The 47,998-nt window shown below is 72.2% G+C and carries 39 protein-coding genes, 2 pseudogenes and 1 riboswitch; of the genes and pseudogenes, 26 read left to right on the forward strand and 15 right to left on the reverse strand.

Going from position 1 to position 47,998, the window contains the following annotated elements; translation table 11 throughout:
- Nucleotides 1-63: 63 nt before the first annotated feature.
- Nucleotides 64-423, reverse strand: a complete 360-nt coding sequence (locus AB0K36_RS28000) for a hypothetical protein (RefSeq protein ID WP_307708747.1) — start codon at nucleotides 421-423, stop codon at nucleotides 64-66.
- Between the two features lie 707 nt (nucleotides 424-1,130).
- On the opposite strand from AB0K36_RS28000, the gene AB0K36_RS28005 reads away from it, so the two are divergent.
- The gene (locus tag AB0K36_RS28005; RefSeq protein WP_364599657.1) at nucleotides 1,131-1,481 is read left to right on the forward strand and encodes a helix-turn-helix domain-containing protein; all 351 of its coding nucleotides are present in this window, start codon (nucleotides 1,131-1,133) and stop codon (nucleotides 1,479-1,481) included.
- A gap of 15 nt (nucleotides 1,482-1,496) precedes the next feature.
- Here AB0K36_RS28005 and AB0K36_RS28010 read toward each other — a convergent pair whose 3' ends face one another.
- Nucleotides 1,497-2,009: a hypothetical protein gene (locus tag AB0K36_RS28010; RefSeq protein WP_364599659.1), complete on the reverse strand. Its 513-nt coding sequence runs from the start codon at nucleotides 2,007-2,009 to the stop codon at nucleotides 1,497-1,499.
- Nucleotides 2,010-2,082: 73 nt separating this feature from the next.
- Entirely contained in the window at nucleotides 2,083-2,856 is a 774-nt protein-coding gene (locus AB0K36_RS28015; protein ID WP_364599723.1) for an ArsR/SmtB family transcription factor, read from the reverse strand.
- Between the two features lie 116 nt (nucleotides 2,857-2,972).
- On the opposite strand from AB0K36_RS28015, the gene AB0K36_RS28020 reads away from it, so the two are divergent.
- Nucleotides 2,973-3,506 (forward strand): GNAT family N-acetyltransferase, encoded by a 534-nt coding sequence (locus AB0K36_RS28020; protein ID WP_364599660.1) that lies wholly within the window; start codon nucleotides 2,973-2,975, stop codon nucleotides 3,504-3,506.
- A 43-nt stretch (nucleotides 3,507-3,549) separates the two neighbouring features.
- Here AB0K36_RS28020 and AB0K36_RS28025 read toward each other — a convergent pair whose 3' ends face one another.
- Nucleotides 3,550-4,245: a GntR family transcriptional regulator gene (locus AB0K36_RS28025; protein ID WP_364599662.1), complete on the reverse strand. Its 696-nt coding sequence runs from the start codon at nucleotides 4,243-4,245 to the stop codon at nucleotides 3,550-3,552.
- A gap of 235 nt (nucleotides 4,246-4,480) precedes the next feature.
- On the opposite strand from AB0K36_RS28025, the gene AB0K36_RS28030 reads away from it, so the two are divergent.
- From AB0K36_RS28030 to AB0K36_RS28040, 3 genes are read left to right on the forward strand one after another with little or no spacing between them, the layout of a single operon-like run.
- Entirely contained in the window at nucleotides 4,481-5,245 is a 765-nt protein-coding gene (locus AB0K36_RS28030) for a LamB/YcsF family protein (RefSeq protein WP_364599664.1), read from the forward strand.
- Nucleotides 5,242-5,898 carry a 5-oxoprolinase subunit B family protein gene (locus tag AB0K36_RS28035; protein ID WP_364599666.1) on the forward strand — a complete coding sequence of 219 codons (657 nt, stop codon included), beginning with the start codon at nucleotides 5,242-5,244 and terminating at the stop codon, nucleotides 5,896-5,898. The genes AB0K36_RS28030 and AB0K36_RS28035 overlap by 4 nt, the downstream gene beginning before the upstream one ends.
- Nucleotides 5,895-6,764, forward strand: a complete 870-nt coding sequence (locus AB0K36_RS28040) for a 5-oxoprolinase subunit C family protein (protein WP_364599668.1) — start codon at nucleotides 5,895-5,897, stop codon at nucleotides 6,762-6,764. The genes AB0K36_RS28035 and AB0K36_RS28040 overlap by 4 nt, the downstream gene beginning before the upstream one ends.
- 61 nt (nucleotides 6,765-6,825) lie before the next feature.
- On the opposite strand, the gene AB0K36_RS28045 is transcribed toward AB0K36_RS28040, so the two are convergent.
- Nucleotides 6,826-7,011 carry a DUF397 domain-containing protein gene (locus AB0K36_RS28045; RefSeq protein ID WP_364599670.1) on the reverse strand — a complete coding sequence of 62 codons (186 nt, stop codon included), beginning with the start codon at nucleotides 7,009-7,011 and terminating at the stop codon, nucleotides 6,826-6,828.
- Nucleotides 7,008-7,912: pseudogene (locus AB0K36_RS28050) on the reverse strand (helix-turn-helix domain-containing protein). Before AB0K36_RS28050 ends, AB0K36_RS28045 begins: the two are co-directional and overlap by 4 nt.
- Before the next feature lie 203 nt (nucleotides 7,913-8,115).
- Here AB0K36_RS28050 and AB0K36_RS28055 point away from each other — a divergent pair.
- On the forward strand, nucleotides 8,116-8,751 hold the full coding sequence (locus tag AB0K36_RS28055) for a GNAT family N-acetyltransferase (protein WP_364599672.1): 636 nt from the start codon (nucleotides 8,116-8,118) through the stop codon (nucleotides 8,749-8,751).
- Between the two features lie 637 nt (nucleotides 8,752-9,388).
- Nucleotides 9,389-11,479, forward strand: a complete 2,091-nt coding sequence (fusA, locus tag AB0K36_RS28060; RefSeq protein WP_364599674.1) for an elongation factor G — start codon at nucleotides 9,389-9,391, stop codon at nucleotides 11,477-11,479.
- 100 nt (nucleotides 11,480-11,579) lie between these two features.
- On the opposite strand, the gene AB0K36_RS28065 is transcribed toward fusA, so the two are convergent.
- The gene (locus tag AB0K36_RS28065; protein ID WP_364599676.1) at nucleotides 11,580-12,548 is read right to left on the reverse strand and encodes an AraC-like ligand-binding domain-containing protein; all 969 of its coding nucleotides are present in this window, start codon (nucleotides 12,546-12,548) and stop codon (nucleotides 11,580-11,582) included.
- 295 nt (nucleotides 12,549-12,843) lie between these two features.
- Here AB0K36_RS28065 and AB0K36_RS28070 point away from each other — a divergent pair, with 295 nt between their 5' ends.
- Nucleotides 12,844-13,359, forward strand: a complete 516-nt coding sequence (locus AB0K36_RS28070; RefSeq protein WP_364599678.1) for a peptidoglycan-binding domain-containing protein — start codon at nucleotides 12,844-12,846, stop codon at nucleotides 13,357-13,359.
- A 160-nt stretch (nucleotides 13,360-13,519) separates the two neighbouring features.
- On the forward strand, nucleotides 13,520-14,053 hold the full coding sequence (locus tag AB0K36_RS28075; protein ID WP_364599680.1) for an SMI1/KNR4 family protein: 534 nt from the start codon (nucleotides 13,520-13,522) through the stop codon (nucleotides 14,051-14,053).
- 202 nt (nucleotides 14,054-14,255) lie between these two features.
- On the opposite strand, the gene AB0K36_RS28080 is transcribed toward AB0K36_RS28075, so the two are convergent.
- A complete protein-coding gene (locus AB0K36_RS28080) occupies nucleotides 14,256-15,626 on the reverse strand; it encodes a DUF8814 domain-containing protein (protein WP_435877948.1) in 1,371 nt (456 codons plus the stop codon).
- Nucleotides 15,627-15,931: 305 nt separating this feature from the next.
- Here AB0K36_RS28080 and AB0K36_RS28085 point away from each other — a divergent pair, with 305 nt between their 5' ends.
- Entirely contained in the window at nucleotides 15,932-16,735 is an 804-nt protein-coding gene (locus tag AB0K36_RS28085) for a peptidoglycan DD-metalloendopeptidase family protein (protein WP_364599682.1), read from the forward strand.
- A gap of 135 nt (nucleotides 16,736-16,870) precedes the next feature.
- Here AB0K36_RS28085 and AB0K36_RS28090 read toward each other — a convergent pair whose 3' ends face one another.
- The gene (locus AB0K36_RS28090; RefSeq protein WP_364599684.1) at nucleotides 16,871-17,668 is read right to left on the reverse strand and encodes an alpha/beta fold hydrolase; all 798 of its coding nucleotides are present in this window, start codon (nucleotides 17,666-17,668) and stop codon (nucleotides 16,871-16,873) included.
- Between the two features lie 343 nt (nucleotides 17,669-18,011).
- Between AB0K36_RS28090 and AB0K36_RS28095 the strand changes: the two genes are divergently transcribed.
- The 5 genes and pseudogenes from AB0K36_RS28095 to AB0K36_RS28115 all read left to right on the forward strand — a co-directional run bounded on the left by AB0K36_RS28095 (nucleotide 18,012) and on the right by AB0K36_RS28115 (nucleotide 26,375).
- Nucleotides 18,012-19,013, forward strand: a complete 1,002-nt coding sequence (locus AB0K36_RS28095) for a helix-turn-helix domain-containing protein (RefSeq protein WP_364599686.1) — start codon at nucleotides 18,012-18,014, stop codon at nucleotides 19,011-19,013.
- Between the two features lie 151 nt (nucleotides 19,014-19,164).
- A complete protein-coding gene (locus AB0K36_RS28100; protein ID WP_364599688.1) occupies nucleotides 19,165-20,643 on the forward strand; it encodes a glutamate-cysteine ligase family protein in 1,479 nt (492 codons plus the stop codon).
- Between the two features lie 205 nt (nucleotides 20,644-20,848).
- Nucleotides 20,849-23,549 (forward strand): annotated as a pseudogene (locus AB0K36_RS28105) (cellulose binding domain-containing protein).
- Between the two features lie 431 nt (nucleotides 23,550-23,980).
- Nucleotides 23,981-24,141, forward strand: a riboswitch (cyclic di-AMP (ydaO/yuaA leader).
- A gap of 2 nt (nucleotides 24,142-24,143) precedes the next feature.
- Nucleotides 24,144-25,025, forward strand: a complete 882-nt coding sequence (locus AB0K36_RS28110) for a LysM peptidoglycan-binding domain-containing protein (RefSeq protein ID WP_364599690.1) — start codon at nucleotides 24,144-24,146, stop codon at nucleotides 25,023-25,025.
- 1,107 nt (nucleotides 25,026-26,132) lie between these two features.
- Nucleotides 26,133-26,375, forward strand: a complete 243-nt coding sequence (locus AB0K36_RS28115) for a hypothetical protein (protein WP_364599692.1) — start codon at nucleotides 26,133-26,135, stop codon at nucleotides 26,373-26,375.
- A 103-nt stretch (nucleotides 26,376-26,478) separates the two neighbouring features.
- On the opposite strand, the gene AB0K36_RS28120 is transcribed toward AB0K36_RS28115, so the two are convergent.
- The gene (locus AB0K36_RS28120; protein ID WP_364599694.1) at nucleotides 26,479-27,441 is read right to left on the reverse strand and encodes a helix-turn-helix transcriptional regulator; all 963 of its coding nucleotides are present in this window, start codon (nucleotides 27,439-27,441) and stop codon (nucleotides 26,479-26,481) included.
- A 235-nt stretch (nucleotides 27,442-27,676) separates the two neighbouring features.
- Here AB0K36_RS28120 and AB0K36_RS28125 point away from each other — a divergent pair, with 235 nt between their 5' ends.
- Nucleotides 27,677-28,216, forward strand: a complete 540-nt coding sequence (locus AB0K36_RS28125; protein WP_364599696.1) for an SDR family NAD(P)-dependent oxidoreductase — start codon at nucleotides 27,677-27,679, stop codon at nucleotides 28,214-28,216.
- A 30-nt stretch (nucleotides 28,217-28,246) separates the two neighbouring features.
- Entirely contained in the window at nucleotides 28,247-28,852 is a 606-nt protein-coding gene (locus tag AB0K36_RS28130; protein WP_364599697.1) for a response regulator transcription factor, read from the forward strand.
- Nucleotides 28,853-28,980: 128 nt separating this feature from the next.
- On the opposite strand, the gene AB0K36_RS28135 is transcribed toward AB0K36_RS28130, so the two are convergent.
- From AB0K36_RS28135 to AB0K36_RS28150, 4 genes are all read right to left on the reverse strand, one after another.
- Nucleotides 28,981-30,090, reverse strand: a complete 1,110-nt coding sequence (locus AB0K36_RS28135) for a 3-dehydroquinate synthase II family protein (RefSeq protein WP_364599699.1) — start codon at nucleotides 30,088-30,090, stop codon at nucleotides 28,981-28,983.
- Nucleotides 30,062-31,045: a 2-amino-3,7-dideoxy-D-threo-hept-6-ulosonate synthase gene (locus AB0K36_RS28140; RefSeq protein WP_364599701.1), complete on the reverse strand. Its 984-nt coding sequence runs from the start codon at nucleotides 31,043-31,045 to the stop codon at nucleotides 30,062-30,064. Before AB0K36_RS28140 ends, AB0K36_RS28135 begins: the two co-directional genes overlap by 29 nt.
- Nucleotides 31,042-32,778, reverse strand: coding sequence for a class I adenylate-forming enzyme family protein (locus tag AB0K36_RS28145; protein WP_364599703.1), 1,737 nt, complete (start codon nucleotides 32,776-32,778; stop codon nucleotides 31,042-31,044). The genes AB0K36_RS28140 and AB0K36_RS28145 overlap by 4 nt, the downstream gene beginning before the upstream one ends.
- Before the next feature lie 63 nt (nucleotides 32,779-32,841).
- Nucleotides 32,842-34,314 (reverse strand): multicopper oxidase family protein, encoded by a 1,473-nt coding sequence (locus AB0K36_RS28150; protein ID WP_364599705.1) that lies wholly within the window; start codon nucleotides 34,312-34,314, stop codon nucleotides 32,842-32,844.
- A gap of 332 nt (nucleotides 34,315-34,646) precedes the next feature.
- Here AB0K36_RS28150 and AB0K36_RS28155 point away from each other — a divergent pair, with 332 nt between their 5' ends.
- From AB0K36_RS28155 to AB0K36_RS28165, 3 genes are all read left to right on the forward strand, one after another.
- On the forward strand, nucleotides 34,647-36,179 hold the full coding sequence (locus AB0K36_RS28155; RefSeq protein WP_364599707.1) for a SagB/ThcOx family dehydrogenase: 1,533 nt from the start codon (nucleotides 34,647-34,649) through the stop codon (nucleotides 36,177-36,179).
- A 223-nt stretch (nucleotides 36,180-36,402) separates the two neighbouring features.
- Entirely contained in the window at nucleotides 36,403-36,576 is a 174-nt protein-coding gene (locus AB0K36_RS28160) for a thiazolylpeptide-type bacteriocin (protein ID WP_078535228.1), read from the forward strand.
- A gap of 35 nt (nucleotides 36,577-36,611) precedes the next feature.
- Nucleotides 36,612-36,791 carry a thiazolylpeptide-type bacteriocin gene (locus AB0K36_RS28165; protein ID WP_005310732.1) on the forward strand — a complete coding sequence of 60 codons (180 nt, stop codon included), beginning with the start codon at nucleotides 36,612-36,614 and terminating at the stop codon, nucleotides 36,789-36,791.
- A gap of 101 nt (nucleotides 36,792-36,892) precedes the next feature.
- Here the strand turns inward: AB0K36_RS28165 and AB0K36_RS28170 are convergent, their stop codons facing one another.
- The gene (locus AB0K36_RS28170) at nucleotides 36,893-37,447 is read right to left on the reverse strand and encodes a hypothetical protein (protein ID WP_364599709.1); all 555 of its coding nucleotides are present in this window, start codon (nucleotides 37,445-37,447) and stop codon (nucleotides 36,893-36,895) included.
- Between the two features lie 228 nt (nucleotides 37,448-37,675).
- Here AB0K36_RS28170 and AB0K36_RS28175 point away from each other — a divergent pair, with 228 nt between their 5' ends.
- The 6 genes from AB0K36_RS28175 to AB0K36_RS28200 all read left to right on the forward strand — a co-directional run bounded on the left by AB0K36_RS28175 (nucleotide 37,676) and on the right by AB0K36_RS28200 (nucleotide 47,965).
- A complete protein-coding gene (locus tag AB0K36_RS28175) occupies nucleotides 37,676-38,851 on the forward strand; it encodes a hypothetical protein (protein WP_364599711.1) in 1,176 nt (391 codons plus the stop codon).
- Nucleotides 38,852-38,961: 110 nt separating this feature from the next.
- Complete coding sequence (locus tag AB0K36_RS28180; RefSeq protein WP_364599713.1) at nucleotides 38,962-41,565, forward strand: lantibiotic dehydratase family protein; 2,604 nt, start codon at nucleotides 38,962-38,964, stop codon at nucleotides 41,563-41,565.
- Complete coding sequence (locus AB0K36_RS28185) at nucleotides 41,562-43,256, forward strand: hypothetical protein (protein ID WP_364599715.1); 1,695 nt, start codon at nucleotides 41,562-41,564, stop codon at nucleotides 43,254-43,256. Before AB0K36_RS28180 ends, AB0K36_RS28185 begins: the two co-directional genes overlap by 4 nt.
- Nucleotides 43,246-45,195, forward strand: coding sequence for a TOMM precursor leader peptide-binding protein (locus AB0K36_RS28190; protein WP_364599717.1), 1,950 nt, complete (start codon nucleotides 43,246-43,248; stop codon nucleotides 45,193-45,195). The genes AB0K36_RS28185 and AB0K36_RS28190 overlap by 11 nt, the downstream gene beginning before the upstream one ends.
- Nucleotides 45,192-46,970, forward strand: a complete 1,779-nt coding sequence (locus AB0K36_RS28195) for a nitroreductase family protein (RefSeq protein WP_364599719.1) — start codon at nucleotides 45,192-45,194, stop codon at nucleotides 46,968-46,970. The genes AB0K36_RS28190 and AB0K36_RS28195 overlap by 4 nt, the downstream gene beginning before the upstream one ends.
- An 11-nt stretch (nucleotides 46,971-46,981) precedes the next feature.
- Nucleotides 46,982-47,965 carry a thiopeptide-type bacteriocin biosynthesis protein gene (locus AB0K36_RS28200; protein ID WP_364599721.1) on the forward strand — a complete coding sequence of 328 codons (984 nt, stop codon included), beginning with the start codon at nucleotides 46,982-46,984 and terminating at the stop codon, nucleotides 47,963-47,965.
- The last annotated feature ends 33 nt before the right edge of the window (nucleotides 47,966-47,998 follow it).

Raw genomic sequence — 47,998 nt, forward strand, 5'->3', positions numbered from 1 at the left:
GCCCGACCGGCGCGCGCCGGTCGGGCCCTCTTCATGTGCTGTCACTGCCTCGTAGGGGTGGATTCACTGGTCGGAATAGCTGAAGTCGCCGACGGTCCAGGCGCTGACGTCCTCGATGGAGACGCGGTACATGCCGCCTGTTTCCGGGATCCCCACCGTGCCCTGGAGGATCCGCGCCACGTGGAAGTGCAGATGGGTGGGCGGGCCCTGCCGGGCGGGGGAGGCGCTGAAGGCGCCGGAGAACGCGCGGAGGCTCTCCGAATCCGTCAGGACCTCCGACACACGCTGCCTCCACACGGCTTCGGGGGCCAGCCGGCCCGTGATGACAGCGCCACCGGTGACCACGGTCAGAGACATGAGATTGCTTTGCCCGGACTCCACCAGGGCGGCCACGTCGACGAGCAGAGCGTCAGGTTTCGACATGACAGGCGAGTTTATTTCACCCCGGCCCTCTGCACTGCTGCGGTGTCGGTGTCCTGCCGCCGGCGGGCCCCCGTCCGGGCCGCGTCCGGCCCCGGCCACGCTTCTGAGCAGGGCAGGGAGCATCGGCAGGGCGCTGGCGTCGATCTCACGTTACTTCCGTCCCGAGCACCCAAAAATCTATGCTCGCCGTAGTAGACATTCGTCCCCGCGGTGGTTAGTGTTCCTGTTGTAGCCGAGATCAGAGAGAGCCCGGCAGAGACGAACTGCCGAGCAGTAGCAGTACGCAGTACCCGCAGTTCGGTGCGGTGGTGGAGTTCCGGAGCCGGTTTCGCAGGATGGCGACGGGGCTGGCCCCGCACTGGGTGGCCCGCGGTGATGAGGGGCCACCGGAAGCAGTACCGAGTACCAGGAAAGTGGCACATCGCGACCGTCCGCGGTCGCCCGGAGGAAGGAACGGAGGAAGCAGACGCCATCAGGATCGCCCGGGAGAGGAAGACTCCCCGGGTACCGCAAGACCCCGGAACGGAAGGTGGTCCCCGGTCACGCATTCGCGATCCCCGCGCTCCCGTCCCTCTTCGGGGCGATGCCGCGGAAACAGAAGGTCGGCGCAGGACTAGGGCCGACAGATGGTGTTCAATTTCCTTCGGGGCCCTGGTGCCGTACGGCACCAGGGCCCCTCGACGCGTTCTTACGAAGAAGAGGTGCAGATGACAGCGGATAATGCGCTCGGCGGACGGCTCGACGACGACGACTACCCCGCCTACACGATGGGACGGGCCGCCGAGATGCTGGGCACCACGCCCGGCTTCCTCCGGGCGATCGGTGAAGCGCGGCTGATCACCCCGCTGCGCTCCGAGGGCGGTCACCGGCGCTACTCGCGGTACCAGCTGCGCATCGCCGCCCGCGCGCGTGAACTCGTCGACCAGGGCACCCCTGTCGAAGCCGCCTGCCGCATCGTCATCCTCGAGGACCAGCTCGAAGAAGCGCGGCGCATCAACGCCGAGATCCGCCGTGCCGCCGGACAGTCGGCCGAGAGCTCCGGCGAGGTCTCCGGCTGAGCCGACCCTTCCGTGTCACGTCGCGGCTCGGCCCCCGGCGCCGTCCGGCAGCAGTGCCAGGAGTTGTCGCGTGTGGCCGGGCAGCTCCACTTCCGCCAGCCCCGTGACGAGGTCCTTCAGCGGCACGGGCTGATCCACCAGGACCTTGCCGCCGGACAGCAGCCGCGTGGGCACCGGTGTGGCGAGTTCGGCCTCGCTCAGTGCCGGTCCGCCGAACGCGCAGAGAGCCTCTCCTTGCAGGCGAACGCGGTCCCGGAGCCTCTCGTTGCCACCGGCGAGCGCGATGACGCGTTCGATGGTCCAGGTGTCGAGAGCGATGCGGTTGTCGTACGTCGTGTTGGCCCCCGAAGCGACACAGGATGCGGCCGCGACGGTGGCGGCGCTGACGAGCGAGACGTGCGCCAGGATCTGGTCGGCGTTCCACTCGCCGGCCGGCGGGACGGCGACGGCGTCGCCGGACCCGGCAACCGTGGCGGCGGCGTCGAGCAGCGCCCGGTAGGCGTCCCTGAGCGGGGTGGTGTCCATCATGTCTTCTGCTTTCTGCGATCGTGCGCGGAGTGAAGACGGGGGCGGCGACGATCGCCGCCCCGGGTGGGTGCGGCTACATGTCCCACGGCGCCTGCGGCAGGACTTCGCCGGTCTCGAGCAGGGACTTGAGGTTCGCCAGCACGGCCGGCCATCCCTGCGAGATTCCTTCGAGCATCTCCCGGTCGGGGAGGTTCTCGTGGGTCACCGTGAGGCGGACGATGTCCTCGTGCGGCTCGACAAGGAACGTCACCACCGAGCCTCCGCCGGGCGCCTCGGTCCCCAGCGGGTCCTCGAAGGTGATGACCAGGCGCATCGGGGGCTCGGCCTCGATCACCCGGCCGACGACGTCGACCTTGTCCGATCCGTCGACGCGCCGGTGCTCCCACGTCGAGCCGGGCTGCCAGTCGGAGACGTTGGCGTGTCCCCAGAAGCGCGCGGTCAGGTCCGCGTCCGTCAGGGCTTTCCACACCTGCTCCGCGCTCGCGCGGATGTAGGTCACGTAGACGTAGGTCGGCACGGGCTGTGGTGCCTCGGTCATGGCGTACTCCTCTGCCTGGTGCTTGATGGCGCCGAGCGCTTGCAGGCGGGGCCTGTCGAACTCTGAGATCCAGCGCTCCTCGATCCGGTGGATCGGTCCCGGATCGAGGTAGTGCAGCCGCTCCCGTCCGCGCCGTACGACGGTGACGAGGCCGGCCCGCACCAGGACGTCGAGATGCTGCGTCGCCGACTGGCGGGCCATGGAGAGGTGTTCGCACAGCTCCTGGAGCGTCCGGCCGTTGTGTTCGCGCAGGCGGTCGAGCAGGAGCCGCCGGGTGGGGTCGGCCAGCGCCTTGAAGACCCGGTCCATCGCTGTCGCCTCGTCGCTCACTCCTCGATTATGCAGGCATCTGCCTGCATAACGCCAGCGGCGCGCCGAGGGGGCGCCGGGAGCAGGCCGGACGTCACCCGGAGCAGGCCGGACCGGTGGGATGGGTCGCCGACGCGGCGGCTACCGTCCGGTGGGCGGTGAACCGCGTGCTCTGGCCGCTGCGCGACCGGGAAGCCGGCGCCGAGCACACCGAACTACGGGCGAGGCAGCGCACGTTGGCCGCCGACGGTGAAGCGGTCGCCCTCGCCGTCGTACTGCCCGGTGAGCCGGGCCTCGGCAGCGGTCGGGGCGGGCGGGTCATCGGCGACCTCACCCTCATCCTCGTCAGCGCCGCCCACGCCCAGGTCGCGGTCGGACGGGTCCTGCACCCGGGCTTCCAGGGCAGGGGCTACGCCCACGAGGCGGCCGCGGCCCTCCTCGACCTCGCCACCGGCCTGGGCGCCCACCGGGTCGCGGCGACGGTGGACGCGGCCGACGAGCCCTCCCTGGCCCTCTGCGCGCGTCTCGGCATGCGCAGGGAAGCGCCGTTCCGGCAGGACCGCTACGGCGACACAGGCCGGCGCGACACCGTGATCCATGCCCTCACGCGGGACGAATGGCTCGCCGCGCGGGCAACCTCGGCCGGCTGACGGGCTGACGGGCGGGCGGAGCGCCGCGCGGGCCCAGGGTGCTTCAGGGGCCGAGGAGTTCGGAGTACCGGTCGACCAACTGTCGCTCCGCGTCGTCGAGATACGCCGCGAGCAGCAGTTCGGCCTTGGTGCGGTCCGCCGTCTTGAGGGCGGAGAGGATCTCGCGGTTGCGCTCCAGATACGGTTCGTGGAAGCCGCGTGGATTGTCCATCGTGTGGAAGACCAGGCGCAGTTCGGCGAGGATGCCGCGCATCAGGTCGTCGAGGCGTCTGCTGCGGGCGAGGGCCACGACGGCGTGGTGGAAGTGGATGTCGGCGGTGCCGAGGTCGCGCCACGCGCCCTCCTTCGCGGCCTTCTCGCCCTCGGCGACGGCCGCCTCCGCGTGGCTCAGGTCGAAGGGCGGGTCCTCGAGGCCGCGTACCGCCGCGCACTCGATGAGTCTGCGCACCTGGTAGATGTCGGTGACGTCCTGCACGGTCAGCATGCGCACGAAGACGCCGCGGTTGAGCTCGTGGACCAGCAGTCGTTCGTGCGTGAGCAGGCGGAACGCCTCGCGCAGGGTGTTGCGGGAGATGCCCAGGGCGCCGCCGATGGCGTCCTCCGACAGCTTGCTCCCCGGCGGCAGGTACCCCTCGGAGATGCGCGTGCGCAGGATGTCCGCGACCCGGTCGGCGGTGCTGGAGCGTCCGAGCAGGGCGCGGTCGCCGGCGAGCACGGCAGGGTCGACCTCGGCTGTCATGTGTCCGTCCTTCTCGCACGGCCGGCGGTCGTCCGGCGGCTCCCGGGACTGCGCCGGTTGTCCGGGTCAGTCAACCGGAAATCATTGAACGAAACAACAGAGACCTTGTCGGATCGTTCAACGATTTTCTATGTTGTGTGGTGTGATCGTGAACGCGGCCCGACCGCCGCAGGTGCGCCCGGAGCAGCGCGGTGGTACCTCCTGACCGACGGACCGTTCCCAAGGAGACCAAGCGGTGACAGACCTCGTGATCGACCTCAACGCGGACCTCGGAGAGGGCTTCGGGCGATGGACCCTCACCGACGACGAGGCCCTGCTGTCCCTGGTCACCAGCGCGAACGTCGCCTGCGGCTTCCACGCGGGCGATCCCGGCACCATGCGCCGCGTCTGCGACACGGCCGCCGAGCGCGGCGTACGGATCGGGGCCCAGGTCTCCTACCGGGACCTCGCCGGCTTCGGCCGCCGGGCCATGGACGTGCCGGCGGACGAGCTCGCCGACGAGGTCGCGTACCAGATCGGCGCCCTCCAGGCGTTCGCCCGCGCCGCCGGAGCGGCGGTGAGCTACGTCAAGCCCCACGGAGCCCTCTACAACCGGGTGGTGGCCGACCAAGAGCAGGCGGCCGCGGTGGCCGCCGGCGCCCGGCTGGCCGACCCCGGGCTCGTGGTGCTGTGCCTGCCCGGCTCCGCCATGCACGCGCAGGCGGCGCGGGTCGGCCTCCCCGTCGCCGAAGAGGCGTTCGCCGACCGCGCCTACACGGCGGCCGGGACGCTGGTTCCCCGGAGCACCCCCGGTGCGGTGATCACCGATCCGGCGGAGGTCGCCCGCCGGGCCGTCGCTCTCGCGCGGGACGGCCGTGTCACCGCGCTGACCGGCGAGCCGGTGGCGGTACGGGCACGATCCCTGTGCGTGCACGGCGACACCCCGGGAGCGGTCGCGGCGGCCGGGCAGGTGCGCGCGGCGCTCGACGCGGCAGGGATCAGGGTGGAGGCGTTCGTATGAGGCTGAGACCGGTCGGGGAGGATTCCCTGCTCGTGGACCTGGACACGCCGGAAGAGGCGCAGGCCTGGCATGCCCGGATCCTCGACCGGTGCGGCCGGGGAGTCCCTGTGCCGGTGCGCGACATCGTGCCGGGGGACCGGACCGTGCTCCTCTACGGCGTCGCCGACGTCCACGCCATGGAGGCCGAGCTGAGCCGGTGGTCCGTTCCCCTGTCGGCGGCCGCCGGCGGGCCTCTGGTCGAGATCCCGGTGCGCTACGACGGGGCCGATCTCGGCGCCGTCGCCGACCTGTGGGGCGTCACCGAGGACGAGGTGGCGCGGATCCACAGCGGTACGGAACACCGGGTGGCGTTCTGCGGATTCGCCCCGGGGTTCGCCTACATGCTCGGCCTCGGCGAGCGGTACCACGTGCCGCGCCGTTCCGCGCCCCGCACGTCGGTGCCCGCGGGGTCGGTGGCGCTCGCCGGCCCCTACACCGGTGTGTATCCGCGGGCCTCGCCGGGCGGCTGGCAGCTGATCGGGACGACCGGGGCGCGCCTGTGGGACCTCGAACGCGAGCCCGCGGCACTGTTGATACCCGGCACGCGCGTGCGCTTCGTCCCCGAGGAAGCCCCGCCGGGAGCCGCATCGGCCGCGAGGCGGCGCCCGGCATGAGCGGCGGCACGCTGGACGTCGTACGGGCCGGCGCCCTCACCACCGTCCAGGACCTCGGCCGGTCCGGTCACGCCGGGCTCGGCGTACCGCGGGCCGGGGCCCTCGACCTGCCCGCGCACCGGCTCGCGAACCGGCTGGTGGGCAACCCCGCCGACGCGGCGACCCTGGAGACCACGCTGACCGGGGTCGCGGTGCGGACCGACCGCTCGGTGGTGGCCGCCGTGACGGGGGCGCCGGCGCCGGTGCGGGTGAACGGCCGGCCGGCGGCGTGGGGAACGGCCGTGCGTCTGCCCGCCGGCGCCGTGCTCGACGTGGGCGCGCCGACCAGCGGCCTGCGCAGCTATGTCGCCGTCGGCGGAGGCATCGCGGTCGCCCCCGTGCTGGGCAGCCGCTCCACCGATCTGCTCTCCGGGCTCGGTCCGGCCCCGCTCAGGGACGGGGAGACGGTGCCCCTCGGCGAGGTGACCGGCCCACCGCTGCACGCCGACACGCTGCTGTGGCCGGCGCCGCCGGAGGAACTGGTGCTGCCCCTGCTGCTCGGGCCGCGCGACGACTGGTTCACCGCCGCCGCGGTGGACACCCTCGCCAGGGGCCGCTACGAGATCTCCCAGCACAGCAACCGCATCGCCCTGCGGCTGGAGGGCCCGCCGCTGGAGCGGGCCGTGCACCGTGAAATGCCGAGCGAAGGAATGGTGGTCGGCGCGGTGCAGGTGCCGCCCGACGGCCGGCCCGTGGTCTTCCTCGCCGACTGCCCCACCACCGGTGGTTATCCCGTGATCGGGGTCGTCCCCGAGAGCCTGCTGTCCCCGGCCGCGCAGGCCGTGCCGGGGCTGACGGTCCGCTTCGTACCGCGACGCCACCGATGACCAGTGATCAAGTGTGCGCCCCGGAACCGGACGTGAACCGGCGCGGGGCGCTCCTCCGGTGTCAGGCCCGGGCGGCGTACGAGACGAAGCTCGTCCACGACGCGGGTGACACGGCGAGTTCAGGGCTCTGTTCGACCTTGGAGTCCCGGACGTGGACGGTCGCGGGGGTGGTCGCCACTTCGACGCAACTGTCGCCGGAGCTGCCGCTGTAACTGCTCTTGAACCAGGCCAGTTCTGTGGTGCTCATGCTGCTCCTCGCATCCGCCGCAGCAGGCTCAGGGATTCCTCCAAGGAGTGAGCCTGTGACCGCATCCTGGCATACCGCATCTGGAGCATGCTGACCACTTTGGGGTCGGAGATGAGCTGTCCGCTCTCCTGCCCCTCGCAGTAGCCGTACCACTTGTTGTCCGGCGTCTCCAGGAGCTGCATCGGACCGTCGATACCGGCGTGGGTCACTCGTCTCTGCGGCATGACCTGGACCTCGATGTTCCGAAGCGCCGCGAGCTCGAGGACGTGGTGGAGAAGCTCCGGGCCGGCGCCCACCCCGCGCTGGAGCACATGCTCCTCGACGATGAAGCTGAACGCCGTGTTCGGCCGTTCCCGCAGCAGTCTCTGACGCTCCGTCCGCGCGGACAGCATGGCCTCGATCTGGTCGTCGCCGAGTGGCGGCAGGCGCTCCGAGAACAGCGTGCGCGCGTACGCCTCCGTCTGCAGCAGGCCCGGGATCAAACGGCACTCGTACGTATAGAGGTTGACCGACTCCGCCTCCAACTGCGCCCACTGCCGGAACCAGCTCGCCAGTCCCGGCCGCCGCGACAGATGCCGTGCCGCGCCCGCAGCGCGCCGAAGGCGTCGAGCACCTCCTCCGCCCGGTCGACGAACGCCGCCGGAGGGAACCGGCGGCCCTGTTCGATGGAGGCGACGGTCGGCACCGAGTACCGCACCTGCGGAGCAAATTGTTCCTGCGTCAGCCGCGCACGCTTCCGGAACGCCTTGACCACCTCGCCGAACGCCTTGAGGCTGTCCGAACTCTCCGGCTCGGCGGCGCTCGTGGCGCCGTTCACGTCCCCGGGCGGACCGCCCGGTACGCAACGGGCGCCGTCCGCCTCGCTGTTCCCGTCGTCACCGCTGGTCTCGCACGCCGCCATGCCGGCCACCTTCCACGTACCGTGTCGCAACCGGCCCATGGTCCTGTCCGGTTGACCCCCTCGTCCACCGTGCGTACTCGTACGCTGACTCTGCGTACGAGTTCTGGATCGGTGCGCAGGCCGTACGCGCGTCCCACGGCCGGAGACCTCGACGGTGGGAAACGCCTTGTGGGAGCGCTCCCACTCCTGTAGACATGCGCCGCATGGACCTCGTTCCCTTTGTGCGCCGCTACCGGCCCTCGGACCGGGCGGCGCTGGCGGACATCTGCGTCAGAACGGCTCATGAGGGCGGGGACTCGACGTCGCTCTATCCGGATCCCGGGCTGATGCCGACGCTGTTCGCCTTCCCCTACGTCGAGTTGGAGCCCGAGTTCGCGTTCGTGCTGGACGACGGCACCGGGCACGCCGTCGGCTACATCCTGGGCGCCTGTGACACCCCGCGCTTCGCGGAGCGGTTCCGCGCCGAGTGGCTGCCGGTCGTGGCGGATCGGTACCCCGAGCCGGCGGGAGAGCCGGCGACCCCCGTCGAGGAGATGCTCGTACTCCTGCACCGGCCGGAACGGATGGTGCTGCCGGAGCTGGCGCCCTTCCCGGCGCATCTGCACATCGATCTGCTGCCGGAGTGGCAGCGACGCGGCTTCGGACGCGCCCTGATGTGGGCGCTGCTGCAAGCCCTGGAGGCCGCTGGGGTGCCGGCCGTGCACCTCTGCATGGTGCGGGCCAACACCGCCGCGCGGGCCTTCTACGGACGCCTTGGTTTCCGGGAGATCGATGTGCCGGACCCCGGTCCGGTCCTGTACCTGGGCCGGTCGACGGCACGCGCGGAGCCTGCGGGATGACGAAGGCGGTGCCCGCGCGATGAAGAAGGCGGCGCCCGCGCGATGAAGAAGGCGGTGCCCGCGCGATGACGAAGGCGGTGCCCGCGCGATGACGAATGCGGTGCCCGCCGGACGGACGGCGGGCACGGCCTTCGTCACGCGCCTCAGTGGCCGGCGGCCTCGGGGGAGCGCCGTGGAAGCGTCGAGTCGACGACGGCCCGGCCGACGAAAGCCGGATCCGAACCGCCGGGTCGGAAAACCGGTGTCGGGAGCCCGGCCCGGCTCCCTAGACTCGGCCCGCGCGGTGCACACGGCATCGCAGCGCCGTCCGGCGTCGGATCGAGGGGAGCACGACCATGCGTTGCCGCACTGCCGTCGTCGTTCCCCGGTCACGCTACGACGTGATCCTGATGTCCACGCCCACCCGGTGCCGGCTGCGCGGCCGCCACCGGAAGCCCGTGACGAACGCCTGATCCCCGCCTGCCCGGTGCGCGACCGCAAGGTCGCCCGCCCGGCATGCCGTCATGCGCCCGTGCCCGTTCGGGCAGGGACATGTGCCCGTGCCCCCTTGCCGGGGACGGCGCCGGATCCGCGACCGAGGCCCCTCGCACGGGAATCGCGCTGCCTGTCTCCCGACACACCTGAAAGGCCATGGGCCGTGCGCACCGACCCGCGACACCGATCCGTTCCCACCAGTCCGCTGACCCGCGTCAGGAACCTGGGCATCCTCGCCCACGTCGACGCCGGCAAGACCACCGTGACCGAACGGATCCTGTACCTCACCGGAGCCACCCACAAACGGGGAGAGGTCCATGACGGCACGACCGTCACCGACTTCGACCCGCAGGAGCGCGACCGCGGCATCACCATCTTCGCCGCGGCCGTCAGCTGCGACTGGGACGGCCACCGGATCAACCTGATCGACACACCCGGCCATGTCGACTTCGCCGACGAGGTCGAGCGTTCGCTGCGGGTTCTCGACGGCGCTGTCGCCGTGTTCGACGCCGTCGCCGGGGTCGAACCGCAGAGTGAGGCCGTGTGGCGGCAGGCCGACCGGCACGGCGTGCCCCGGATCGCGTTCGTCAACAAGCTGGACCGCGCGGGCGCGGACCTGGACCAGGCCGTCGGGTCGATCAGGGAACGGCTGCGCACGGTCCCGCTGGTGGTCCAACTGCCCGTCGGACAGGAGGACGGCTTCACCGGCGTGGTGGATCTGCTGCGCATGCGCTCGCTGATCTGGACCGCCGGCCGGGACACGTACGAGGAAGGCCCGGTGCCGGAAGCTCTGTTGGCGGAGGCGGCACGACGCCGGCGCCTGCTGGAGGAGGCCGTGGCCGAACTCCACCCCGTCGCACTGGAGGAGTTCTGCGAAAGGTCCGCCCTCTCGGAGCCGACCCTGGCCGGTGCGCTGCGCGACCTGACCCTCAGCGGTGAGGGCGTCGTCGTGCTGTGCGGTTCCGCGTACCGCAACTGCGGGATCGAGCCGTTGCTCGAGGCCGTCGTCGCGTATCTGCCCTCGCCGCCGGACGTACCGCCGGTGCGGGGCACGCGGGACGGTGCCGAGCAGGAGCGGCCGGCGGACCCGGAGGCGGCGTTCGCGGGGCTGGTGTTCAAGGTGAACTCCACCTCCACGGGCAGGCTGACGTATGTGCGCGTCTATTCGGGCACGATCACGAAGGGGGACACGGTGCTGGACGTGGGTGCGGGCCGTTCGGAACGGATCGGCAGGATCCTGCGCGTACAGGCCGACCGGCACGCCGAGGTGGACCGGGCCGAGGCCGGGGACATCGTGGCCCTGGTCGGACCGAAGGCCGCCCGCTCCGGGGCGACCCTGTCCACGCCGGACGCGCCGCTGCTCCTCGAACCGCCCACTGCGGCCGCCCCGGTCGTCACCGTGGCGGTCGAGGCGCGCAGCCGCCTCGACACCGACCGGCTGGCGACGGCGCTGGCCCGACTGGTCGAGGAGGACCCCTCCCTGACCGTCCGGACCGACCCGGAGACCGGTCAGACGGTGCTGTCGGGCATGGGCGAACTGCACCTGGAGGTCGCTGTGGAGAAGATCCGCCGCGCCCACGGGCTGGAGGTCGGCGTCGGCCGTCCCCAGGTGGCGTACCGCGAGACCGTCGTCCGCGGCGTGACCGGTCTGGTGTACCGGCACGTCAAACAGGACGGCGGCGCCGGGCAGTTCGCGCATGTCGTCCTCGACGTCGCACCGCTGGATGCGGACGACGACCGTGCGGAGGGCTTCGCGTTCTCGTCGACCGTCACCGGTGGACGGGTGCCGCAGGAGTTCGTCCGCGCGGTGGAGGCCGGCTGCCGGGACGCCCTGGCGGAGGGCCCCCTCGGGGGCCATCCGGTGACCGGGCTGCGCGTGACGCTGACCGACGGGGCCACGCACACGAAGGACTCGTCGGAGATGGCGTTCCGGGCAGCGGGCCGCTTCGGGCTGCGTGAAGCGCTGCGTACCGGCGTGATGGCGCTGCTCGAACCGGTCGTCGAGGTCACGGTCACCGTGCCCGACGACGCGGTCGGAACCGTCCTCGGCGACCTCGCGGCCAGGCGCGGACGCGTCTCGGGCCAGGCGACACGGTCCGGTACGGCGGTCGTCACCGCGACCGTGCCGCTGGCCGAGCTGTTCGGCTACGCGAACCGGCTGCGCAGCCGCACCCAGGGCCGTGGCACCTTCACCACCCGGCCCGCCGGCTACGCGCCGGCACCGGCGTCGGTGACGGGCGGGGCGCTGACGTAGCACCGCCGGCGCGGGGCCGTCCTTAGGGGGCCGGCCCCGCGTCCGGCCCCGGACCGGGCGTCCGGGGCCGGTCACTCGAAGCGCGGGCGCGCGGAGCCCGTCACGCCGAGGAGCGGGGGTGGTTCTGGTCACGCCAGGCCCGGGGCGGGATTCCGTATGCCTGCTTGAACACCTTGCTGAAGTGGGTCGCGTCCACGAAGCCCCAGCTCCGTCCTATCGCCGCGACGGTCCGCAGTCGGCCGTTCGGGCCGGCCAGCTCCCGCCGGCATTCGGCCAAGCGTCGCGCACGGATCCAGTCCCCGAGACTGATGCCCGACCGGGACAGCACAGCGTAGAGATGGCGCACGGAGATGCCGTGCGCGGCGGCGATCCGTGCGGCCGACAGATCGGGGTCGGCCAGGTGCGCCCGGATGTAATGAGTGATCCGCAGGCCGAGCGTCGCCTCCAACGGCTCCCTGGCCAGGCCGGAGTTGCCGTGCTGGGACATCAGGACGGCACGGAGCAGTTCGATGCTGGGCTCTGCGACGGCGTCGGCGTGTGTCCCCTCGTACAACTCGTCGCTGACGGCCAGTTGGGAGAAGTAGGTGGAGGCGAGGCGCGCGACGGGATTGTCGGATCCCAAGGTGATGGTGGTGGTGTCCCGCAGCAGCCGGTCGGGCAGCGCGAGTGCCGCGCGGGGGAAGCGGATGAAGTGGTGGTCGACTCCCTCGTCGAAGAGAAGTGTGTAGGGAGCGATCGATTCGTAGACGGCGAATTCGCCCGGCCGCAGTACGCACTGGCGACCGTTCTGCGCCACCAGGCTGGTGCCCGTCACCTGCAGGCCGAGGAAGACGGCCGGCTCCTCGTCCTGCCGGGCCAGCCGCTCCGTCCGGCGGACAGTGACCGCGGTCGCCCGCGCCGAACAGATCCTGAGCGGTCCCACCGTGCCGAGCCCTATGCGAACGGAGATGTCCTCAGCGGCAGGACGGTGGTCGATGTCGACCGCCACCACGGATTCCCACACCGCGTGCCGGATCACTTCCTCCCGGTCCCGCGGCGGTATGAACGCGGTGTCCAGTACCGGGCTCATGAGACCGGCCTTCGGCTGCGTCGGTCATGGAGCCGGCCTGACAGCACCTCGGCCCGTTCCCCCACAAGTCACCCCTCGGCACGGACGGTTCCCGACAACAGTCTGTCGGGCCTTTCTCCCGCTGTGCAACGGCTTGGCCGGGCACGCAGGCCCCGCCTGACGCGGCGCCGACCGAGGCGGTGCACCACCGGCAAAGTTCCCTGCACGGATGGCAAAGTCCGAAGCCCGCGACGACCCTAAGGTCCATGGGCGAGGCCGTCACCGAGACGACATCACCGACCAGAAGGATTGCATCGTGCAACGAGTATCGACGTCGCTCCGCATGCGGAGCGGAGTGCTGGGGACCTTGGCGCTCCTCTTCGCCGCCGGCCTGACGGCCAGCCCGATGATGACCGCGCCGGCCCACGCCGCCTACGGCCCCTGCAACACCACCTCGTGGCGCGACGTGCCCCATCTCTCCGGCACCAGCAACGAATACAAGATCCCGGCCCGCACGGACAACGGGCTCTCCTGCTACTTGGGCTACCAAGTGGGTTCCAGCTCGGCGATCGAGGCTCTTCAGCAAGCCATCATGATTTGCTACGGCGGCACGTGGGCAGCCCAGAGGATCGGCAACTCCGGTGGCGCCGACGGCAGTTACGGCCCTGCCACGGTCGAGGCCGTCAGGTGGCTCCAGATCAACAGGCTCGGACTCACGGGCAGTGCCGCCGACGGCGTCTACGGTCCCAATACCCGGAGCCGTATGGAGTGGCCTCACTATTACAACCGCGGCGCGCTCCTGAACAGCTGCAGCAACCCGTCGACGCTCTGACCGGACCGGCCGGGTCACGTCCGACGACGTGACTTGACGGACGCGAGGGCCACCAGCGACTCATCGTCGCCGGTGGCCCTCACGTCCGTCGCCGCCGCGGGACCTGGGCGTCCACGCAGGAGGGAAAGCCTCATTGATCCTTGGAAGCAGGACCCCCGTCATGACCAACGCCCTTGCGCGTCTTCTCGAAATCGTCCCAGCGCCGAGCGAGCCCCGTCAGAAGGACTGGCGCGAGGTCGAGCGCAGCCTCGGGGTCGGGCTTCCCGCCGACTACAAGGAACTCGTCCGCGTCTATGGGGGAAGTAACTGGGACGACTATCTGTACGTCCTGGAGCCCGGCTGCCCCAACGAGAACTACGACCTCGTCGAATGGGCGGAGCGCCAGGCCGAAGACCTGGAAGACCTGTGGGAATTCGAGAGGAAGCCGGCGGAACTGCAGGTCGAGGGGGCCCGAGTCATCCCATGGGCGACCACGGACAACGGAGAATGCCTCTACTGGCTTGCTCGGCCGGGCCTTGAGCCGGACCGATGGACCGTCATGGTGAACGAGGCGCGCGGCGACCGGTGGGAGCACTTCTCCGTATCCTGCACGCAATTCCTCGCGTCTTCCCTTGACGGAGCGCTGCAGTCGGACATCCTCTCGTCCGTGTTCCCCCGCGCTGCACATGAACTCCGCCGGCTCGGCGCGGTATGACGACGCGACGCTCTGTCGGCCGGCGAAGCAAGTGAACGTGCCGAGGCGGTGATCGCTGCGGCCTCCCGCTCAGCGGCGGCGGCATGACGCCGGCGATGTGCCGGGGGCCCGGACACTCTTCGACCCGGCCGGTCAGGTGCCGGCGCGCGGCCGGGGGAGCAGCGCGCCGGCAGGTGCCGAGGGTGGGTCGTCGGGGGACCGGTCAGCAGGTGGGGACGCCGGGGAGCCAGGCGTCCGCCACGTCGATGTAGATGTTGGAGACGTAGCCGCCGTAGTCGGGCAGGTAGGACCAGGCGTCGTTGCTGTAGCCGTCGGTCTGCACGAGCTGGCCGCGCACCTGGCAGCGGACCCGTACCGTCGTCGGGCCGGGGAGCGCCGTGACGCGGGTCGACGCGGTGGTGGCCGACTGGCGGACGCTGACGTCCGTCCCCCAGGTCGGGAAGGACTTGGTGGTGGTGCCGTCGCCGGTCCACAGGTAGGTGACGGTCACCCAGCCGTTGTCGCTCAGGCCGACGTTGTAGAAGGTGCCGTCCGCCAGGTCGATGCCGGCCGGGTTGAGCACCCGGCGGCCGAAGCCGTCGAGGCCGCCGTTGTAGCCGTTCTCGTAGGCCGCCTGGGCCTCGGGCATCCCCTGGGGAAGGTCCTTGAACGTCTCCCGTACCGAGGACGGGTTCCAGTGGTCGTCGCGGGTGTTCCACGGGCCGACGTCCCAGACCGGCGCCGTCTCGCAGCGGGCGGGCCCGCAGACCCGTACCGAGTACTCGGCGCTGCCCTTGGGGGAGAGCCCGCGCCGCGAGGGCAGGGCGACGAAGTGGTCGTTCGGCTTGATCACATGGCCGTTGGCGGTGGTTCCGCCGACGAGGCCCTCGCGGGTGGCGTAGACGCGGGCGGTGAACGGTTCGGCCGAGGCCGGGCGGGGAGCGGCGACGGGCACGCTGTCGGCGGTGAGCCGCAGGGAGCTCACGGCTGGGCCGGACCGGTTCGTGCCGCCCTGGAGGACCAGCCGTGCCTGGACCTCCGTGACGGTGCGGGGGAGTTCGGCCGGTACGCCGGCGAGAGCCTCCCGCCACTCGGTCCAGGGGCCGTTGCGGTCACGGCCGCGGATGTCGACCTCCACCGCGGCTCCCGGCGGGAGCTCCGCGCGGACCTCGGCGGCGACGCGGTTGGCGCCGGTCTCCAGGTGGTGCACCGGCAGCACGGCGGAGCCCTGGCCGCGCCCCGTGCCGGCCGAGGCGGACGGGAGCGTGGTGTCGCGGATGCGCAGCGCGCCGTTCGCGTGGCGGACGTTGGCGTCGTCGTCGGAGCCGCCTTCGGACCCGGCGGCCAGGTCCACGCTCCAGGAGACTCTGATGTCCGGGGACGGGGTCTTCTCCCGTGCCGTGCCGTCGGTGGCGGCCGGGGCGAACCGGTGGGCGGCTGCGCGGGACCCGTCCGAGGCGCCCGGCGCATCGGCGGCGGCGGCGCCCGTGCCCAGTGCCGCCGCGGTCAGCGCCAGCAGCGGCAGCATGCCGACCACCGGCCGGCGTCGTGCCGCGCCGCCGCCTGTCGTGGCGCTCGTTCGTCTCCAGCGCATGGTCTCGTTCCCCTTCGTCGAGTCGTGTCCGGTCGCGTTCCGTCGGGAGTTGCGTCGACTTGTCACATCTGTGTCTTCGGCACGTTCGGGGCGTGGGCGAGCCGGCGGCCCGGGTCTTCGGCCGTCAGGGTGCGGCCGACAGGGTGACGGGGCGGGGTTGTCAGGTGCAAGACATTCGATCCTGGGCGAACGGCGGCCCTGTGTTCTTGTCATGGACAAGGCGTCCCGTTACGTTCCCGGGGTCTCACAGCGTCCGCGGCTCGACGTGACCCCCGCAGAGCCGCCTCCCCCACCAAGGAGCAATCGTGAGGTTCCTCAGACGCCTTCCCGCCGTGGTCGCCGCCGCCGTCCTCGTGCTCACGGGGCTGTCCGCCGTCCCGGCGCACGCCGGCGGGTCCGCCGCGGCGGCTGCCGGGCCCAACTTCAAGGCCCCCTATCCCTGCGGTCAGCGGTGGACCTACAGCCATCACTCCGCCGAGGTCCGCCGCGCCCTCGACTTCGTGCGCGCCGACGGCGGAACGACCGCCGGCACACCCGTCCTCGCCTCGGCCGCCGGGACCGCCACCCGCCACTACCAGGCCGGCGGTGCAGGGAACTACATCGTCATCGACCACGGCGGCGGCTGGAAGACGTACTACTTCCACCTCGCCGCCTACTCCGTCGCGAGCGGCGAGTACGTGGGCCAGGGCCGGCAGATCGGCACCACCGGAAGCACCGGCAACTCCTCCGGCGCCCACATCCACTACGAGCAGCTCTACAACGGCGTCGGCCAGAACATCGTCATCAACGGCTCGGGACTCTCCTACCCGGGCAGCTACCACCAGGCGTATCTGACCAGTGACAACGGCTGTGGCGGCACCGGCACGCCGTTCAACACCTGGGGCAGCGGCGTCAACGTCCGCGCCGACGCCCGCCTGAGCGCCCCCGTCGTCACCACGTTGGGCGGGCCGACCGCCGTGCGTGTCCTGTGCCAGAAGCAGGGCGACACGGTCAACGCCGAGGGATACACGAACAACTGGTGGAGCAAGCTCCGCGACCAGAACGGTTTCATCAGCAACATCTACATCGACCACCCGGACGCGGTGCTGCCCGGCGTGCCGCTCTGCTGACCACTCGTCGCCCGCCGTCGGTGCGGCGCGCGGGAACCCGCCGAGGAAGGGCTCCGGTCACGGAGCCCTTCCGTCGTTCCGGCATTCGATCTCGCTCCCGGACGACGCCGCAGCGGCCCAGCGTGGTGGTGATGGCTATGTGCGCCCGCGCAGCAGTGGCCTGATCGTCCGGACGAGGTCGTCCGGACGATCGAACTGGGGCGTGTGGGAGCCAGGTGTCCTCACCACCTCGAACCCCGTCCGCTCGGCCAGCCACACAGCGATCTCGTGGAAGGAGCCCGGTGAATTCTCGCCGACCAGGACATGGCCGGGCGCGGTGACGCCGGCGAGCGCCGAATCGTCGGGGCGGTAGGACTCGAACGTGCCCAGCTCCAGGCCGACCAGCGTCTCACCGTTCGAGGTCATTCTGTCGCGCAGGCCCGTGGGCAGGCGGTCCCAGGTCGCATCGCCGACCACGAAGCGGAAGAAACGGTCGACAGCTGCCGGAGGTCCTCCCTGTGCCATCCCCTCCTGAATGGCCGCAGCCACGCTCGTCTGGGCTGCCGCCGGGTCGTCCAGCACCGAGATCATCGGAGGCTCGTGCAACACCGCGGAGCGGACAACTCCTGGATGGCGGAGCATCAGATCGAGGGCGAAGATCGCCCCGTAGCTGTTGCCGTACACGGTGGCGGGAGCGAGCCCGAGCTCGGAGAGAAGCCCCGCCGCGTCGTCGGTCTGCTCGGCCACCGACGTCGTCTCCCAGCCGTCGGGACGGAGACTGCGCGAGTTGCCCCGACGGTCGTAGGTGAGCACGGTGAACTCGTCCGCGAGCAGCTCCGCGACGTGTTCGAAATGTCCGGCGTCACCGGACGCGCCGGCGATGAACATGACCGGCGGGCCGGTGCCCCGCAACTCGTAGTAGATGTCCGCCCCGTTCACGGTGATCGACGGCACGGCGACCTCCTCCACTCGGTGCTCGGCCCCCGTCCGCAGGATGCTGCCGGCCCCTGGCGGGGGGACGCGGCGCGGCGAACGGTGTCACCTGCGGGTGGGCGCGTCGAGCGGCCGAACGGCAGTGATCTGCTGTCTCCGGCCCGCGGGAGTCCGCTGCCTCGCGGGTCGCCGCACCACCGTCGGCGGCACCGCACGCCGAAACCGCTTCCACAGCTCGTCCGGCACCGACTGCCCGACGGGACGGGTGCAGGTCTCGTCGACGATCGCCGGACTCCGAAGGAAGCGAGGACTTAGACTCCGGTCGGCGGCGCACGGGACGCCGGCGACCACCGGGGGTGGGCCAGTGCTGCGAGTGGACTTCAGCAGCGGGGAGCTGTCCCGGCTGCGTGTCGCGCCCGGCGTCGATCCGCTGTGGGAGACCGCCCTCAGCCTGCATCTGCTCCAGAACCGGCAGGCCGCGCTCGCCTTCGACCCCTGGCGGCGCGAGGCCCGTGCCGCGCTGGGCCGCGCCGGACTCGTCCCGGCGACCAGAGCGCTGATGGGGCTGTGCCCGCCCACCGGATACTTCCCCGACTTCCTGACACCCGGGTGCGGCGACACGGACCTCGACACCGTCCTCGACCGGGTGCTCGCCACGCCCAGGCGACGGCTGGCGGCAGAGCTCCTGCGGCTGTACGCCGACACCGGCCGCGCCGTCCCGCCCGGCGTGCGGCCCCTCGCCGAGGGCAGGCCAGAGGCGCTGCGGCGGCTCGCCCGGTCACTGCGCGGCTACTACACCGTGGCCGTCGAGCCGTACCTGTCCGTCATCCGTACGCAGGCCGCCGCCGACCGCGCCGCGCGGGCCGACGCCGCGCTGCTCCGCGGTGCCGAGGGGCTGCTCGCCGGGTACGACGAGCTTCCTGGATGGCGGTGCGAGAGCGGGAAGCTCCGGGCCCCGTACCCCGTGGACCGGGAACTGCGCCTCCAAGGCCGGTCGTTGACGCTCGTGCCGTCGTTCTTCTGCGTGCGCGCCCCGCTGGCCCTCGTCGACGAGGAACTGCCGCCGGTGCTGGTGCACCCGCTGTCCCCCGAGCCGCAGTGGCTCGCCCGGTCGCGGCGTGCCGACCCCGTGTCGTCGGTCGCCCAGCTGATCGGCGCGTCCCGTGCCCGGCTGCTGCGGCAACTGGACCGTCCGATGACCACCACGGGCATCGCCGCGGCGCTGGGGCTCGCCGCCTCGACCGCGAGCCGCCATGTCTCCGTCCTCCGTGACGCGGGCCTGCTGTCGTCCCGCCGCCAAGGGGTCCGGGTGCTGCACCGCAGGACCCGGCTGGGCGACGACCTGCTGGCGGGCCCACCACGCTGAGGCGACGGGCCCGCGGGCCGGCCCGGGCGGCGGAGCCGGCCGTCACCCGGCGCGGGCGCCGGGTGACGGCCCGCACCGCTGGTCGGTGCGGCCGGGGAGTGGGACATTGAAGGGGAAGCCGTGCCCGCCCGACGAGACCCGGGGAGGGCCCATGGGGCGTGATGTCCCGGCGCTCGTCTTCACCCGAGACGACCGCCGCCGGTACCGGGAAAAGATGCAGAGCTGCCTCGACACGTTCGCGCAGATGCTGCGCGAGGCGCGCTTCGAGTCCGAACGCCCTCAGGTGGGTCTCGAGATCGAGCTCAACCTGGTGGACGAGGCCGGTGAGCCGGCGATGCGCAACACCGACGTCCTCGAGGCGATCGCCGACCCGGCCTGGTCGAGCGAGCTGGGCCGGTTCAACCTGGAGATCAACATTCCCCCGCGGACGCTGACGGCGGGCGGCCCCGACTCCTGGGAGCGGGAGATCCGCGACGCGCTCAACCACGCCGAGGACCGGGCTTCGGAGGTCGGTGCCCACCTGGCCATGGTCGGCATCCTGCCGACGCTGCGGCAGCGGGACGTGGGGGAGGCGGCACTGTCGGAGAATCCGCGCTACCGGCTGCTGAACGAGCAGGTCTTCGCGGCACGGGGCGAGGACCTGCGGATCGCGGTCGACGGCGTCGACAGGCTGCGCACCTACGCGGACACCATCACACCGGAGGCCGCCTGCACGAGTACGCAGTTCCATCTTCAGGTCTCGCCCGGAGAGTTCGCCGCCTACTGGAACGCCGCGCAGGTGGTCGCCGGGGTGCAGGTCGCGCTGGCGGCGAACTCGCCGTTCCTCTTCGGCAAGGAGCTGTGGCGGGAGACCCGTATCCCGCTGTTCGAGCAGGCCACCGACACCCGCCCGGAGGAGATCAAGGTGCAGGGGGTCCGGCCGCGGGTGTGGTTCGGCGAGCGGTGGATCAACAGCGTCTTCGACCTCTTCGAGGAGAACGTGCGCTACTTCCCCGCGCTGCTGCCCCTGTGCGACGAGGAGGACCCGCGCGCGACGCTCGAGGGCGGCGACGTCCCCGAACTGCCCGAGCTCACCCTGCACAACGGCACCATCTACCGCTGGAACCGTCCGATCTACGCCGTCGCCCACGGCAAACCGCATCTGCGCGTCGAGAACCGGGTCCTGCCGGCCGGTCCCACCGTCGCCGACATCCTCGCCAACGGAGCGTTCTACTACGGGCTGACCCGCGCGCTCGTCGACGAGGAACGGCCCGTGTGGTCACGCATGTCGTTCCAGGCGGCGGAGGACAATCTGCACGCGGCGGCCCGGCACGGCATCGACGCCCGCCTGTACTGGCCGGGGATGGGCGAGGTCCCCGCGGCGGAGCTGGTGCTGAGGCGGCTGCTCCCGATGGCCCACCGGGGGCTGGAGCTCTCCGGCATGGACTCGGCGTGGCGGGAACCGCTGCTCGGCATCATCGAGCAGCGCTGTGTCACCGGCCGTAACGGCGCGGTGTGGCAGGCGGAGATGTACCACCACATCGACTCCACCTCGCGGGTCGACCACCATGAGGCGCTGCGGCTGATGACGCGGCAGTACATCGACTACATGCATCTGAACGCGCCGGCGCACACCTGGCCCGTGGAATGAAGGACGGCGCTCTCTGGAGTGCTGGTCTGTGAAGCGCCGGTTGTGGACGCCGGTCCCTGGAACGTCAGTCATCGGATGAGTCCGCTGCACCACTCTTCTCCCGCCGGGCTCACCCCGCTACCATCGTCCGCATTGGGAGCGCTCCCACCTCCGTATACCACTCGTACCGCCGCCCTCGGCGGTCCTGCTCGGAGAGGACGTTTCCGTGCGCAGAAGCGCCAGACCACTCGCCGCCTTACTGGCGGCGTTCGCCCTGACCGCCGGGCTGTTCACCGCAGGCAGCCCGGCCGCGGCACGCTCGGGCGAAGCCGCCCCCGCCGCCGAACCATCCGATGTGTCGACGGCCGCGGACACCTACACCTGGAAGAACGTGCGCATCGACGGCGGCGGCTTCGTGCCGGGCATCGTCTTCAACCGCTCCGAGAAGGACCTCGCGTACGCCCGCACCGACATCGGCGGCGCCTACCGCTGGAACGAGGCGGGCAAGGAGTGGACCCCCCTGCTCGACTGGGTCGACTGGGACCGATGGGGCTGGACCGGGGTCGTGAGCCTCGCCTCCGACACGGTGGACCCGGACAAGGTGTACGCCGCGGTGGGCACGTACACCAACAGCTGGGACCCCACCAACGGCGCCGTCCTGCGTTCCTCCGACCGGGGCGCCAGCTGGCAGGCCACCACCCTGCCCTTCAAGCTCGGCGGCAACATGCCCGGTCGCGGCATGGGCGAGCGGCTCGCGGTGGACCCCAACAAGAACTCCGTGCTCTATCTCGGGGCCCCCAGCGGCCACGGGCTCTGGCGGTCCACCGACTCGGGGGGTGACCTGGTCGAAGGTGACCGCCTTCCCGAACCCCGGCAACTACGCCCAGGATCCGACCGACACCAGCGGCTACGCGAACGACAACCAGGGCGTCGTATGGGTGACCTTCGACGAGCGCTCCGGCAGGGCGGGCAGTGCCACACAGGACATCTACGTCGGGGTCGCCGACAAGGAGAACACCGTCTACCGCTCGACGGACGGCGGTGCCACCTGGTCACGGATCGCCGGACAGCCCACGGGCTATCTGGCCCACAAGGGCGTCCTCGACTCCGCGACCGGCCATCTCCATCTGACCCTCAGCGACACCGGCGGCCCGTACGACGGGGCCAAGGGCCGTATCGCGCGCTACGACACGGCGACCGGCGAGTGGAAGGACACCAGCCCGACCGCCGAGGCCGACACCTACTCCGGCTTCAGCGGGCTGAGCGTGGACCGGCAGCGGCCCGGCACCCTGATGGCCACGGCCTACAGCTCCTGGTGGCCCGACACGCAGATCTTCCGTTCCACGGACAGCGGTGAGACCTGGACCAGGGCGTGGGACTACACCAGTTACCCCGACCGCTCCTTCCGCTACACGCAGGACGTCTCGTCCGTGCCCTGGCTCTCCTGGGGCGCGAACCCGTCCCCTCCCGAGGTCACGCCCAAGCTGGGCTGGATGACGGAGGCGCTGGAGATCGACCCGTTCGACTCGGACCGGATGATGTACGGCACGGGAGCCACCGTCTACGGCACCGAGAATCTGCGGACCTGGGACTCCGGCGGCCGGATCACCATCACGCCCATGGTGAAGGGGCTCGAGGAGACGGCCGTCAACGACCTGGTGAGCCCGCCGTCGGGTGCGCCGCTGCTGAGCGCCCTCGGTGACATCGGCGGCTTCCGGCACACCGACCTCGACGCCGTGCCGCCTCTGATGTTCACCTCGCCGAACCTCTCGTCGACCACGAGCCTGGACTTCGCGGAGGCGGCGCCGGCCACGGTCGTACGGGTCGGCAACGCCGACGCCGCCCCGCACATCGGCTTCTCCACGGACAACGGGGCCAACTGGTTCCAGGCCTCCCAGCCTTCGGGCGTGACGGGCGGAGGCACGGTCGCCGCCGCCGCGGACGGCAGCGGCTTCGTCTGGAGCCCGGACGGCACCGGAGTGCACCACACCACCGGGTACGGCAACTCGTGGAAGCCGTCCACGGGGATCCCCGCCGGCGCGACGGTCGAGTCGGACCGCCGGAACCCGAAGAAGTTCTACGGGTACAAGGCCGGCACCTTCTACGTGTCGCAGGACGGCGGCGCCACGTTCACCGCCAGGGCGTCGAGCGGTCTGCCGCAGGAGGGCAACGTCCGCTTCAAGGCCGTGCCCGGCCTGGAGGGCGACGTATGGCTCGCGGGCGGCACGGCCTCGGGGACCTACGGGCTGTGGCACTCGACCGACTCGGGCGCGACCTTCCGGAGGGTCGAGGGGGTCGAGCAGGCGGACGCCGTGGGCTTCGGCAAGGCGGCTCCCGGCGCCTCGTACCAGACGGTCTTCGTCAGCGCGAAGATCGGCGGGGTGCGCGGCATCTTCCGGTCCACGAACGGCGGCGCCGACTGGACGCGGATCAACGACGACGCGCACCAGTGGGGCTGGACCGGCGCCTCGATCACCGGCGACCCGCGGGTCTACGGGCGGGTGTACGTGTCGACCAACGGGCGCGGCATCCAGTACGGCGAGTCGTCGGACGGTGGCGGTACCGATCCCGGGCCCGACCCCGACCCGGACCCGCCCGGGGGCGCGGGATGCTCGGTCACCTACAAGATCACCAACCAGTGGTCCGGCGGCTTCCAGGCCGATGTGACGCTGACCAACACGGGCAGCGCCGCCCTGGACGGCTGGCAGCTGCGCTGGAGCTTCCCCGACGGGCAGAAGGTCGGTCAGATGTGGAACGCCGCCCCTCGGCAGAGCGGCGCCGAGGTGACGGCCGAGAACGTCTCCTGGAACGGCAAGGTGGCCGCCGGCGCGTCGGTGTCGTTCGGATTCACCGGCAGCTGGTCGGGCCGCAACACCGCACCGGCGGCGTTCGCCTCGGGTGGTGAGACCTGCACCACAGGGAGCTGAGGAGATGAGGTCCGGTTCCTGGCCGGCGGGCGTGCCGGCCAGGAACCCGTGACCGATCGGCCTCGCCGGAGGGCGCGTTCGACGCCTGATGTCCAATATGGCTTGTTTTACCGTCTTACTCGTTAAGTCCAATTGAGTCTTGTTGTTGCGAGTTGGCGTTCTTGCGACGCTATGGCGGTCCGGACGGTTGCACGGAGAGCCCGTGATGTCGGTCACCCGGCCGACGGCCGGGGCGAAGATCCCGGAAGCGGTACTTCCCTTTCCCGCGAAGGGCTTTGAGTTCCTTGACGCGGAACTGACAAATTGAAAATCCGCCCATGGAGGCCCCATTCGGATTGTGGTGTGGAATTCGGCACTTGTTTCGCGGGGACGCTCTCGCTTACGGTCACCGTCAATCCGGGTGGACCGCCGAATCCTGCCGCCGTCCGGAAACCGCAACCGCACTCACTTCACGTACGGCAGGAGCGGGGGAACCAGGTAAGTCGCCGAACCGGAATCCGGAACGGCTCGGGGTTAAGCCGCATTCACCTGCGGCCGGGCATCTCCAGCCCGAACCCGACAGCTCACCTCGCAGGCGACGGAGAGGAATTCGCCATGCCCGCAAAGGGTAAGCACCGTCGTCCCAAGTCCCGTTCACTGACCCGCGGACTCGTCGCAGCCGGCACGGGCGGCGCCGCGCTCGCCCTGCCGCTCATCGGCGGCACCGCTGCTCAGGCGGCACCCGTGGCGGCCCCCGTCGCGGCGGAGCGGGCTGTGGCCCCCGCCACGACCGTCGCCGCGGCCGCGCAGGCCGTCGCGCAGAAGGCCGGCACCGTCACGTATTCCGTGGTCGCCGGTGACTCGCTTTACAAGATCGCCGAAGAGCATTCCCTGAACGGCGGCTGGAAGCAGCTCTACAAGGACAACCGGAAGGCCGTCGGAGCGGACCCGGCGCTGATTCACCCCGGGCTCGAGCTGACGATCGGCGCCAAGGCCAAGGCCAAGGCCGAGGCCGAGCCGAAGGCGAAGCCGCAGGCCAAGGCGAAGGCCGCCCCGAAGGCCGCGGAAGAGGCGGAGACCTCCGAGCGCGCCGCCGACACCGCCCGCGCGGACCGTTCCGAGCGCAAGAGCGCCCCGGCGGCGAAGGCCGCCGCTGCCCCCGCGAAGCCGGCCTACGCGAACAACCTCGACGGCTGGATCCGCGAGTCGCTGGACATCATGGGCCGGCACGGCATCCCGGGAAGCTACGAAGGCATCCACCGCAACATCATGCGTGAGTCCTCCGGCAACCCGCTGGCCATCAACAACTGGGACATCAACGCCATCAACGGCACGCCCTCCAAGGGTCTGCTCCAGGTCATCCAGCCCACCTTCGACGCCTACCACGTCGAGGGCACGTCCTTCGACCTGTACGACCCGGTCGCCAACATCACCGCCGCGTGCAACTACGCCGCCGACCGGTACGGCTCGATCGACAACGTGAACGGCCCCTACTGACGGGACCCGAGCGGCGGCTGATCGGCCGCCTCCACCTGACGGGCCGGTGCCCGGGACGCCCTACGGCGTCCCGGGCACCGGCCTGTGGCGTGCCCGGAACTGCGCGCGTGCGCCGCATGGGACGACGTGCCCGCCCGCACGGGTCCGCCCGCACGGGCCGCCCCCTACGTGCCCGCCCCGCACGTGCCCGTCGGCTCGTGCCGCCCCGTGCGTGCCGTCCGCGCGTGCGGCACAGGACGGCGAACCCGTCCGCGCGTGCCGCATCGGCGTTCGCACTGGCCGGCTCGTCGTCCAGCCGCCTACCTGGCGTCCGCCGGTGAGGTGAGAGCGCCGCGCGGCACGGGGCGCCCGCGTGCCACCGGGAGGCCGGCGCGGGCGGCACCGGCGGGGAGCGTCCGGCCTCGGCCCGGAACCGCGGCACCGGCGGGGTGCGACCGGCCTCGGCCCGGAACCGTGGCACCGGCGGGTGCGGCCGGCCTCGGTCGGGCAGCGACCGGGCCCGCCCCGGAACCGTGGCACCGGCGGGGTGCGGCCGGCCTCGGTCGGGCAGCGACCGGGCCCGCCCCGGAACCGTGGCACCGGCGGGTGCGTCCGGCCTCGGACGGGCAGCGTCCGGCCGCGGTCCGGAGCCGGGGCGCCGGCGGGGGCGACCGGGCTGGGAGGGAAGCGACCGGCCGCGCCCGGAACCGCGGTCGCGGCTGTCCGGAGGCGGCTCGAGTGGCTCTCGAGCGGCTCCCGAGGGGCCGTGTGCCATCGTGGAGGCGACGGCTCCGGCGGACGATGGCGCGTTGATGTGTCCGCGCCGATGTCGACGGGGTGCGGCGCGAACACGCCGCCGACGGACCGAGTACCAGGGCCGTGCGGCCGAAAGGCGCAGGTCACAGGAGTACGAGAGGCGCGCGGGGCGCGCCCCGCGATCCGGCGCGCGCGCCCGGCGGCGCCAGGCAACTCCCTGCCGTGCAGCTTCCTGGCCTGGCTGAATACGGACAGCCGGCCCCTCCCGGTGATTACCTCATGTCAGGCGCCGGACGGCAGCAACGGACCGGCCGCCACAGGACACCGGAACGGAACGTACGCCGCACCCGTACTCACGAATGGAGACCCTCCATGTCCCGTGCCACCCGTTGTACCGCCGCCGCATCCGCCGTCGCCGCCGCGTTCCTGGGCGGCATCCTGCTGGCCTCCCCGGCGCAGGCGGCCGAGGCGCCGCGGACGGCGCCGGCCTCCACGGACGACTTCGTCTGGCCGACGCCGCCGGACCTGCCGGACGACATCGTGTGGCCCTCCCTGCCCTCGCTTCCCGGTCTCCCGGGGCGGCCGGGCGCGCCCGACGACTTCGTCTGGCCGTAACCGCACCGGAGCCGACGATGACGACAGCGATGACGACGATGAGGACCCCCGGTTCCGCGAGGACCGTCGCGGGCACCGTGCCGGCGGCCCGCAGGGACCGGCGTCAGATCCACTCCCGCCGGGTGGCCTGCACGCCGGCCTCGAAGCGGCTGGACGCCCCGAGCCGTTCCATGAGTTCGGCCACGATGCGCCGCTCGGTGCGCACCCCGATGCCCAGTGCCCTCGCCACGGCCTCGTCGGTGAGTCCGGTGGCGAGCAGCTGGAGCAACTTGCGCTCCTGCGGGGTCAGTCCGCCGGCCCGGGAGACCGGGGCGTCCATGGGGCTCGCGTGCTCCCAGTACGCCTCGAACAGCGCCCGCATGGCGAGGACCACCGGGGGACTGCTGAACAGCAGTGCCGAAGGCTGGGCCTGGCCGGGGAGGCCGGCGACGATCGCGGCCGACGTGTCGACGATGAGCAGCCGCATCGGCAGGGTCGGCGAGGTCCGTATCTCGCTCTGCCGCTCCGCCATCCACTGGGCGTGCGCCTTGGTGACGCGGTCGTTGGCGACGCTGTCCAGATAGATGGAGCGGAAGCGCACACCGCGTGCGAGCGCCCGCTCGTTGAGGGGCCGGCCCGCCTCGACCGATCCCTCGGTGAGGGTGTTGTCGGGGTGGAACGCGAGAGACTCCCGCGTGCAGGACTCGGCGAGGGCCTCGAGGCGGATCCGGATGTCGTCGACGTTGTCGAGATGCTCCGTGCCGTCGAGGTTTCCGGCCCAGCCGGAGGCGGTGTATTCGGCGGCGAGCGCGGCTAGGGCGGCACGGTTCTGTTCGATCCGCTGCTGGCGCCAGGCCAGTTCACGTTCTTCCCGCTGGAGCAGGACCTTCAGGCCGAGCGACGGGTTCACCGCCCGCAGTTGGCCGGGAGCGACTTGGGAGGGCGCGAGGAGGGAGAGTTGGGACAGCCGGTCGAGTGCCGCCTCGACTTCCTCGGATGTGCTGTCCACCAGGTCCGCGAGCCGTTTCGGGTCGTATTCCTTGTGGAACAGGATCGCGCGGTAGACCGCGAGGGTCTCTTGATCCAATGACGAAACTTCATCCACGTGGTGTTTCCCCCTTGACCACGGTTGAACGTTTATTCATCCACGTGTTCAGGGCCCCTCGGAACGCCCTTCGGCCGACCCGCACACATCCGCCGACAGTGAGTTCCTTTCACCCTCTGCACGCTTTCCGCACGTTACCCGCTGATCGATCTTCTTGACAGGGCGGCAGGAATCAGGACCGTCCCAAGTCTGTCGCGAACTCCCGAAGGAGCCGGCCGTGTCCATCGCAGCGTCCTACGCGTCCGCGCCGCTCGACGGCTGCGTCGTTCTGGTCGTCGACGCCACCACGGGCATCGGGAGGGCCATCACCGCACGGCTCTGCGCCGCGGGTGCGGCGGTCGCCGTGGTCGGGGCCGGGCATCCGGGGCGCGGTGACGACGCGGCCACCAACGCCGCCTTTCTCTGCAAGGAGCTCGCCGGCATCGGACACGTGGCACTGCCCTACCAGGTGGACGCCGAGGACACCGACGCGGTTGCCGGGCTGCCCGGCCAGATCTCCGCGGACCTCGGGCCCGTCAGTGCCTCGATCGTCGTCGTCCCGAGGTGCGGCGCGACCGACCGGCTCGTGGAGACCTTCCACGCCGTGTCGGCGGCCGTGGCCCGGGCGCTGCCCGAGGGCGCACCGCACATCGAGGTCGACCCGGGCCCTCGAGCCGCCACGTCGGCCACCCGGTGCGACGACGAGCCGGCCCGTTCGGCGGTCGAACGGCTCGTAGCGGTTCTGACCCGCACCCCGGACCGCAGACGGTCCGCCTGAACATCCATCACATCGTCACGGGGGTAGGACATGTCCATTCGCGTCGTCGTCGCCGGCGATCACCAGCTCGTCCTGGAAGCGTTCGCGGAAACGCTCAACGGCACCGACGGGCTGGACGTCGTCGGACTCGCCACCAGTTACGAGGCCGTCATGCCCGCCGTCGAACGGCACCGGCCGACCGTGCTGCTCCTCGGGGAGAGCACCATGGGCGGCAAGGCACTGCGGGCAGCCACCGATGTGCGCTCCGCGCACCCGTGGTGCGGGGTCGCTCTGATGGTCGGCGCGGCCACACCCGCGGTGGTGGACCGGGCCGTGGCGGCCGGAGCCCTGGGGGTCGTGCCGAAGAACGCGCGGCTGCCGCAGCTGGTGACCACGCTCATGGGGGTCGCGGGCGGGTGTCTGACGGTGGACCCCGCGCTGCTGCGCCCGTCCGTCGCCGGGGAGACCGCGCTCAGCGTCCGGGAGATGGACGTCCTGCGGCTGACCGCCGGGGGCGCCAGCGTGAAGGAGATCGCGGGCGAGCTGTATCTCGCCGCAGGAACCGTACGCAACCTGACCTCCGCGGCCATCAAGAAGCTCGGCGGCCGCAACCGTTTCGATGCCGCGCGCATCGCGAGCGAACACGGCTGGCTGTGAAGGCGGCACGGCACGGGGCGGTGCGGGACGGGGCGGGACGGCGCGGGGCCGGACGCGCGCCGGCCCCGGCACAAGGGGTGCCGGGGCGGGGCGTCTTCGGACGGTGCGTCGATGTGGTGCGGACGCTGCTACTTCTCCAGGCAGAACTCGTTGATCGGGTAGCCCACATGACGGTCGGCCGTCGGCAGGTGGCCCAGGATCGTGTCCCCCGGCTTCAGTTCGGTGCTGTTGAGGACGGAGGCTCCGGGGCCCAGGACGCGTACGTGCCAGTCGTCCTGGAGGATCAGGTTGACACTCTGCCCGTTGGGGGCGACCGCGTCGATGGAGATCAGCGGACGGGTCTCTATCTTGACCCGGCCGACGCTGACCGGCCGGGTGCGGCCCTTGACGTCCACGGCCAGGACCGAGCTGCCGGCGTGCAGTTCGCTCAGATAGTGGGTGCGGCCGTTCTGCGCCACGGTGTAGGAGTGCAGGGCGCCCGCGTTGACCCGGAAGGGCCGGGTGGGCATGTACGGCAGCGGATGGGTCTCGCTGACGCACAGCACCATGCCCTTGGAGTGCGAGCCCACCAGAATGCCCTCGTCCTTGCGGAAGTGGGTGGTCGTGTCGACACAGGCACGCTCGCCCATGCCGATGTGGGTCGCCGCGGTCACGGTCAGCTCGACCAGCGGGATCTCACCGGTGCGGGACGTCGCGGCCGTACGCAGCGCGGTCGCGTCGCCGACGGTGCGGCCCGGCATCAGCACACCGTCCGAGCCCAGTTCGAGGACGCCGTAGACGATCTCGGCCTCCTCCCGGTTGGCGGCTGTCGTGACGATCGACCCCGGCGAGCCGGTGGCGGCCGCGATCACGATCTCCAGCGGGATCTTCGTGGGGTCGCGGAAGTCGAGGACGCTCCATGCCTCCAGGCGGGCGGCCAGGCAGGCGTCCTCGAGGGTGTCGGCGTCGACGATCTCGACGTAGCGGCCGAACTCCACGTCCGGGTGCGCCTCGGCGAGCGGGGCGCGCAGGTCCTTGCCACCGGGCACGATCACCAGGTCGGCGCCGCCGATGTCGTCCGGCACGTTCCCGTCCGGGTAGAGCAGGATCTTGCGGACGGTCGGCGGCAGACCGGTGAAGACGGCGGGGTCGGCGGCGACGATGCCGTCGATGCGCTGATGGACCGCCTCCTCCAGGATGGCGGCGGTGGCGGAGCCGGCGTCGCGGATGTCAAGCCAGCACAGTTTGGCGTCCGTCATGATGCGGACCTCCTGTCAGGTCGTCGAGACGTGTGTCGTCGAGGCGTGGATTGTCGAGGCGTGGATTGTCGAGGTGCGGGTTGTCGAGGTGCGTGTCGTCCAGGTGGTGCGGGGTGAGGCGCTCACCGTCGAGCCGTGCGTCGCCGCCGGCGAACGGGCCCGCACCGAAGTGCTGTTCCGGGAAGTGGTGGACCAGCCGGGCCACCTTCGCCGCCAGCCGCCGCGGGTCGGCGGCCTGGAAGATGTTGCGGCCCATGGCGACTCCGCCCGCGCCGCCGGCCAGCGCGTCGCGAACGTACGCGAGCACGTCCTCCTCCTTGTCGAGGGCGGGGCCCCCGGCGACGAGGACCGGGACGGGACAGGCCGCGGTGAGGTCGAGCATCTCCGCGGTCGATCCCAGGAACACGGTCTTGACCAGGTCGGCCCCCAGATCGGCGGCGATCGTCACGGCATGCGCGACCATCTCCGGGTCCCGGGGATCGGTGATCCGCGGCCCGCGCGGGTACACCATGGCGAGCAGCGGCAGGTTCCAGCGGTCGCAGGCGTCGGCGATCCTGCCCAGATCGCCGATCTGCTCCCGCTCGTCGTCGGAGCCGAGGTTGACGTGGACGCTCACCGCGTCCGCGCCGAGGCGGAGCGCCTCCTCGACCCCGGCCACCACGTACTTGGCGTTCGGGTCGAGCGCCCGGCTGGTGCTCGCGTTCAGATGGATGATCAGCGACATGGCGGCGAACCGCTCCGGAGAGATGTGCCGCACACTGCCCTTGTGCACGACGACGGCGTCCGAACCGCCGGCCGCGAGCCGGCCGGCGAGGTGGTCGAGCGTCGTGCCCTTGGGCACCACGGGACCGTCACTGATCGAATGGTCGAGAGGGGTGATCATCAGGCCGGCCGTGCTGTGGCGGTAGAGCCGCCGCAGCCGCAGCGACCGGGCGAAGTGGCCGTATGAGGTCATGTGACGCCCTTTCTGCTTCGCGGGATTGCGTGATCGGGCAAGGACCCCGCGCCGCCTGCGCGGACGGGATCGGCCCGCGCGGTGGCTTCGCGCGGGGGGCTCGTGCCGGGCACCGCGCCGCGCCGGTGGGCGTGCACGGGCGTCCGGATGTCGTGCGCCGGGCGGGGCGCCGGCCCCGGGGCGGCGGGCGGACGGGTCTCGTCCGGCGGTGCCGTGACCGAGCGCAGGTACGTGCGGTCGGGTTTTCCCGAGGGCGTGAGCGGGAGCCGGGGCCACACGGAGACCCGGACCGGCGCGTGCTCCGGCGTGAGCGTCGCGGCGACGTACCCCCGCAGGTCGCTCGAGGTCCGTGAGGCGCCGGAGTGCAGTTCGACGGCGGCGTGCACCTGCTCCACGTAGTCCCGGTCGCGTACGCCGAAGACCGTGGCCTGGCGTACCTGCGGATGCTTGAGCAGCGCTCGTTCGATGGCGGCCGGATCGAGCTTGAGACCGCCGTGCTTGATGACGTCCCCGACACGGCCGTCGAGTCGGAGGTAGCCGTACCGGTCCCAGTGCCCGAGGTCGCCGGTCAGCAGCCAGCCGTCCTTGAGCGCCGTGCCGGTGAGCTCCTCGTCGTCGAGGTAACCGGCCGTGACCGTGGGCGAGTTCACCCAGATCTCGCCCGTGACACCGCGCTCGACCACCGGGCCCCCGCCCGGGGCGCGTATCTCCACGCGCACCCAGGGGAACGGGCGGCCGACGGACCCGAGCAGCTCCGGTTCGCGGTGGTCCAGCGGGTTGAGGCTGCTGATGCCGCCGGCCTCCGTGGTGCCGTACACCTGGATCAGTACGTCGCCGAAGAGCTGCACCGCCCGCGCCACACGGCCCGGCGCCGCCGGTGTGCCGCTGTAGGTGATGCGGCGCAGCGACGACAGGTCGGTCGTCGCGACGTCCGGATGGTCGAGCAGCCGGTACAGGTGCGGGACGGCCAGATAGACGTCCGTGACCCGCTGTTCGGCGAAGGCGCGCAGCACGTCGCCGGCGTCGAACCCGTCGTGCAGCACCACCGTCCCGCCGCTGAGCAGGACGGCGTCGGCCATCGGCGCCGTCGTGTGGCTGATGGGCGTGACCGACAGCAGCGTCGCGGGTCCCCGGGGATCGAGGCCATGTGCGAGGCGGCTGACGAGCTCGTCACGGGTGCCGAAGCGCTGCGCCACCATCTTGGGGCGGCCGGAGCTGCCGCTGGTGAAGTCGACGACCGCCAGGGCGTCCGGCCGGCCCTCCCGTAGCCGGTCGAGCGGCACGGCGTGTGCGGGGGCGCCCCGCGGGATCGGCAGTACGGTCAGCCCCGGCAGGCGGTTGGACAGCCAGCGCCCCCGCTCGGCGCTCTCCTCGTCCACCAGCAGGAGCGGCACGCCGAGGTCGCGCAGCAGCTCGGTCTGTGTGCTGATCGAGAACGTCTCGGTGTCCGTCCTCGGGTTCATCGACCGTACGTAGACGGAGGTCGCGCCCAGGAGGTGGACGGCGTACCGGGCGCTGAGCATCAGCGGATGGTTCGGTCCGGTCAGGACGGCGACGGTGTCGCCCGCTCCGACTCCGTGGTCGTACAGCAGGGTCGTCGTGCCGAGGATCGAGTCGGTCAGTTCGGCCGCCGCGACGGTCCCGTCGCGCCGGTGGACGACCGCCCGGGCGGGGTCCTCGCGGAGTGCGTCGAGAATGGCACGGACGTAGGGCACGGATCGGGTGGTGGTCATGTTCCTCCTTTCTTTCCCGTCGGAAATGCCTGAAGAATCAAGCGGATCGGTCTGCGGGAGAAGTCACACGATCTTCATCTGCGCCATCATTCCCATGGCGCTGTGGTCGATCATGTGGCAGTGGTACGGATAGACGCCCCGGTGGGTGTCGAAGGTCATCTGCAATTTGACGGTCTGTCCGGGGAAAAGGAGCACCGTGTCCTTCAGTCCCGCCTCCGCCGGATAGACCGGCTGTCCGTCCCTTTCGAGAATGCGGAACTGGACCAGGTGCGTATGGAAGTTGTGCGGCACGGTGACACTGGCGTTGGTGACGGTCCAGACCTCCGTGGTGCCCCACTTGATCTCGGTGTCGATGCGGTTCGCGTCGAAGGTCCTGCCGTTGATGTACGCCTGGTGGCCGCCGCTGCCCGGCTCGTCCATCTGGAGCTCGAAGGTCCTCTCCACCGTGGGCTTCGGCAGTGCCGGCAGGGTCGTCAGCACGTCCGGGACCCGGCTGTCGTCGGGGGTCCTCTCGCCCACGTCGAAGCGCATGATCCGGCCGACGAGATCGGCCGGCCCGGGCCCCAGCATGTTGGCGAGCTCCAGCTGCGTGCCCGGCGCGTACCGGGAGAAGTCGATGACGAAGTCGGCCCGCTCACCGGGGGAAAGGACCAGGACGGGAGTGGGCGCGGGCGCCGGGAGCAGTCCGCCGTCGGCGCCGATCTGCGTCACCTGGCTGCCGTCCGACAGCGCCAGGATGAAGATGCGCAGGTTGGACGAGTTGAGCATCCGGAAGCGGTACTTGCGTCCCTCGACCTTCATGTACGGCCACGGCCGGCCGTTGACGAGGATCGTGGTCCGGTTCTCCGCGTCGTCCATCGTGTACACCATCGCGCCCGACGCGTCGAAGTGCGCGTCCCGCAGGACCAGCGGCACCTCGTAGCGCCCCGAGGGAAGGCCGAGCGCGTCCTCCTCCTCGTCGCCGAGCAGGTACAGGCCGGACAGGCCGCGGTAGACGTGCTCCGACTCCATGTGGTGGGCGTGGTCATGGGTCCACAGCGTCGCGCCCGGCTGCCTGTTGGCGTAGACGTACGTCTTGGAACGGCCCGGCGCGATCGTGTCCATCATGCCGCCGTCGCTCTCCACGGGGTTGTTCGCGCCGTGGAGGTGCACCGAGGTGGGCATGTCGAGCAGGTTCATCTGGCGGACGACCGCGGTGCGCCCGGAGCGCGCCCGGATGGTGGGCCCGGGGAAGGACCCGTTGTAGGTGAGGACCTCGGTGCGCTGTCCGGGAAGGATCTCGAGAGAGGTCCGGCTCATGGCCACCGCGTAGTGGTCGGCGGATCTCGTCCTGCGGTACGGGCGCAGCACCTTCGGCACGGGCAGCGGCACCGTGAACGGCGTGACCGCCGGCCCCGCCGACGCCCCGGTGCCCGCCGGGGCGGCGTTCGCCGGTCCCCCCGCGGCCAGTGTCTGGAAGAGCCCGCCCGCCGCGCCGACGGCGCCGAAGGCGCCCGCGGTGAGCCCGAGCCGTATTGCATGACGACGAGTGAGCACGAGGTGATTCCTTACTGAAGTGGCCGTGATGTGAGGTGAATTCGTGTTCCGAGCATGCGCGTGGAAGTGCCGAACTCCGAGCGAACGGGTTCGTCCGCTGGCATGTGTCACCCGTTCCATGACCTCGGTCACCGGAACACAACGCCGGAATTCGCGCCGTGCGGCGCGCAATCGGCGCGGTTCCGGGCGGATTTCACGGCGGAGGTGATGACGGGTGTCATGACGGTCGGCGCCCTGTGTCACGGGAATTGCGCGCGGCCGGCGATTTCGGGCGGTCCGGGCCCGAGAGTGATGACCGACGTCTGTCCTCATCACGCGAAGCGGAGACCACCATGCAGACGAATTCACCTCAGGAGACCGGGGAGGCGCCGTCGCCGCCCCGGGCCGCACCCGTGTTCCGCCACGACGTCCACGTCGCCTTCGACGGCGAGTCCGCGACCCTGACGAGCCCCGTCACCGCCTTCACCCTGCGGCCGGTGCGCGGCGGCATCCGCCGTGCGCTGCGGCGTCTGAGCCAGGGGCCGACACCCGTTCACGAACTGCTCGATGGACTGCTGCCCGCGGAACGCGTCCAGGTGGAGCGGTTCCTCGACCGCGTCGGCCACCTCGTCGCCCGCAGCGTCCTCACCCACGGCGGCCCCGGCGGGCGCCGCGAACTGATCAGACTCGAACCGACCGCCCGGGACGCCGAGTACCGGGCGGGGGAGGTGGACGCCGGGCTGCCGGTACGGCTCTCCCGGTTCGCGTTCCTGCGCTCACGGGACGGCGCCCTGGTACTCGAGTCGCCCCTGGCGAAGTTCCGGGCCGTCCTGGCCGACCCGGCCGCCCGGGAGATCGCGGCCGCGCTCGGGGAGCCGGTCACGGCCGGGAGCCTGGCGAAGGCGGGCGGCCTCTCGGTGGACGAGACGACGGACGTGCTCCGCCACCTGGTGGGCGCCGGCTTCGCCGAACAGGCGGACGCGGACGGCGCGTTCGCCTCCGACACGGAACCGACCCTGCGGCAGTGGGACTTCCACGACCTGCTGTTCCATTCCCGCGTCCGGTCCGGCCGCTACGACGACGTGTTCGGCGCCGTCTACCCCTACCGGGACGAGATCGACCCCCAGCCCGCGGTGAAGCCTGCGCCGGGCGGCCCCACCGTGGAGCTGCACCGGCCGGCACGCGAGGACATCGCGGACCGCGACCCGTCACTGACGGCCGCCATCGAGACCCGCCGCTCCATCCGGTCCTACGGCGAACGCCCGCTGACCGTCCGGCAGCTCGGCGAGTTCCTCTACCGCGTGGCACGGGTCCGCGCCCACTACACGCCGGAGGCGGGCAGCGGCCGCGACGAAGTGGTCTCGCGTCCCTACCCGAGCGGCGGCCAGGGCTACGAACTGGAGCTGTACGTCACCGTGCGCCGCTGTGAGGGCCTCGACGCGGGCATCTACTACTACGACCCCGTCGCCCACCGCCTCGTCCTCGTCAACGACGGGGCCGCCGACCGCGAGTCGCTGTTCCATGTCGCGTCCAGGGCCACCGGCATGGAGGCCCGGCCGGACGTACTGATCACCATGACGGCGCGCTTCCAGCGCATGTCGTGGAAGTACCGGGCCATCGCCTACGCGACGACCCTCCGGCACACCGGTGTGCTCTACCAGACCATGTACCTGGTGGCGACGGCGATGGGCCTCGCCCCGTGCGGGCTGGGCAACGGGGACGCCGACATGTCCGCCCGGGTGCTCGGCCTCGACTACCTGCGCGAGTCGTCCGTGGGCGACTTCCTGCTCGGCAGCCGCAGCCCGGACGACACCGTGGCCGGCGAACCGGAGGAAGGCTGGCAGATGCTCAACGACCCCCAATGGTCGCTGCAGACGGACACCTGAGCCGGCCGTGACCTGCGAAAGTGCCGCTTTTCCCGCCCCTTCCGGGCCGGGAGAAGCGGCACTTTTGTATTCCGGTGGCTGCCGTTCCGCCATGACCGCAGTTATTCGTGCGGTGATAAATGTCAGCGCGGGCACGGAAACTCTGGCTTCGGGACGGCCGGCTGAGCATTATTGGTTGTGCAGCCGGACGGGTTGCACAGAAGAATTCGGAAAGGAATTCAAAATGAGCATCAACGACATCAAGAACGACGACGCGGACAAGGCCTTCGAGAGCTTCGACGTCGACGAGCTCGAGACCCTCGAGGTCGCGCAGGGTGTGGCCCTCCCCGAGATGGGCGCGTCCAGCGGCTCGATCGGCACCTCGTCCTCCTCGTCCTCCACCTGCTCCGCCTGCTGAGTACCCCTCAACCGAATCCCGAAAGGATCCAGACAATGAGCATCGACGACATCAAGAACAACGGCGACGACGCGGCGAAGGCCTTCGAGAGCTTCGACGTCGACGAGCTGGAGACCCTTGAGGTCGCGCAGGGTGTGGCCCTCCCCGAGATGGGCGCGTCCAGCGGCTCGATCGGCACCTCGTCGTCCTCGTCCTCGACCTGCTCCGCCTGCTGATCCGAGGTACCTGATCGGACGTTCCAAAGGATGCGCCCATCCAGCCGGGAGCTGGATGGGTACATCCTTTTGTGCGTCGACGGCGGCGCCGAGGCCGGATCTCAGCCGCGCACCGCCACATGGAACGACGACAGCCACAGCACCACCGCGGCGCCCGCCCCGACCACGACGCGCACCGTCTCGTCGGTCGAGCCGGCCACGGCGACCACGACGCCGACGACCGCGACGGCCGTCAGCAGGACCGCCGTCCACCTGTACTGCCACTGGTCGAAGAGGCGCGCGAGCGGAAAGAAGTGCAGGCCCACCACGAGGCAGATCCCCGGCGGGATCAGCTCGGCGTGGCCCGTCGCGTTCGACGCGGCGATCACCGCGAAAATGGCCACCACCTCGAGGGCGTTCACCAGGCCCACCCCGCGGTTCCACTTCTCCGGCAGCCGCACCATGCGGCGGGCCGGCCCCGCCGCCCCGCGGAACGCCAGGAACACGGCCACGGCGGTCAGTACGGCGCCCACCGCCCCGACAGTGACGGAAACAGGCATCGCGGCGATGCCGGAACCGGCCGCAAAAGCCCACACCAGGGCAAAGACCGCGAGAACTATGGCCCCGCGGCGGCGCAGATTCTGCGTGAGTGTCAGGCACTCCGTGTCCGTAGTCATGGCCGGAGGGTACAGCGATCTCCGCGCCCGCCTGACGGGTTTCGGCCACGGGTCGACTGTCACGCCGGCGGCGCGGGTGTCATGAAAGCGGTGACGTATGTAAGCGGCCGCCCCGCATTGCCTTCCTCGCCGCTTTTCCGTCCCACATGATTGTCGCAAGGCATTCAGGGCCGACATTTGGATTCGACGTTCTCGAGTCATTTCTCGATTTCCCGGAAGGTGCGAAAAATGGGGGTTGATGCGCCGGAGCGCATTGCCGTGAGGCCGGATTCCGCCGGCCTGACGGGGGTGCGGCTCCACACACGGATGCCGGTCACACCGGCGTGGCTGTCCCGGCACGTCGTGCCGGTCGCCCGAGCGCTGGGCGAGCAGGGAGCGGCCGGTGTCCAGCTGCGCCGCGGCTGGCTTCACGGACCCCACGTCGACATCCTCGCCCTGTCGGCGCCGGGCCTGCCCGGCGGCGGTCCCGACTGGACCGACGTCGCCCGCCGGCTGGACGCCGGACCGCTCGATCCGCCGCGGGCCCTCACCGAGGAGGCGTATCTCGAGCAGGCGCGTGAGTTCGGCCGGCTCGAGGCGGTCCAGCCGCCGTACCTTCCGCTGCGCGAGCACGGCGCCGTCGAAGCCGTCGCCCCGGGCGACACCGCCTCGCGCGAACCCCGGCTCGACCGCTTCCGTACCGTCGTCCTCGGCGCGCTGAACAAGCCGCTGCTGCGGATGATCGACGGCATCGCGGACGAACCCGGCACCGCCACCGTCCGCCTCGCCGAGGCGTTCGCCGCGCTGGCCGACACCCACTACCTCGGCCCCGCCTACGGGGTGTTCTCGCCGCGCTCCCACGTCGAGGCCTTCCTCGCCTGGGCCGCACCGACCAAGGACGTCAGGCCCCTGTTCGCGCAGCGCCTCGCCGAGGACGCGCCGCGGCTGCGGGCCGTCGTCGAGCAGCGCCTGAGCGGTGAGGTCTCACCCGCTGCGGCGGAGTGGCGCACCGCGTTCGCGTACAGCTCCGGCGCGTTGGAGAGCGCCGTGGCCGCGGGCACCCTCACGCTCGGACTGCTCGACGGCGTCACCGAGGGCGTCGACCGCACGGAGATGGGCCCGCCCGGCGCGACCCGCGTCGTACCGCAGGGGAAGCAGCCGGACAGCGACTTCCACCGGGCCGTCGACGCGTCGGGAGCGGTCGCCGACCCCTCTCCGTGGTTCGCCGCGTTCCGTCTGCTGACGAACCTCTTCTACGAGCAGCTGCCGCTGCTGACCGTCTCGCCCATGCAGCGCTACTACATGTGCTTCGCCATGGCGGAGACGGTCGACGAGGTCCTCGGCACGTCCTGGCAGGAGCGACTGGACGCCCGGCGGCCCGGTGCGGGTGCCGCCACCACAGCCGACCTCACGGGAGCCCCATGATGACCGCGCCCACGACCGAACCGGCCGCCCACGCCCCGCGGGCCACCGCCGGCCCCCTGGCCGGGCCTGCCACCGCCCCCGGCCCTGTCCCTGTCCCTGTCCCCGTTCCAGTGCCCGCTCCTGTCCCCGCGTCCGCTTCCGCGGCGCCCGAGCCTGAGCCGCTGTGGTTCCTGCGGGTCAATCCGCTGCGCCGGACCCGGCTGGGCGATCCCGGGCAGCGCGGACTGCTCACCGAACTCGCCGACGCGGAAAGCGCGTTGCGCACAGCCGCCGACGCGTGCTCCGACGAGCTCTACCACCGCATCGGCGAGGCGGCCGACGACGCGGAGCGCCGCGAGCTGATCGCCCTGCGGCGCAGCGTCCACAACGACCGCGCCCCCAAGAAGCCGCCCGTCCCCACCCCCGCCGTCGACCGGTGGCTCGAGGCGCGTGAGCGCAGGGAGCGGCTGCGCGACGAGATCACCCGCGGGTACGCGGCCGCGGCCGACCGTGAACGCGAGCGCCTCGCCGCCCTGTTGGGCGACGACGACCTGCTGCGCTCGCTGGCGCTGGTCGCGCCCGAGGTGCACCAGGAGGCGGAGCGCTACCGCGCCGCCGTGCTCGGCCCCGGCAAGGTCTCCGCCCGTACCCGCAAGTCGGAGCGCGGACTGATCCAGTACGTCACCCGGGCCATGGTCCGCACCAGCCCGCTCTCCCGGTTCACCGCCGTCGGCATCGCGGAACCCGACCCGGACGGCGTGGACCCGGACGCCGTGCCGTTCACCGGCGCGACCGCGTTCCCGGGCCTCGACCGGGTCATGCTGGGCTACGTGCTCGGCGGCCTGCCCGCCCCCGACGACGCGGCGCTCGCGGACCTCTGGGTGGGCCTGCCGCCCACCTCCGCGCCCGACACGGAGGCCGGCAAGCTCTTCTTCCTGAAGCTCACCGACGCCGGTATGCGCCGGCTCGCGGTGCCCCTCGACGGCCCCGCCGGCGACCTGCTCGACGCGGTCTCCATGGGACCCCGCCCGTACCCGTCCGTCGTCCGGCACGTCGCGGAACGCGCGGGCTGCGCCGAGGACGACGCGGAGCGCCGGGTGCGGCACGCCCTCGGACAGGGCCTGCTGTGCTCGTTCCACGAGGCGGAGGACGGGGCCGCCGACTACGACGACCTCCTCAGCCCCCGTGACGCGCGGGCCACCGGGCTCACCGACAGCATCAAGGCCGGCCTGCCGGAACTGGCGGCCGCGCCCGCCGCCGAACGCGGCGCCGTCCTCGCCGCCCTGCGCGGAGATCTCGGCAGGCTCAGCCACCTCGCCCGCCGGCCCGCGCAGATCACGGTCGAGGAGGACTACGTCATGCCACCGCTGAAGGTGGCCACGGACAAGTGGCGGCAGCCCCTCGCCGACCTCGGCCCCGCCGTCGAACTCCTCACCGTCTTCGACTGGCTGCACGACGTACGGGTCCTGATGACCGCCGCGTTCGTCGAGCGGTTCGGCGCCGGAGCCGACGTACCGCTGGCGGCCAACGCCGCCTTCGTCGTCGGCGAGGTCTCACGCCGCGCCGCCGCCATGGACGCCGTGTACGGGCCGAAGGGGACCGGCGACCCGTCCGCGCTCGCCGGCATCGGCCCCGCGGACGGCTCGCTGGAGCGGATGTACCTGCTGCGCCGCGAGCTGACGGAGGCCGTCCACGCCCGCCTGTCCAAGGCCGCGGAGGCGGGGGAGGACACCCTCGTCCTCACGCCCGGCGACGTCGCCGGCCTCACCGACGCGCTGCCGGACCGCTTCCGCCAGGACCCGCTGATCTACGGCGTGCTCCTCCAGCAGGCCGGGCGGCAACTCATCCTCAACGACGGCCTGCCCGGCCACGGGATGCTCTACGCCCGCTTCCTGGAGGCCGACCGCCGCCAGGGCGGCCGGGCGCTGCCCCTCTTGGAGGAACACCTGCGGCGCGCCTACGGCTTCGACGGAGCCCGCGTCACCGAGGACCTCGGCCTGCACCGGCTGAACGTCAACGCGCACACACCGATCCTGCCCGGCGGCCTCACGCCGGAGGACTGGTTCACCCTGCGTCTGGTGCACGACCCGGCGACCGACACGCTGCACGTCGAGGACGCCGACGGCGCCCCGCTGCGGGTCCTGCCGCTCGGCACCGGCCACCCCGGGCTGTTCCCGCCGCCGCTGTCGGTGGCCTCCGGTCTCGTCATCAGCGGCCGGCTGTTCAACAGCCTGCCGAACAGCTGGCACGCCGCCACCCCTTGGGACGGGCGCACGACAAGGACCGCGCCCCGCATGGCCGTCGGCGACGTGCTGATCGGCCGGCGCCGCTGGTACGGCGGCGAGGAGCTCGCCGCCGCGGTCGCGGCCGGCCCCGAGGAGCACGACCGGCTCCTCGCCATCAACGCCTGGCGCGCCCGCCACGGTGTGGCGGAGGAGGTCGTGATCAAGACCGCCCCCGAGGACGAGGGTCCGCTGTCCGTCGGCGCACCCGACGTGCAGTCCAAGCGGCTCCAGCAGAAGCCGCAGTACGTCGACCTGACGAGCGCCCTCAGCACCCGCGTACTGCCGCGGATGCTGGAGCGCCGCGGCGCGGACACCGGCGGCAGCTATCTGGAGGAGGCACTGCCGTCCGTCGTCGACGGCACGCACGCCACCGAGTGGGTCGTCGAGGTCGGCCGTGAGGCGGGCGGGCGGTTCACCTACCACCGCGCGGAAGAGGGGAAGCAGTCATGAGGCTCAAGGCACGACCGGACCTCCACTTCGCGCCGGTTCCCGGCGGCGTCTACTTCAGCGGCGTCCGCGGCAGTTTCGTGCTCCGTGGCTCCGACGTCCTGCACGCGGTCGCACAAGGATGCGTGCCCCTGCTGGAGCAGGGCGCCACCGAGGACGACCTCGTCGCCGGCATCGGCACCGAACGGGCCCGCCCCGCCGTACGCCACCTGGTCGCCAAGCTCCGCGAGAACGGCATGCTCCTCGACACCGCCGCCCTCACCGCGCCCGAACCGCCCGCGGCGGTGCGCGAGCGGTACCCCGAACCGCTGGCCCGCCTGGAGTCCCTGCACGACGACCCGTACGCGGCCTTCCAGCGGCTGCGTACCGCGCGGGTGACCGTCGCGGGCCCACCGGAGGCGACCGGCCCTGCCGCCCGCGGCCTGCGCAGGGCCGGCGTGGAGGACGTGACGGTCACCGGATCGCTGGATGCCGGCGGCGGCACGTACGACGGCATGGACGCCGTCCTCGACGCCACCGGGGCCGAGGCGCCCGAACTGCCGCAGCACGTCCACTACGTGCCGCTGCTGCTCGGCGGCCGGGTCACCCTCGTCGGCCCCGCCCTCACCGGACCCGGCCGTGCCCGTACCTGGGCGGCGTTCCGGGACCGGGCGCTCGCCTGGGCGGACGCCGAGGGCGTCACCCCCGCACCACGGCCGGTCGCGGACGCCCTCGCCGGCGCCCTCGCCGGACAACTGATCTTCGACACCCTCACGGGTACGGCTGCCATGGGCGAGGCCCATGTCGTGCACGGGGCGGACCTGGTCTCCGACCGGGTGACCGTCGGGGGAGCTCACGTGGCGGCCGCGACCGGCCGACCGAGCTCCCTCCAGGACGCCGTGGCGCAGCCGAGGCCGGAACCGGAGACGGCGCTCGAAGCGGCGGGCGCGGTGGCCCGCCGGTGGACGGGGCTGATCGCTTCGGCCACCGGCGAGGACCTGCCCCAGATGCCGCTCGCACTGCGCGCTGCCGAGCAGCGCGGCGGTCGACCGGGCACCGTCGTCGCCTGGGCGGCACACCAGGAGACGGCCACGGTGGCGGGCGCCCTGGCCGCGCTGCGGGCCAGGAGCCCGAAGGGCGACGGCACGCCGGCCGCCGGGCTCACGGAGGAACACTGGCTCCTGGACGGCGCTCTGCGCCTGCTGACACCGGAAGCCCGGCCGCTGGGGGAGGCGACGGACGACGCCGTCGACGCCGAGGCCCACCGCGTCCGCGAGCATCTGCGCCCGCTCCTCGCCACCGGACCGGCCGTCGACCTGCTGCACGTCCCGGGCCTCGACTGGAGCCTGGCCCGGGTGTCCGACGGCGCCGGGGTGCTCGGGCGAGCGTGGGGAGCCACCGCGGAGGAGGCCGTACGCAACGCCCTGTGCACCGCACTGGCGCGCACCCTCACGAATGCCGAGGGCGCTGGGACCGGGGACGCCGGCTCCGGCGGCATCAGCCCCGTCGACGAAGTCTCCACCGACGCCCTGCTGTTCGCCGACAGCACGGTCCTCGGCACGCTGCGCAAGCAGCTCACCGAACAGGGGGCGGAGACCGGCCGCGCGTACACCGGCCGCCCGGCCCGCGGCGACACGGTACTCGGCGAGATCCCCCTCTGGTACGGGCCCGTAGCGGCCGAGGCAAGCCCCCGGGAGACCCACGATGGCAACTGACACGGCCCCCGACACCCGGACACCGGGCGTCGCGACCGGACCCGGGCTCACCTCACGCCCCAGCTCCCCGTACACCGACGGCACCTGGCGCACCGTCATCGCGCTGCTCGCCGAGGCCAGCGACGGCACGGTGGCCGTGAACCGGGGCTGGGACCTCGACTGGGAGCGCCGGCAGCTCGCCGCTGCCGCCGCCTCCGGCCGCAGCCACCTCTCGGTCCGGCTCCACGACGACGAGGTGATGATCGGCCCCCTGTGGCGGCCCGGCACCGCCGCCGGCTGCGCGGGCTGCGCCGAGGTACGCGAGCGCACGATCCGCGAACACCCCCTCGTCGGCGACCTCACCCGGGCCACCGCGGCCCCGTCCCCGAGCGCGCCGCTGCTCCCCGAACTGCTCCGGGCGACCCTGGAGTATCTGGCGCAGCGGCCGCTCGGGCCCGGAGAGGCCTACGCCGTCTCCGCGAAGGGGCTGAGACGGCACCGCGTCGCGCGCAGCTTCCACTGCCCGCTGTGCGGGCCGGACGAGGCGCGACTCGACGGCACGGCCCCGCCGTCGCCCTTGGCCCTCACCGGCCGGCCCGCCTCCGCGGGGGACCCGACCCGGTCCGCCGACAGCCGCCTCGTCGAACGCGGTCTGCTGCGCGACCGCCTCGTCGACGCCCGCTTCGGACCGGTCCGGGCGATCCTGCGCGAGTCCCATGCCCCGTTCGCGATGAGCATGGCCGTCGTGGCCGACGCCCCCGCCATGGGCCACGGCCGCGCGCAGACGTTCGCGGAGACCGAGCCGGTCGCCGTACTGGAGGCGTACGAGCGCCTCGGCGGTTTCCCGTACGACATTCCGGTCCTCACGGGCCGTGCGTACAAGGACGTCGCCGAATACGCCGTGGACCCGGGCACGCTCGGCAGATACACGCAGGAGCAGCTCGACCACCCCACCTCACGGGTGACGCCGTCGGACGAGAACACCGAGATGGACTGGGTGTGGGGCCACGACCTCGCCGACGGGCGGGCCCTGCTCGTCCCCGCCGACCACGCCTTCTACCAGTACGAGTACGCCTTCCGCAGAGACCGCCGCGCCGCCCGCGCGGTCGGCCCGCACGAGCGCAAGCACTACTTCTACGAGTCCTCCAGCGGCTGCGCCGTGGGCGCCGGCCTCGAGGAGGCCGCGCTCCACTCGCTGTTCGAGCTGGCCGAGCGCGACGCCTTCCTCACCTGCTGGTACCGGGCGCGGCCGCTGCCGTACATCCCCGAATCGTCGATCACCGACCCGACCAGCCGGGCCATGATCGAGCTGGTCCGGGCCAGGGGCTTCGACGTGCATCTCCTGGTCGCGACCCGGGACATCGCCCTGCCGGTGGTGTGGGTCCTCGCGGTGAACCGCGAGATCCCGTTCCCGGCGACCTTCTCCTCCGCCGGCTCCGGCGCCGACCCGCAGTCCGCGATCCGCGGCGCCCTGCGGGAGGTGGCGCAGCTCGTCACCAACCCCGTCGACTGGACGCGCGAGCAGGTGGAGCCGATGGTCGAGGACCCCTGGCTGGTGCAGGAGCTGGAGGACCATGTGCGCTTCTCCTCACTGCCCGAGACACGCGAGCGGGCCACGGTCGCCCTCGGCGGACCCGCGGTCACGCTCGAAGAGGCGTTCCCCGGCTGGCCGGAGCGCCTGGCACGGGAGTCCGGCGGCGACGTCCGCGGCGCGCTCGACTTCGTACGGAGCCTGTTCGCGGACGCCGGCCTCGACCAGGTCGTCCTCGTCGACCAGACGAGCCGCGAGCACGCCGATGCCGGGATCTCGGTCGCCCGCGCGGTCGTGCCGGGCATCCTGCCCATGTGCTTCGGGCACGCGCAGCAGCGCCTCGCGGGGCTGCCGAGGCTGGAGGCCGCGCTGCGCGGCACCGGCCAGGAGCACCGGGCGCTCCCCTACGACCCGCACCCGTTCCCGTGACCGCGCCGACCGCACCCCGGAGCGGGCCGGCGACCGGCCGCGGCTGCCCGGTCGACCTGCCGGGGCCCGAGGGCGACAACAGCATCGCCCGTGAGCCGCTCTGGTACGCCTACGGCGCCGGCGACGACGAACCGGCGGCGCCGGACTGGACGTGGACACCCGAGCCACCGCCGGACGCCCACGTCCCACCCCCACCGCCGCGCGGCCGGGCCGCGCGCACGACATTGCCGCTGGGCACGGTGGACCTGCTGGCACGGATGCCGTTCCCGCGGGTCCCCGGGCCGACCGACCCCGATCCGGTCTCCGGCGGCCCCCGGTCGGCAGCCGGTCCACCGGCCCCCGGTGGTTCCGGGGTGGCGGGCGGTCTTTCGGCCCCCGGCCGCCCCGGGGCGGGGACCCGTGCGACCGGCCGTGAAGGCCCGGGGCGGGCGGGCGGCGCCTCGGTCGCCGGCGGCTCGCGGTCGGCCAACGACACGTCGCTCTCCGGCGGTTCGCCGGCGACGTACCCGCTCGGCCGGTCGGCCGACGGCCCGCAGGTGACCGACCCGCTCGGCCGCGCGCTCGTCGCCGCGTTCGGGCCGCAGCGCCGAGAGCCGGAGAACCCGTACAACGACCACAGGTCGTACGCGTCGCCGCGCTGCCTCTTCCCCGTCCACGCGTTCGTGGACGGCGGCGGTGAGGAGCCCTGGCGACTGCTCGAACCGGACCTGCACGCGCTGACCGGCGCGCCGGGTCCGGGCCCAGGCCGGCGGATCGCTCTCACCGGGCGCTACACGGCCGTCCCCTCCGCGTACAAGTGGTTCCGGGGCTCGCTCGTCGCCATCGAACTGGGCATCGTGCTCAGGGCGTTGAGCATCGGCCTCGAGCTGTTCGGGCAGCCTGCCCGGCTCAGGCTGCCGGACCAGGACGCGCACGCCGTGCTCGACGGCATCGGCCTGGACCCCGCCTGGGAGTGGTCGCTGCCCTTCGTGCTCGACGTGGGCGACCCGCCGCCCGCCCCGGCCGCCGGGACCGCGCCCGACCCCGTCCCTTCGGACGTCGCCCGGCGCGACCCGGCACTCGCCGACCTCGTCCGGGTCAACCGGTCCCAGACGTACGCGGGCGACGCCGTACCGCTGACCACCGCCGTCCCGGCCGGTCTGCCGGCGTCGCAGCGGACCCCCGACTGGGCCGAACTGCTCTGGCAGCGGCACTCGGGACGGATGCCGCGCGCCCTGCACGGGATGACGGGACGGCGCCGGCGGGTACCGGCCGAGGCACTGGACACCGCCCTGCGCTGGCTCGCCGTCCCCCCGCCGGGCCCCGAACTCGCCGCCGCCTTCGACGCGGTCAGGATCACGGTCGTCACCCAGGGGGTCGACGGCCACGAGGACGGCGTGCACCGTGCGGAGGCCGGGACGGCCGGCCTGTTCCGCCGGGACGCCGAGGCCCCCGCCCTGCTGGAGGAGCACTACGGATACGGCGTCTCGCCCGTCAACGGCTGCGGCATCAGGAACGCGCCCATGACCGTGTTCCTGTCCGTACGGCCCAGGGAACTGTTCGCCCGGCTCGGCCCCGCCGGCTGGGGCGCGGCGCAGCACGCCTGCGGCTGGGCCGTGCACGGGCTGTGTCTGTCCGCCGCGGCGTCCGGCCTGTTCGCACGCCCCGTCAGGGCGTTCAAGGAGATACCCGTACAGCGCGTCCTCGGTCTGGACGAGGACGAGACGATCGTCCTGTCCGCGGTGGTGGGAGTCCCGCAGGACACCGGCGGCGCGCTGCTCGACCTGAGACTGTGAAGGAGCGCTCCATGACATGGAATTCGTGGCACCTGCACCTCGCCACCACCGCCAGGTCCGCCCACGACCGGGTACTGACCCGGGTCGTCGGCCCGACCGTGCGCGAACTGGCGGCGGACCGGCCGTGGTTCTTCATCCGCTACTGGCAGGCCGGTCCCCATCTGCGGCTGCGCATCGCCGACCTCGACCGGAAGACGTACGCACAGGTGGAGGACGCGCTGCGTGAGCGGCTCGCGGACGCCGGCCGGCTCGCCGACGGTGAGGAACCCCTGGCGCCCGAGGCCTACCGGCAGAGTGCCGGACAGCTGGCGTCCGCGGGGGAGCAGGGGGAGGACCGGAACGTCCGCGAGATGCTCGCCCCGGGCGTCCACCGCGCGGTCTACGAGCCGGAGTTCGACCGCTACGGCGGCCCCGCGCTGATGCCCGCCACCGAGGACCTCTTCCGCCTCTCCAGCGAACTGGTCCTCGGTCTCGTGCCCAAGGCCGTGACCGAGCGGCACCGTGCTCTGCTCGCCCTGCGCGGCACGATGGCGGCCGCGGCGGCCCTCGGCGACGGGACGGAGCGCACGTACTTCTACGCCCACGGCCTCGGCGCCTGGCGCGCCTGGGCCGGTGACGCGGGCTACCCGGACGCCCTGCTCGACTCCGTCACCACCGTCACCCGGGCCGCCGGGGCCGCGCCCGTCGACCCCTTGGACCACGGCCCGTTCGCCCGCTGGCACGAGGGGCTCGCCGCGCTGACGGGCGACCTTCGCGAGAAGTCCGCCACGCACCCCGGCATGGTCCTCTTCTCGCACGCGCACATGCTCCACAACCGCCTCGGCCTGAGCCTGCTCGAGGAACTCCGCACGTACGCGTGGCTCGCACACGTCTTCCCCGTCGCCGACACGGACGGTGCGACGCCGCCTGCCCCTGGGACGGACGGCGCCGCGCCGTCCGCTCCCGGGCCCGTCCGGCCTGCCCAGGCCGGACGGGTGCCGGCCCCGGCGGGGTGATTCCCCCCGCCCCGCCGCCCCCACGGGGCCCGC

The sequence above is a fragment of the Streptomyces kurssanovii genome, from assembly GCF_040677245.1.
In the GTDB taxonomy this organism is placed as follows: Bacteria; Actinomycetota; Actinomycetes; order Streptomycetales; family Streptomycetaceae; genus Streptomyces; species Streptomyces kurssanovii.

Bases quoted from the DNA above. Each gene is read 5' to 3' on its own strand.
- AB0K36_RS28140 (WP_364599701.1), bottom strand. From the start codon at position 31,045: ATGACCTCATACGGCCACTTCGCCCGGTCGCTGCGGCTGCGGCGGCTC.
- AB0K36_RS28185 (WP_364599715.1), top strand. From the start codon at position 41,562: ATGAGGCTCAAGGCACGACCGGACCTCCACTTCGCGCCGGTTCCCGGC.
- AB0K36_RS28075 (WP_364599680.1), top strand. From the start codon at position 13,520: ATGACCAACGCCCTTGCGCGTCTTCTCGAAATCGTCCCAGCGCCGAGC.
- AB0K36_RS28170 (WP_364599709.1), bottom strand. From the start codon at position 37,447: ATGACTACGGACACGGAGTGCCTGACACTCACGCAGAATCTGCGCCGC.
- AB0K36_RS28160 (WP_078535228.1), top strand. From the start codon at position 36,403: ATGAGCATCAACGACATCAAGAACGACGACGCGGACAAGGCCTTCGAG.
- AB0K36_RS28035 (WP_364599666.1), top strand. From the start codon at position 5,242: ATGAGGCTGAGACCGGTCGGGGAGGATTCCCTGCTCGTGGACCTGGAC.
- AB0K36_RS28080 (WP_435877948.1), bottom strand. From the start codon at position 15,626: ATGCGCTGGAGACGAACGAGCGCCACGACAGGCGGCGGCGCGGCACGA.
- AB0K36_RS28005 (WP_364599657.1), top strand. From the start codon at position 1,131: ATGACAGCGGATAATGCGCTCGGCGGACGGCTCGACGACGACGACTAC.
- AB0K36_RS28040 (WP_364599668.1), top strand. From the start codon at position 5,895: ATGAGCGGCGGCACGCTGGACGTCGTACGGGCCGGCGCCCTCACCACC.
- AB0K36_RS28045 (WP_364599670.1), bottom strand. From the start codon at position 7,011: ATGAGCACCACAGAACTGGCCTGGTTCAAGAGCAGTTACAGCGGCAGC.
- AB0K36_RS28010 (WP_364599659.1), bottom strand. From the start codon at position 2,009: ATGATGGACACCACCCCGCTCAGGGACGCCTACCGGGCGCTGCTCGAC.
- AB0K36_RS28115 (WP_364599692.1), top strand. From the start codon at position 26,133: ATGTCCCGTGCCACCCGTTGTACCGCCGCCGCATCCGCCGTCGCCGCC.
- AB0K36_RS28200 (WP_364599721.1), top strand. From the start codon at position 46,982: ATGACATGGAATTCGTGGCACCTGCACCTCGCCACCACCGCCAGGTCC.
- AB0K36_RS28100 (WP_364599688.1), top strand. From the start codon at position 19,165: ATGGGGCGTGATGTCCCGGCGCTCGTCTTCACCCGAGACGACCGCCGC.
- AB0K36_RS28175 (WP_364599711.1), top strand. From the start codon at position 37,676: ATGGGGGTTGATGCGCCGGAGCGCATTGCCGTGAGGCCGGATTCCGCC.
- AB0K36_RS28155 (WP_364599707.1), top strand. From the start codon at position 34,647: ATGCAGACGAATTCACCTCAGGAGACCGGGGAGGCGCCGTCGCCGCCC.
- AB0K36_RS28190 (WP_364599717.1), top strand. From the start codon at position 43,246: ATGGCAACTGACACGGCCCCCGACACCCGGACACCGGGCGTCGCGACC.
- AB0K36_RS28110 (WP_364599690.1), top strand. From the start codon at position 24,144: ATGCCCGCAAAGGGTAAGCACCGTCGTCCCAAGTCCCGTTCACTGACC.
- AB0K36_RS28015 (WP_364599723.1), bottom strand. From the start codon at position 2,856: ATGGACCGGGTCTTCAAGGCGCTGGCCGACCCCACCCGGCGGCTCCTG.
- AB0K36_RS28135 (WP_364599699.1), bottom strand. From the start codon at position 30,090: ATGACGGACGCCAAACTGTGCTGGCTTGACATCCGCGACGCCGGCTCC.
- AB0K36_RS28065 (WP_364599676.1), bottom strand. From the start codon at position 12,548: ATGAGCCCGGTACTGGACACCGCGTTCATACCGCCGCGGGACCGGGAG.
- AB0K36_RS28000 (WP_307708747.1), bottom strand. From the start codon at position 423: ATGTCGAAACCTGACGCTCTGCTCGTCGACGTGGCCGCCCTGGTGGAG.
- AB0K36_RS28025 (WP_364599662.1), bottom strand. From the start codon at position 4,245: ATGACAGCCGAGGTCGACCCTGCCGTGCTCGCCGGCGACCGCGCCCTG.
- AB0K36_RS28145 (WP_364599703.1), bottom strand. From the start codon at position 32,778: ATGACCACCACCCGATCCGTGCCCTACGTCCGTGCCATTCTCGACGCA.
- AB0K36_RS28165 (WP_005310732.1), top strand. From the start codon at position 36,612: ATGAGCATCGACGACATCAAGAACAACGGCGACGACGCGGCGAAGGCC.
- AB0K36_RS28130 (WP_364599697.1), top strand. From the start codon at position 28,247: ATGTCCATTCGCGTCGTCGTCGCCGGCGATCACCAGCTCGTCCTGGAA.
- AB0K36_RS28055 (WP_364599672.1), top strand. From the start codon at position 8,116: ATGGACCTCGTTCCCTTTGTGCGCCGCTACCGGCCCTCGGACCGGGCG.